The sequence below is a fragment of the Mesorhizobium sp. WSM4884 genome, assembly GCF_029625675.1.
GTDB lineage: Bacteria > Pseudomonadota > Alphaproteobacteria > Rhizobiales > Rhizobiaceae > Mesorhizobium.
Genome location: NZ_JARTVO010000004.1, coordinates 227,009 through 282,430, shown reverse-complemented (window position 1 = coordinate 282,430; position 55,422 = coordinate 227,009). Strand labels below are relative to the sequence as shown.

The window sequence follows — 55,422 nt, the reverse complement described above, 5'->3', positions numbered from 1 at the left end:
GCAAGCGCCGTGCGCTGCTGCTGGCCACCCGACAGGCTAAGCGGCGTGCGGTCGAGATAGGGCGTGAGCTTTAGGAGCGCGGCGGCGTTGCGCACCTCCCTGTCGATCCTGGCTTGCTCGACGCCGGCGACCCGAAGCGGCGAGGCGATGTTCTCGTAGACGGTCATCGCCGGATAGTTGATGAACTGCTGGTAGACCATGGCGACGTTGCGCTTCTGTACCGGCTGACCGGTAACGTCCTTGCCGTCGAACCAGACCGAGCCGGAGGTCGGCGCGTCGAGCCCGGCCATCAGCCGCATCAAGCTGGTCTTGCCGGAAAGCGTCGGCCCGAGCAGCACGTTCAGCGAGCCGTGCTGAAGCGTCAGCGACACGTCGCGGATATGCTCCTGCGCACCGACCGTCTTCGTCACGTTCCTCAATTCCAGCATCACGCCTCCTCCCAGGCCTTGCGCGCTATTGGGCGGTCTTCATTCGGCCGCCGCGACGTGGCGTCGGCTCAGTCCACGCATGAATTCTTCCAGGGCCGCTGTCTGCTCGCGGCTGAAATGCAGGCCTCGCTTGGTCCTGCGCCACAGCACGTCCTCGGCGGTGACGGCCCATTCGTTCTCGACGAGGTAGCGCAGCTCGGCCTCGTAAACGTCGGCGCCGAAATTGCGGCCGAGATCGGCATTCGATTTGGCCAGCCCGAGCAGCTTCTCGGCGCGCGTGCCGTATAGTCGGGTGAGCCTGCGCGCCAGCCGCTGGTCGAGGAACGGATAGGCGTTCTTCAATCTGGCAACCTGCGCGTCGAAGCCGGTCGCCGGGAAATCGCCGCCAGGCAGCGGCGCATTGGCGGTCCATGGCTTGCCGCGCTTGCCGAGAAAACCTTCGATCTTCTCCAGCATCGATTCAGCCAGCCGGCGGAACGTCGTGATCTTGCCGCCGAATGAATTGAGCAAGGGGGCGGCACCCTCCCCGCCCTCGGCCTTCAGCACATAGTCGCGCGTCGCTTCCTGCGCTTTCGAGGCGCCGTCGTCATAGAGAGGACGCACGGCAGAATAGGTCCAGACAATATCCGAGCGCTTGACAGGTTGCGCGAAATATTCGCTTGCCGCGGCGCAGAGATAGTCGATCTCGGCGTCGCTGATCTTCACGTCATGCGGATCACCGGGATAGTCGCGGTCGGTAGTGCCGATCAGCGTGAACTCTTCCTCGTAGGGAATGGCGAAGATGATGCGCCCGTCCTTGTTCTGGAAGAAGTAGGCGCGCGGATCGTCGAACTTCTTCTTGATAACGATGTGGCTGCCCTGCACCAGGCGAACATTGTGCACGTCGTTCTGCCCGACCGCCTTTGCCAGCACCTGGTCGACCCAGGGTCCTGCGGCATTGACGAGAAGGCGGGCCCGGACTTCCTCGGTCTCGCCGGTCAGCACGTTCTGGATCTTGATCGTCCACAGCGCGCCGTCGCGGCGCGCGCTGACCACTTTGGTGCGGGTGCGGATGATGGCGCCGCGGTCGGCCGCGTCGCGGGCATTGAGCGCCACCAGGCGGGCATCGTTGACCCAGCCGTCCGAATATTCGAACGCCTTGCGGAAGAGCGGCTTAAGTGGTTTGCCGGCCGGGTCGCTGGCCATGTCCAGCGTTTTCGTCGCCGGCAGCAGCTTGCGCCCGCCGATATGGTCGTAGAGGAACAGGCCGAGCCGGATGAGCCAGGCCGGGCGTAAGCCCTTGGCATAAGGCAGCACGAAGCGCATCGGCCAGATGATGTGCGGCGCGTTCTTCCAGAGAACCTCGCGCTCCATCAGCGCTTCACGCACCAGGCGGAATTCATAGAATTCGAGATAGCGCAGGCCGCCATGGATCAGCTTGGTCGAGCCGGAGGACGTCCCGCTGGCCAGATCGTTCATCTCGGCCAGAAAAACCGAAAATCCACGGCCGACGGCGTCACGGGCGATGCCGCAGCCGTTGATGCCGCCACCTATGACGAAAATGTCATGGATCGGGGATGCGCTCACAGGTTTCCTCCGCGATTTCGCATTGCACCATTTTTGTGTTTCGCGAAACCGTGACGGAATTATTTCGAACTCGATACGAATGTCAAACGAAATATCACAGATGTGTGAGACGCCCGAGAAGCGGCATTATCCGAGCGCCGTCTCGATCAAACGAACCTCCGTCTCCTCGCAGATCCTGCGCACCGAAGGGATATCGCACCGGTCGGTGATGAAGGTGTTGACCTGCGACAGATGGCCGATGCGAACCGGCGCCGTGCGCTCGAATTTGGTCTGGTCGGAGACGAGAATCACGTGACGCGCATTGGCGATGATCGCTTGCGCCACTTTCACCTCGCGAAAATCGAAGTCGAGCAACGCGCCGTCGTGGTCGATGGCCGAGGCGCCGATGACGGCGTAATCCACTTTAAACTGACGAATGAAATCGACGGCGGCCTCACCGACGACGCCGCCGTCCGAGCCGCGCACCACACCGCCGGCGATCACCACCTCGATCGAAGGGTAGATGCGCATCCTATTGGCAACATTGATATTATTGGTGATGACCATAAGCCCGTTGTGGTCGAGCAGCGCCTTGCTGACGGCTTCAGTGGTAGTGCCGATATTGATGAACAACGAGGCGTTGTCGGGGATCAGCCTGGCTGCGGCGCGACCGATCGCCTCCTTCTCCTCGGCCGCAATCTTGCGCCGCGCCTCATATTCCATGTTCTCGATGCCGGACGGAAACAACGCGCCGCCATGGACGCGTGTCAGCAAACGCTGGTCGCAGAGGTCGTTGAGGTCCTTGCGGATGGTCTGCGGCGTCACGTTGAAATGTGTGGCAAGGTCTTCGACCAGAACCCGGCCGTGGTCCTTCGCCATCTGTATGATTTCGGCATGGCGTGGCGAAAGAAACATCCGGCATCCTCCGTTTTCGTTTTTCTGGTCTATATCGGAAAACGAAAGCTGTGAAAAGGTATAAGCCGGCTAACGAAATTCACTTGATCGCAAAGGCAAACCGGATCGCAACCCATTTGCCGCCTCAGACAAGACGACGCGCGACCTCGGTGACCACATCGAAGGCCGCGTCAATATCGGCAGCCGTGGTCTCGAACTGCCCCGCCTGGAAGCGGATCGCCACGCGTCCGTCCACGCGGGTCTGCGTCAGATAGATGCGGCCGTCCGTGTTGATGGCATCGACAAGTCGCAGATTGTGCTCGTCCGGATCGGCGTCCGCCGGGGCGCGATGCCGGAAGGAAAACAGCGACAGCATCGGCTCGGTGACGAGCTCGAAGTCATCCTCCATGGCAAGTCGCCCGGCGAGGCCTTCGCTCCAGGCGACGTGATTGCGGATCATCCTGCGCAGGCCTTCCAGCCCATGGGCGCGCAGCAGGAACCAGAGCTTCAGCGCCCGGAAACGGCGGCCGAGCGGTACCGACCATTCCGAATAGTTGATGATGCCGTCATGGCCGCGGGTCTTGAGATAGTCCGGCTTGATCGCCAGCGTGCGCACGAGGTCTTCCGGTTGGCGGACAAACTGGATCGAGCAGTCGAACTGCGCGCCCAGCCATTTATGCGGATTGAAGACAATCGAATCGGCGCCCTCGACGCCAGCCCAGAAATGTCGATATTCCGGGCAGATCATGGCCGATCCTGCCCACGCTGCGTCGACATGAAGGTAAAGCCCATGCCGCTTCGCGACAGCGGCAACGGCGGCGATGTCGTCGGTGCCGCCGGTGCTGGTGCCGCCGACACATGCGATGATGCCGGCGGGTAGCAGGCCAGCCTCGCGATCGGCAATGATCGCTGCCTCCAGCGCCGCCGCGTCCATCGCGCGGAAACGGCCGGCTACCGGGATGCGAACGAGGTTCTCCTCGCCGATGCCCGAAACCCAGATCGCGCGGTCGATCGACGTGTGGACCTGATCGGAAGAATAGACGCGCAGCTTCGCCTGTCCGGCGAGCCCTTTTTTGTTGCCCTGCCAGTCCAGCGCCCGCTCGCGCATCGTAAGCACCGCGGCAAGCGTCGCCGACGAGGCGGAATCCTGGATGACGCCGGAGAACCCTTCGGGCAGCCCGAGCGCCTGGCGCATCCAGTCGACGATGCGCATCTCAAGCTCGGTAGCAGCCGGCGAGGTCTGCCACAGCATGCACTGCGCCGCCATCGCCGAGACCAGATATTCCGCCACGACCGAAACCGGCGCCGCGTTGGCCGGAAAATAGGCGAAGAAGCGCGGATGCTGCCAATGCGTCATGCCAGGCACGATCTTCGCTTCGAAATCGGCGAAGATCTTTTCCATCGGCTCTGCCGTTTCAGGCGGCGACGCCTCGATACTCCTGAAGATCTCGCCCGCACCTATCGCAGGCCGCACCGGCCGCTCGCGCAGACTCGCGCGGTAATCCGCGCCCCAGTCGGCCGCGCGTCTCGACCATGCCTTGAATTCATCGTTGTTCATACAACCCTCGCCGGATCGACCAGTCATAGCCGGCTATAGCGCCGGCCCATCAGCAATTGATCAACATGTTAAATATAATCGACCAACCGCCGTCGGAACGGAAAAAGGCACCTACCCCGGAAAGTCCGGCAAGCTGGCGAAAGCCGTCTTAAGTGCGTTCGACCAGCCTTCGGAAATGGCGCGATAATACTGGTCGTCCTGACCGAACCGCTGCTTGAGACCGACCTTGAGCGCGTCCTTCTCCAGGAAGAGCAGATCGAGGGGCAAGCCGACAGACAGGTTCGACTTCAGCGTCGAGTCGAAGGAAACCAGAAGCAGCTTCACCGTCGCGGCCAGGCTCATCGCGCTGTCGTAAGCGCGGATGATGATCGGCTTGCCGTATTTCGTCTCGCCGATCTGGAAGAACGGCGTGTCGTCGGTCGACTCGATGAAATTGCCCTCGGGATAGATCATGAAGAGCCGTGGCGGGCTGCCCTTGATCTGCCCGCCGAGGATGAAGGAGGCGTTGAAATAGGAATCGGCCTGGTCGCCGGTTGGCGACGATTGCGCGATCACCTCCTTCACAGTTTCGCCGACCAGCCGCACGGTCTGGTACATGGACGGCGTTTCGAGCAGCTTCTCGTGGCGGTCGCCGACCGCCTTGTTGCGCTCGTCAAGCAGGCTGACCACCGCCTGGGTCGTGGCGAGGTTGCCGGCCGACGTCAGAACGATGACGCGCTCGCCCGGCTCCTCCCAGACATGCATCTTCTTGAAGGTCGAGATCGAATCCATGCCGGCATTGGTGCGCGTGTCCGACATGAACACGAGCCCGCGATCGATCTTGAGGCCGACGCAATAGGTCATGGTCGCTCTTCTGGTGAATCTTAGAGCAATTTCTAACGGTGATTACTGCTCTACCGTGACGGTGACGGCAAGCTTCTCCTCCGCCTGCCCCAGCAATATCCCGGACACGGGCGAGGCATCGCGGTAGTCGCGTCCTGTCGCCACTCTCACATAACGTTCGTCGGGAGAGATACCGTTGGCGGGGTCAAAGGCAACCCACCCCAAGCCCGGCACATGCGCCTCCGCCCAGGCATGGCTCGCCGCCTGCTCGACAGAAGCGTCCATCATCAGATAGCCGCTGACGTAGCGCGCGGGAAAGCCCATGACACGCGCCGCCGCGGTGAAGATGTGGCTGTGGTCCTGGCAGACGCCGGCCTTCAGCGCCACCGCTTCCTCCGCCGGCGTCACGGCGCTGGTCGTGCCGGGCTTGTAGGCGACGCGCTCGCGGATCGTGCCCATCAGCCTGTGCAGCCGGTCGATGTCTGTCCCCTCGCCGACCGATGCGGCCAGTTGGCGGATGCCGTCACCGGCGGTGGTGAGCTGCGTTTCCTGGGCGAACAGCCAGAGCGGTGCGAAACCATGGTGCGCACCGGATACGCCGGCCGTGTCGCGCGTCGTCACCTCGCCCGCGGCCTCGACCGTGATAACGTTGTGGCCGCCCTCGGCGCTCACCAGCCGCGTGTCATTGCCGAAATGGTCAGTGAAACGCACTTCCTCGCGCGCGCCGTCGATATTGATCGCCCAGGATGCAACCGTCTGCGTCGGCCCGCTAAGCGGCAGCAGGCGCAGCCGCTGCAGAAGATATTGCACCGGCGCGTCGTAGCGATACTCGGTCCGGTGGGAGATCTTGAGCCGCATCGCGCCTGCCCTCCCAGCGCTCAATAGAACCGGTAGTCCTGGGCAATCTCGTCGCCCAGCCTGGTATTGTCGCGAATGAATTCGGCCAGGAACTCGTGCAGGCCATGGTCGAAAATATCCTTGATCGACCCTTTCTTCAGCATCGCCTGGATCTTCTCGGCCGTGGCGTGGCAGGCATGGCGCTCGCCATAGTCGTCGGCGAGGAATCTCAGATGCTCGCCGAGGAAGCGATAGCAGAAGGTGAGCGAGCGCGGCATGCGCACGTTGAGGATCAGATAGTCGGCGATGTTGGTCGGCTTGTAGTCGGCGTCGTAGACCCAGCGATAGGAGCGGTGCGCCGACACCGAGCGCAGGATCGATTCCCATTGATAATTGTCGAGCGTCGAACCCACCCAGGAGATCGACGGCAAGAGCACGTAGTATTTGACGTCGAGGATGCGAGCCGTGTTGTCGGCGCGCTCGACATAGGTGCCGAGCTGCGAGAAGTCGAAGATCTCGTTGCGCAGCATGGTGCCGTAGAACGAGCCGCGGATCAGCGCCGTCTCGCGCTTGATGGCGTCGAGCACGGTCGGCAGGTCGCGCTCGTCGATCGGCCTTGCCAGCATGCGCTTCAGCGACATCCAGGCCTCGTTGATGCTTTCCCATGTCTCGCGGGTTAGCGCGGTGCGCACCATGCGCGCATTGTTGCGCGCCGTCTCGATCGAGGACATCGTGCTCGACGGATTCGACGTGTCGCGCAGCAGGAAGTCGGAGACGTTGGCGGCCGTGTAATCCTGGTATTTCTGGCTGAAGGCGTAGTCCGAGCCGGCGCTCAGCAGCACCGAGTTCCATTCCTCCGATGCGTTCTGGGTACGCGTCAGCGCCATGCGCAGGCCGGCATCGACCAGGCGCGCCATGTTTTCGGCCCGCTCGATATAGCGGTTCATCCAGTAGAGACCGTTGGCGGTGCGGCCGAGAAGCATGTGGCGCAGCCTAGTGAATGGTGAATAGTGAATGGTGAATGGTAGGTTGACCCGTGTAGTGCCTCATCATCGCTACCCCCTTGCAGTCAGGCGTCTGACCATTCACCATTTTACCATTCACCATTCACTGCTCTAATCATCGAGCACCCACGTATCCTTAGTCCCACCGCCCTGCGAGGAGTTGACCACCAGCGAGCCCTCCTTGAGCGCCACCCTGGTCAGTCCGCCAGGCACGAGCTGGATGCGGTCCGAGACGAGTACATAAGGGCGAAGGTCGACATGGCGCGGCGACAGGCCCTTCTCGGTGAGGATCGGGCAGGTCGACAGCGCCAGCGTCGGCTGGGCGATATAATTGCCGGGCTTGGCCTGCAGCTTCTTGGCGAACGCCTCGCATTCCTTCTTGGTCGCCGCCGGACCGACCAGCATGCCGTAGCCGCCGGAGCCGTGCACTTCCTTGATCACGAGCTCGCCAATGTGCTCCAGCACATATCTCAGGCTGTCCGGCTCCGAGCAGCGCCAGGTCGGGATGTTGCCAAGGATCGCCTTGCGGCCGGTGTAGAACTCGACGATCTCGGGCATATAGGAATAGATCGCCTTGTCGTCGGCGATACCGGTTCCCGGCGCATTCGCAATCGTGATGTTGCCGGCTCGATAGACGTCCATGATGCCCGGCACGCCAAGGGCGGAGTCCGGCCGGAAGGTCAGCGGATCGAGGAAGGCGTCGTCGACGCGCCGGTAAAGCACGTCGATCTGCTTGTAGCCTTCGGTGGTGCGCATCGTGACATGGCCGTCGACCACGCGCAGGTCCTGTCCTTCGACAAGTTGCACGCCCATCTGATCGGCGAGGAAAGCGTGCTCGAAATAGGCTGAGTTGTAGCTGCCCGGCGTCAGCACCGCGATGGTCGGCGCGCCCTTGGCGCTCTGCGGCCTTACCGCTGCCAGCGACTGGCGCAGCAGCTGCGGATAGTTCTCGACCGGCCGCACTTTGACCTGCTGGAACAGCTCGGGAAAGAGCTGCATCATCGTCTCGCGGTTCTCCAGCATGTAGGAGACGCCCGACGGCGTGCGGGCATTGTCTTCGAGCACGTAGAATTCGTTCTCGCTGATGCGGACGATGTCGACGCCGATGATGTGGGTGTAGACGCCGGCCGGCGGCCTCACCCCGATCATCTCTGGCAGGAACGCTTCGTTCTTCGCCACCAGCTCCTTGGGAATGCGCCCGGCGCGCAGGATTTCCTGGCGGTGATAGATATCGTCGAGAAAAGCGTTCAGCGCCTGCACGCGCTGCTCGATGCCTTGCGTCAGCCGGCGCCATTCCTGGCCGGAGATGATGCGCGGGACGATATCGAAGGGGATCAGCCGCTCGGAGGCTTCCTGCTCGCCATAGACGGCAAAGGTGATGCCGGTCTTGCGGAAGACGCGCTCGGCGTCCTGCATTTTCTCGGTAAGCCTGGCCGGATCCTGTTCCTTCAGCCAGCGATCGTAAGCCTGATATGGTCTTCTCAATCCCGAGGCTTCCGGAAGCATTTCGTCGAACGCTGCCAATCGCGTACTCCCCTCTGAAGCCATTTCACTGGCCTCGCCGGGGAAAATCAAGCGCAATCGGTGATTTGAGAGGCGGCGGCGGCCGCTCTATGCAAATTGCCTAAGATTAGGGCAGCGGGAGCGATGCTGGGTCAGGCCCTGCCCGGTGACCAGGCATCAATGCCAAGTCAGAATGCCCGGAAGGTAACGATGGTGAAGGTGTCTTTGATTCCAGGCAGGATCTGCACCCGTTCATTGACGAAGTGGCCGATATCCTCTTCATCGTCGACATAGAACTTGGCGAGCAGGTCGTAGTTGCCGGCGGTCGAATAAATTTCGGAGGCGATCTCGGCGTCGGCGAGCGCGCTGGCGACCTCGTAGGCTTTGCCCAGATCGCACTTTATCTGCACGAAAAATGCCTTCATTGCCGATCCTGTGAGCTTCTACGCGAATAAGCGGCCCTTGTGGCAGACTGCCGCCCTGCTTTCAAGCATCAGGCGGCGCAGGTCTCGGCGACCGCTTGCCGCAATCCGGCGATTGGCATGCCCGATCGGCCGCTGCCATTGACCAGCGCCAGCATGTCTTTGAATGAGAAGCGCCGGCTTAGACGGCGACGTGGGTAAGAATATTCCGAACACGATGAAACCGCGGCACGCCGCCCAGCGTATGTTAGACTGCGCTTTGCAAGTGAATTCCGGGAGGCAGGCCATGCGCGGCGCTTTGTTCGCACTCGCTCTCGTTCCGATGCTTCTGACTTCCATAGCCTTCGCCGGCGATGCCGAGATCAAGGCGGCGCAAACGGTCATCGACAGCCAACTCAAGGCTTTCCTCGCCGATGACGGCGCAACCGCCTACAGCTTCGCGGCGCCCAACGTGAAGCTCATCTTTCCGACCATTGACACCTTCATGAACATGGTGACCAACGGCTATGCGCCGGTGCGCAGGCCGCAAAGCTATTCCTTCGGCAAGGTCGAGCAGACCGGACCGAGCTCGATCATCCAGCAGGTGCTGATCGTCGGCCCCGACGGCAAGGACTACGAAGCGGTCTACACGCTGGAACAGGAGCCGGACGGCAGCTTCAAAATCATCGGCTGCAGCCTGCGCGCCTCGACTTCGGTCAGCACCTGAGCCCTCACATTGCCGGAACATCGCCCCTCGCCCAGCCCTCCGCAATCTCGGCGGCTCGCGTCTCGAAGGCTTGCGCCTCGATCGCGGCGCGGATGTCCTGCATCAGCTTCTGATAGTAGGACAGGTTGTTCCAGGTGAGCAGCATTGCCCCCAGAGACTCCTGCGAACGCACGAGGTGATGCAGATAGGCGCGTGAGTAGTCGCGCGCGGCCGGGCAGTCGCTTTCCTCGTCCAGCGGACGTGGATCGTCGACATGACGGGCGTTGCGCAGGTTGATCTTACCGCGACGCGTGTAGGCCAGGCCATGGCGGCCGGCGCGCGTCGGCATCACGCAATCGAACATGTCGATGCCCCGCGCCACCGATTTCAAGATGTCGTCAGGCGTGCCGACGCCCATCAGGTAGCGCGGCCTGTCGGCCGGCAGTTCCGGGCAGGTGATGTCGAGCATCTCCAGCATCACGGCCTGCGGTTCGCCGACCGCCAGCCCGCCGACGGCATAGCCCTTGAGGTCCATCGCCTTCAGCGCCTGCGCCGAGCGCACGCGCATCACTGCGCTGTCGCCGCCCTGCACGATGCCGAACATCGCCTTGCCCGGCTGGTTGCCGAACGCCGTCTTGCAGCGTTCGGCCCAGCGCAGCGAGAGCTCCATCGCGCGCTCGATTTCCGCCGGCTTGGCGGGCAGCGCGGTGCATTCGTCGAGCTGCATCTGGATGTCGGAATCGAGCAGCCCCTGGATCTCGATCGACCGCTCCGGCGACATCTCGTAGGGAGCGCCGTCGATATGCGAGCGGAAGCTGACGCCCTTTTCGCTGAGTTTCCTCAGCTTCGACAGCGACATGACCTGGAAGCCGCCGCTGTCGGTCAGGATCGGGTGCGGCCAGCGCGCGAACTCATGCAGGCCGCCGAGCTTCGCGACGCGTTCGGCGCCTGGTCTGAGCATCAAATGATAAGTGTTGCCGAGGATGATGTCGGCGCCGACGTCGCGCACCTGGTCCATATACATGGCCTTGACCGTGCCGCCGGTGCCGACCGGCATGAAGGCCGGCGTGCGGATCTCGCCGCGCGGCATGCTGATCACGCCGCGCCGCGCCTTGCCGTCGGTGGCGGTAAGCTTGAACGAAAAAGTCTCAGCCATCGAATTCCTTGTCGTGTGCCGGCGCGCCAGGTGCCTGCTTGTCGAGCGACTGCCGGTAGCGGATGCAACCGCGATGAATTTCGGCCAGGGCGGCACGGCGATCGCTGGCTCGGTCTTCTCCGGCAAAAGGTTCCAGAGGTCGGGATGATACCAGCACAGATCATGGCCGGTCGCATCGCGATGCGCGCGAATGCCGGCCCGCAGCTTCTTGACCTCCGCGATCAGCGCGTCGCGCCCCATTGTCTCGAGATCACTGTCCATCGCTTGTCTTCGCTCGGAAAAGCAGGCTGGAGTCGCCGTAGGAATAGAACCTGTAACGGGTCTCGATGGCATGCGCATAGGCCGAACGCATCGTCTCCAGCCCGCTGAAGGCCGAGACCAGCATGAACAGCGTCGAGCGCGGCAGGTGGAAATTGGTCATCAGCATGTCGGCGGTCCGGAAGCGGTGGCCTGGGGTGATGAAGATATCGGTCGGTCCGGACCAAGGCTCGATCCTGCCGTCTTCGCGCGCAGCACTTTCCAGGAGGCGCAGCGATGTCGTGCCGACGGCGATGACCCGCCCTCCCCGCGCCCTTGCCGCATTGAGCGCATCCGCCGTGTCGGCGCTCACCAAGCCGGTTTCGGCATGCATCCTGTGATCGGCGGTGTCGTCGGCTTTCACCGGCAGGAAGGTGCCGGCGCCGACATGCAGCGTGACGAAGCAGCGCTCGACGCCCTTGGCATCGAGTGCCGCAAACAATTCCGGCGTGAAATGCAGTCCCGCGGTGGGTGCGGCGACGGCGCCCTCTTCCCTGGCATAGATGGTCTGGTAGTCGCTGCGGTCGCGCTCGTCGTCGTCGCGTTTCGAGGCGATGTAGGGCGGCAGCGGAATGTGGCCGACGGCGTGCATCGCCTCGTCGAGGAACGGGCCGGAGAGATCGAAGCCGAGCAGCGCCTCGCCCGCCTCGCCCTTCTCGATCACCGTCGCGTCGAGCTGGCCGAGGAAGCAGGAATTCTGGTCATGGCCGAAATGGATGCGGTCGCCGGCAGCGATGCGCTTGCCGGGCCGCATGAAGGCCTGCCAGCGGTCGGGCGCCACGCGCATATGCAGCGTCGCCTCGACCTGCGCCATCGCCTCGCCGCGCTTGCGGATGCCTTTGAGCTGCGCCGGGATGACCTTGGTGTCGTTGAACACCAGCACGTCGCCCCTGCGGAGCAACGCCGGCAGATCGCGCACGATGCGGTCTTCCAAGCCTTCGCCGGGCCTGACGACCAACATCTTGGAGCTGTCGCGCGGCTCAGCCGGGCGCAGCGCGATGCGCTCCTCCGGCAGATCGAAGTCGAACAGGTCGACGCGCATCAGAACAGCCGGATGAGCAGCGCTCCGGCCAGCAGCAGCACGGCCCCGGCGACGCGGCCAAGCGAAATCTCGCGCACCGCGACGCCGAGAAAGCCGACGCGATCGACGAGCATGCCGGCAATCAGCTGGCCGGCGACCAGGAATGCCATCAGCGCGGCCGCGCCGATGCGTGGGGTCAGGATCGTGGAAAGCGTGACATAGAAGCCGCCGAGCACGCCGCCGGCGATGAACAGCCACGGCGCCGGCGCCTTCCAGTCGAGCGAGATGCCCTGCAGCTTGACCACGGCGACCGCGATGATGCCGAGCACCACAGCACCCGACAGGAAGGAAAAGGCGGCGGCCGCGACCGGAAGACCGAGGCCGCGCGCCAATTGCGAGTTGATCGGCGCCTGAATGGCGATGAAGGCGCCGGACAGGATGCCAAGCAGGGACCAGACAGCGCCCATTGTCGTCACGCCTGCCTTACTTGACGTCCGCCGCGACCTTCAGCGACACGATCTTGTCGGGATCCTGCACCGGCTCGCCGCGCTTGATCTTGTCGACATTCTCCATGCCTTCGATGACCTGGCCCCAGACCGTGTACTGGCGGTTGAGGAAGGAAGCGTCGTCGAAGCAGATGAAGAACTGCGAGTTGGCCGAGTTCGGGTTCTGCGCGCGAGCCATCGAGCAGGTGCCGCGGCCGTGGTTGGCGTTGGAGAATTCGGCCTTGAGGTCCGGCTTGTCGGAACCGCCCATGCCGGCGCGGGACGGAGCGAAAGAGGGTTTGCTCGAATTGCCGAACTTGACGTCGCCGGTCTGCGCCATGAAGCCGTCGATGACGCGGTGAAAGACCACCCCGTCATAGGCGCCTTCACGCGACAGCTCCTTGATGCGGGCGACGTGGCCGGGCGCAAGGTCCGGATACATCTCGATGACGACCTGGCCTTTGGTCGTTTCCATGATGAGCGCGTTCTCGCGGTCCTTGATCTCAGCCATGTCAGAAAATCCTTTGAAAATTGAGTGGGTTACTTGTTGTCGGCGGCGATGCGAACCTTGATCATGCGATCGGGGTCGGTGACGGTCCCGTTGTCGGCCTCGTCGCCCTTCTTGATCTTGTCCACCAGTTCCATGCCGCTCTCGACCTTGCCGACGATGGTGTACTGGCCGTCGAGGTTCGGCGCCGGCGCGAACATGATGAAGAACTGGGAATTGGCCGAATTCGGGTCCTGCGAGCGGGCCATGCCGACCACGCCGCGGGTGAATTTCTCGGCCTGCGAGAACTCGGCAGGCAGGTCGGGAAGGTCGGAACCGCCGGTGCCGACGGCTTCGGGATTGAAACCCTTCTTCATGTTGCCGAACTTGACATCGCCGGTCTGCGCCATGAAGCCGTCGATGACGCGGTGGAAGGCGACATAGTCATAGGCGCCCTCGCGCACCAGCTTCTTGATCTGCGCGACATGCTTGGGCGCGAGATCAGGACGCAGCGCGATGGTCACGTCGCCGTCCTTCAGCGTGACGATCATGGTGTTTTCCTTGTCGGCGGCAAAGGCAGGCGGGGATGCCGCCAAAACGCCGGCAAGCACGACAAGGAACGAAGCGAGCTTTTTCAGCTGCATGGGGATCTCCGGGAGGGTTACTTCGCGAACTTGGCAGTGAGCGCGCCTGCGACGGCAGCCGGCACGAATGGGCGGATGTCGCCGCCCATCGACGCAATCTGGCGGACAAGTGTGGCGGTAATGGTGCGCACCGACGGGCTGGCCGGCAGGAAAACGGTCTGCAACTCCGGCGCCATGGTCTCGTTCATGCCGGCCATCTGCATCTCGTAGTCGAGATCGGTGCCGTCGCGCAGGCCGCGGATAATGATCGAGGCGCCATGCTTCCTGGCGGCGTCGATGACCAGACCGTCGAAGGCAACGACCTTGATGCGGGCGCTGTCGCGGCCGAACTCCGCCTTCGTCGCGGCCTCGATCAGCTTCACGCGTTCCTCGAAGGAAAACAGCGGCGTCTTGCCCGGGTGGATGCCGATCGCCGCGTAGACGGTGTCGGCCACGGCGAGCGACGCCTTCAGGACGTCGAGATGGCCGTTGGTCAGCGGGTCGAAGGAGCCGGCGTAAAGGGCGGTGCGTTCAGTCATGGCAGGCTTCTAGAGCAATTCCAGGAAAAGTGTGAGCGGTTTTCCGTCCGGAATTGCGCAAACGCTTTAGCGAGCCTCTCGAGCAAAGGCAAATCCCATTGATGCGGCTAGCCGTGAACCTTTTCACGGACATGAACGACAGATGAATACGACAATCACGAACGCTTCACGCAGCGTTCACTAGGTTGCCGCTTCAGGAGATGAAACCAAAGCACCATCTTTATCGTTGTGAGCGCAGGAGAACACGCAAATGCTGATCTACATGCTTGCCACTGCAATGACCATCGTGATGCTGATCGCAACCGCCTTCGGGCTGCATCAGGAAGCGGCGCGAGTGCGCGTCAAGGCCAACACCAAGCGGTTCGATGGCTTCGTTGCCCGCAATGTCTACCGTCGCCACTGATTTCCAGCCATGATCGCACCGGCCCAAGGGCCGGTGGCGCGTAGCCAAAGCCTATTCTGGATTGCTCTCGCCCGCATCCTGTGCGGTGCCAGCCTCACTCGAAGGCGTCTCTTCGGCTTCCTCGTCCGACTGCGGCTCCGAAATCCGCTCAACCGACACCACCTTCTCGCCTTCGGCCGTGTTGAAGATGGTCACGCCCTTGGTGGCGCGGCTGGCGAAGCGTATGCCGTTGACCGGCACGCGGATGACCGTGCCGCCGTCCGAAACCAGCATGATCTGATCGTCGTTGCCGACCGGGAAAGTCGCGACAAGGCGCCCGATCTCGGCCACTTTCGACACATCCGTGGCGCGAATGCCTTTGCCGCCGCGGCCCGTCAGGCGGAAATCGTAGGAGGACGAACGCTTGCCGTAGCCGTATTCGGTCACCGTCAGCACAAGCTGCTCATGCACCTTGAGGAATTCGTAGCGCTCGTCGGAAAGCTCGGCTTCCTCGCCGATCTCCTCATTGGTGAGCGCGATCTCTTCCTCCTCGGCAGCACCGCCGGCGGCCAGCCGGCGTTCGGACGCCGCACGCTTGAGATAGGCCGCACGCTCTGCCGGTGAAGCATCGACATGTTCGATCACGGACATCGAGATGACGCGATCGGTCTCGGCCATGGCGATGCCGCGCACGCCGACGGAGTTGCGGCTCTGGAAAACGCGCACGTCGCCGACCGGGAAGCGGATGCACTGGCCGGAATTGGCAGTCAGAAGCACGTCGTCATTGTCGGTGCAGGTCTCGACGCCGAGTATCTCGTCGCCCTCTTCCTCCAGCTTCATGGCGATCTTGCCGTTGCGGTTGACCTGGACGAAGTCAGACAGCTTGTTGCGGCGCACCGTGCCTCGCGTGGTGGCGAACATCACGTCGAGCTCGCCCCAGCTCGTCTCGTCCTCGGGCAATGGCATGATGGTGGTGATGCGCTCGCCCTGCTCGAGCGGCAGCATGTTGATCAGCGCCTTGCCGCGCGATTGCGGGTTGCCGACCGGCAGCCGCCAGACCTTTTCCTTGTAGACGATGCCGCGCGAGGAGAAGAACAGCACCGGCGTGTGCGTGTTGGCGACGAACAGCCGGGTGACGAAATCCTCTTCCTTGGTCGACATGCCGGAGCGGCCCTTGCCGCCGCGGCGCTGCGCCCGGTAGAGCGACAGCGGCACGCGCTTGATGTAGCCGGAATGGCTGACGGTGACGACCATATCCTCGCGTTGGATCAGGTCCTCGTCTTCCATGTCCGCACCGCCCTCGGCGAGCTCGGTGCGGCGCGGCGTGCCGAACTCGTCGCGGACTGCGATCAGCTCGTCCTTGACGATCTGCTGGATGCGCGCGCGGGACGACAAAATGTCAAGGTAATCAACGATCTCGGCGCCGATCTTGTTCAGCTCGTCGGCGATCTCGTCGCGGCCGAGCGCGGTCAGGCGCTGCAGGCGCAGATCGAGAATGGCGCGCGCCTGTTCCTCGGAGAGATTGTAGGTTCCGTCCTCGTTGATGCGGTGGCGCGGATCGTCGATCAGCTGGATCAGCGGAGCGACGTCGTGGGACGGCCAGCGCCGCTCCATCAACTGCTCGCGCGCCGTCTGCGGATCGGGCGCGGTGCGGATCAGCTTGATCACCTCGTCGATGTTGGCGACCGCGATCGCAAGACCGACCAGCACATGAGCTCTCTCACGAGCCTTCCGCAAAAGATACTTCGTGCGCCGGCTGATCACTTCCTCGCGGAAGCCGACAAATGCTTTCAGCATGTCGATCAGCGTCAGCACTTCCGGCTTGCCGCCGTTCAGCGCCACCATATTGGCGCCGAACGAGGTCTGCAGCGGCGTGAAGCGGTAGAGTTGGTTGAGGATGACGTCGGCGACGGCCTCGCGCTTCAGCTCGATGACGACGCGGTAGCCCTGGCGGTCGCTCTCGTCGCGAATGTCGGAGATGCCCTCGATGCGCTTCTCGCGCACCAGCTCGGCCATCTTCTCGATCATCGCCGCCTTGTTCACCTGGTAGGGGATCTCGGTGACGACGATCGATTCACGGTCGTTGCCGCGCGCCTCGATATTGACGCGGCCACGCATGACGATCGAGCCGCGGCCCGTCGAATAGGCGTTGTAGATGCCGGAACGGCCCAGCACGATGCCGCCGGTCGGGAAATCCGGACCGGGCACGATCTCCATCAGCGACGGCAGGTCGATGGCCGGATTGTCGATGATGGCGATGGCGCCGTTGCAGACTTCGGCCAGATTGTGCGGCGGGATGTTGGTGGCCATGCCGACGGCGATGCCGCCCGAGCCGTTGACGAGAAGGTTCGGGAAGCGGGCCGGCAGCACGCGCGGCTCGGTGGCGGACGCGTCGTAAGTGTCCTGAAAATCGACCGTTTCCTTGTCGATGTCCTCCAGCAGCTCATGCGCGACCTTGGTCAGCCTCGACTCGGTGTAGCGCATCGCCGCCGGCGGATCGCCGTCGATCGAGCCGAAATTGCCCTGACCGTCGATCAGCGGCACGCGCAGCGACCAGTCCTGCGCCATGCGCACCAGCGCGTCGTAGATCGAAGCGTCGCCATGCGGATGATATTTACCCATCACGTCGGCGACCGGGCGCGCCGACTTCACATATTTGCGGTTCCAGTGGTAGCCGCTTTCATGAGAGGCGTAGAGGATGCGGCGGTGGACGGGCTTCAGGCCGTCGCGCACGTCGGGCAGCGCGCGGCTGACGATCACGCTCATGGCATAATCGAGGTAGGAGCGCTGCATCTCCTCGATGATCGAAATCGGCTCGATGCCAGTGGGGCCGCCCTCCGGCCCGCGCGGTGTCTTCTGGTCGGTCAAATCAGGTCACAATCCTGTCGGGAATCACTCACCGCTTATATAGGAAGCCGGGCTGAAACTCCAATGGCGACAACACTTTTCCAGAGACAATTTCGGTGGTAATTTCAAAAGGATACCGCTGATTGCGACGATATGGCCAAGGTCGATTTCTCCTTCAAATGGCAAGGTCGGCCATGGATCGTCTTCCTCGGGCAGAAACTGCGAACGCGATGAACTGGATCTCGTGGCTGCCTCTGCGGGCGCTGAGCGGCTGGACGGCAAAGGACCTCGACGGCGATCTGGCGGCCGGCATCACGTTGGCGGCGATCGCCATTCCCGAACAGATGGCGACGGCCAGGCTCGGCGGCTTCCAGCCGGAGATCGGTTTCTTCGCCTTCGTCGCCGGATCCGTGGCATTCGCCCTCTTCGGCGCCAACCGCCAGCTCTCGGTCGGGGCGGATTCGACGATCACGCCGCTTTTCGCCGGCGGGCTTGCCTTGATCGCGACATCCGGCTCGCCGCACTACCTGGCACTGGCAGCCATGCTGGCGCTGATGGTCGGGCTGCTGGTGGCGCTGAGCGGCGTCTTCCGCCTCGGTTGGATCGCCGACCTCCTTTCGGTGCCGGTCACGACCGGCTTCCTCGCCGGCATTTCCGTCCACATCATCGTCTCGCAATTGCCAGGCCTCCTCGGCCTGCCGCCGGAAAGCGGCGAGACGCTGCGGCGCATCGGTGAAATCGCCGCCAATCTTCACCTCGCCAATGCGTGGAGCCTGGCGCTCGGGCTCGGCGTGTTCGCGATCGTTTTCATTGCCGCGCGCATCAGCGCCCGCATCCCCGCTGCCCTGATCGGGATGGTACTGGCCACGCTCGCCGTCATGGTCTTCGACTTGAAGCGCCAGGGCGTCGAAGTGCTCGGCGCCTTGTCGAACGGGTTGCCGATGCCCGAAATGCCGACCGTCGACTTCCGAGATGCGCAGGCGCTCATCCCGCTCGCGCTGCTGATCGCCATCGTCGTCATGGTGCAGACGGCGGCCACCAGCCGCTCCTTCGCGCCGCAGGATGGCGAAGCACCCTACGTCAATCGCGATTTCGTCGGCGTCGGTGTGGGCAGCATCGTGGCCGGCCTGTTCGGCGCCTTTGCCGTCAACTCCAGCCCGCCGCGCACGGCCATCGTCGCCCAGACCGGCGGCCACTCGCAGCTGTCTGGCCTAATTGCCGCGGCCATCGTGCTGGCGCTCGGCGCCTTTGGAGGAAGCCTGCTCGCCAACGTGCCGCAGGCCGCCCTTGCAGGCGTGCTGATGTTCGTGGCCCAGCACATCCTGCGCTGGCAGGTCTTCGCCAAAGTCTATCGCCAGGCACCGGGCGAGTTCGCGCTGATCCTGGTCACCATGATCGCTATTGTCGTCCTGCCGATCGAAACAGGCGTCGCGATCGGCATCGGCCTGTCACTGCTGCACGGCATCTGGGGCTCGACGCACACGGAGCCGATCGAGCTGGCGCAGGTGCCGGGCACGTCGGTGTGGTGGCCGCCGAGCGGCTCGAGCGCGGGCGAGCAGCGCCCCGGCGTGCTGGTGGCTGCGTTCCAGGCGCCGCTCTCCTTCGTCAATGCCGACCGCTTCAAGCGCGGCCTGCGCGACCTGATCGACGCCAGGAGCGATGAGGTGAAATTGGTGGTGCTGGAGGCCAGCAACATCGTCGAGATCGACTACACCGCCGCCCAGGCGCTGATCGACACCATCCGCCACTGCCGCGACAAAGGCGCCGTCTTTGCCATCGCGCGCATGGAATCGCTGCGCGGCCAGGCGGCGCTGAACCGCTTCGGCATCGCCGACCTGGTCGGCACGCAGCGGATATTCCACAGCGTCGACGCCGCCATCAAGGCGCTTGGCCCAGGACAACCTCAACAGCAGGACGACGTGCAATGACAAGTCCACGCGAACCCATCGTTACTCCGGTCGCGGTGAAGGAACTGCGGCCGACGCAAATGACGGTCGGCATGCGCGAGGTGGAGCTGAAACGCCGGATGATCCGGGCGCGGAACGACGAGGAAACGGGCACATTCCTCGGCCATCACATGGTGCCGGTGGTGCTGGGTCCGAAGAAGCGCAACTATGTCGTCGACCATCACCACATGGCCCGCGCCCTGATCGAGGAGGGCGTCAAGGACGTGCTGGTGACGGTGACCAGCGACCTGTCGAAGCTCGACAAGGACGCTTTCCTCACCGTGCTCGACAATCGCGGTTGGATGCATCCGTTCGACGAGAACGGCAGGCGGCGCGACTATGACGCGCTGCCGAAGAGCATGGCCGATCTCGTCGACGACCCCTATCGCAGCCTCGCCGGCGAATTGCGCAGGCAGGGCGGCTTCGCCAAGGATACGACGCCCTTCAGCGAGTTCCTGTGGGCGGATTTCCTGCGCCGGCGCATCGACCGGGCTGCGGTGGCGAAAAGCTTCGACAAGGCGATGAAGCAGGCCCTTGCCCTGGCCAAGAGCAAGGACGCGGATTATCTGCCCGGCTGGTGCGGCCCGACATCGGACTGACGGTGCATCCTATTGGCTGGTGCAATCCCAGGAAAAGTGCGTAGCGTTTTTAAAACAAACGCCTAGAGCGGTTCAGTGAAGCGCCGGATCCCTCTGACGCGGCGGGCGCGATAGGCGCTGGGCACCTCGCCCATCTCGCGCTTGAACCGCCGGTTGAAGGTCGACAGATCGTTGAAGCCGGCGTCGAAGGCGATCGTCGAGATCGCTTCGTTCGACGCGCGCAGCCGCACGGCGGCTCGGTGCAGCCTGGTCCGCAGCAGGAACTGATAGGGCGTCATGCCGGCGACGTGCCGGAACGTGCGCAGGAAGTGAAACGGGCTGGTCGCCGTGCCGTCGGCGAGCTCGGTCAGCGACAACGGCCGCTCGGCATTGAGCTCTATCAGGCGCACCGCCTCGGCAACGCGTTTCTGGTCGCGGCGGCTGGGTGCGGATGCGACCCTGGAAGAACCGGGCGTGGCCCCAACCACCGCGCCGGCAATGCGCAGGCCGAGCTCTTCGAGCGCTTCGCCGTCGCCCGTTTCCCGCGCGGCCTCCGCTTGCGCCAGCAAGGACGCCAGCGCCGGCAAGGGCGGCAGGCGCGGACCGGCGAAGCCGAGCCGCTTCGCGCCCGGAACGTCGGCGATGACGCGCTCCATATAGGCCGGCGAAAAATGGAAGGAGAGGCAGCGGTCGCCGGCGCCGTGCTCATGGCCGCATTCGTAGCAGGCGCCGGGATTGCCGAGCAGGACGGCGCCGGGAGCAAGCATCGCCGTGCCCTGCCGCGTCCGGTAGCGGAACGTGCCCCTGGTCACGGCGGCGACGCAAAAACAGCGATGCTGTTCCTCGAACGGCCTGTCGCCAGCGCTTGCTGTGCAGATCACGTCGGACACCTGCCAGCCAGGCCCAGAGGCAAGATTTTTCTCGGTCGTCGTCATGGGCGTCGTCGTCATGGCGAAAAATAGCAATTTTTCCCAAGCGCAGAACCCGGCCGTGCCCCTATTGCTTCCCCTCTCCTGACAAACGAGGCAGCAACATGACCGATCCTTTTGCTGAAGCCCTGCACAGCGACGGCCCCGATCCGGACCTTGCCGAGAAGCTCAAGCTCTACGGCCGCTTCGTCGGCGCCTGGACATTCGACGCCACACGCACTCTCGAGGACGGCACCCGGCTTACCGGACGCGGCGAGGTGCATTTTGGCTGGGTCCTGGAGGGCAAGGCAGTCCAGGACGTCTGGATATTGCCCGCTCGGGACGCCGGCCCCTCGCCCTCCCTCGGTCCCTGGACTTTCTACGGCACGACGCTGCGCATCTACGATCCCGGCACCGATGCCTGGCACATCTTCTGGAGCGATCCGCGCAGCCGCTATTTCAGCCGCCAGATCGGCCGTGGCGAGGGTGACACGATCGTCCAGCAAGGCGTCGATGACACCGGGTCCTCGGTGCGCTGGAGCTTTTCGCGCATCACCCAGAACTCGTTCCGCTGGCTGGGCGAGCGCTCGCATGACGGCGGCGAAAACTGGCGCATCGAGGTCGAGTTCCTGGCGCGACGCTCGACTCCAACCGGACCGATCAACCAACTGTAATCATGGAGAAAACGATGCTCGATCACATCTCGATAGGCGTCCGCGACACCAACGCCTCGAAACGTTTCTACGACGCGGCCTTGCAACCGCTAGGCTATTCCTGCCTCAGCCAGTCGCCCGGCTCGCTCGGCTACGGCGCTGAGGCCGTCCGGCTCTGGGTCAACGAGGCCGGCCGCCCGGTGCCGGCCGACACCGACTCCGGCCTGCACTTTTGTTTCGCCGCACCGACGCGCGCCGGCGTCGATGCATTCCATGCGGCGGCGCTGCGCGAGGGCGGCAGGGACAATGGCCCGCCTGGCCTGCGCGCGGCTTATGGCGACAACTACTATGCGGCGTTCGTCATCGACCCGGACGGCTATCGCCTGGAGGCCCATTGCGGCAAAGGAGAATAGCCGGCTGATTTCCCCTTCCGGCTGTTTCCAGTGCCCCCGCTTTGCTCTACCAATTGCGGGGCTTGGGCTTTGCCCGGCGGGAGGGGACCAGCGATGCCGAGCTTCGACAGCCTGTTCAACGCCTTCGTGACCATCCTGGTGACCATCGACCCGCCGGGTCTGGCGCCGCTCTTCCTCGCGGTGACGCGCGGCATGAACCGCGAGGAGCGTCAGCAGGTTTCCGTCCGCGCTTCGGTGATCGGCTTCCTTGTGATGGCGCTGTTCGCGCTCGCCGGTGCCTCGATCCTGTCGGTGTTCGGCATCACGCTGCCGGCCTTCCGCGTCGCCGGCGGCTTCCTGCTGTTCTTCATCGCCTTCGAAATGGTTTTCGAGCGCAGGCAAGACCGCAAGGAGAAGATCGGCGACGTCGCCATCACCAAGGACATGATCCACAACATCGCCGCCTTCCCGCTGGCGATCCCGCTGATCGCCGGCCCCGGCGCGATCTCGGCGACCGTTCTGCTGTCGGGACACTTCGAGGGTTTTAGCGCTCAAGCCGCGCTGGTCGGCATTATCGCGATCTGTCTTGTCCTCACCTATCTGGTCTTTGTGCTCGCCGAGCGCATCGACCGCATTCTTGGTCAGACCGGCCGCTCGATCCTGACGCGGCTGCTCGGCGTCATCCTGGCGGCGCTCGCCGTGCAGTTCGTGGCCGACGGCGTCAGGGCGCTGATGGCTGCTTGAGCGGCACCCCTACTGCCTACTGCCTACTGCCTACTGCCTACTGCCTACCGCCTATTTCACCGTTGTATCGACGACCTCGAAATCATGCGTGACGGTCGCCGTCTTGGCCATCATCGCCGTCGCCGAGCAGTATTTCTCGATCGATAGATCGATCGCGCGTTTCACCTTGTCGCGCGAGAGCGCCCGGCCCTTGACGATGAAATGCATCTGGATACGGGTGAAGACGCGCGGCTCGGTCTCCGCGCGGTCGGCGTCGAGCTCGACCACGCAGTCCTCGACCGCCTCGCGACCCTTCTCGAGGATGTGAACGACGTCATAGGCGGAGCAGCCGCCGGTGCCGATCAGCACCAGTTCCATCGGGCTCGGCCCAGGCGTTCGGCCTTCCGGCCCATGCGCCGTACCCAGCACGACCTTGTGACCGCTGCCGGACTCGCCGACAAAGGTGCGTTCCTCGACCCATTTGACGCGTGCTTTCACGACAAACCTTCCTTGCAACGTTGCATCGCAGCGGACGGATGACCCACTGCGAATGTTTGTTTATACGCAATTCCGAACGGAAAACCGGCGCACACTTTTCCTGGAATTGCTCATTGGCCGAACACGACCGCATGCATGATACGGCCGGGCAGCAAGGTGAAGATGCCGGCGCCGACAAGCGCGAACAAGTAGAGCTTGATCATGGCGCTTCGATGCGCGGCCACCTTATGGCTATGCGCATACCATACCGCCAGCGGCACGGTGACGACCACCAGGATAGACAGGATGTGGATCGGGCTCAACGGCCCGATCAGCCGGATCTGCTGGATCCAGAAGCTCGAGACGGCGATAACCAGCATCAGCGCCGCCCAGGCATAGCCCATCACACGATGGCGTGTCGTGCCTTTCGGCAGGGCCAGTTGCGCGCCGCCCACCGCCAGCGCGGCTAAGGCCGCGAACGCATGCCATGGAATGGGAGGCGGCGCGGATAGAAGCGGCCCGAGCGACATCCCCTCTCCTCAGATGCTTGCCACGCGGTTCGGTTCTCAGAACGGAATCTCGTCGTCCAGTTCGCGCGACGAGCCGCCGCCACCGCCCCTGGAACCGCCACCGCCGCCACGGCTGAAGCCCTCGTTCGGGCCTGACTGGCCGAAATCGGAGCCGCGGTTGTTGCCACCGGAATAATTGCCGACCTGGCCGCCGCCGCCTTCGCCGCGCGCGTCGAGCATCTGCAATTCGCCGCGGAACTTCTGCAGCACGACCTCGGTCGTGTAGCGGTCATTGCCGGTCTGGTCCTGCCATTTGCGCGTCTGCAACTGGCCTTCGACATAGACCTTCATGCCCTTCTTCAGATACTGCTCGGCGACCTTGGCGAGCTGGTCATTGAAGATGACGACGTTATGCCACTCGGTCTTCTCCTTGCGCTCGCCGGAATTCTTGTCGCGCCAGCTTTCCGAGGTGGCGATGCGGATATTGACGACCGGATCGCCCGAATTCAGCCGGCGGATTTCAGGGTCCGCCCCGAGATTGCCGACCAGAATGACCTTGTTGACGCTACCCGCCATCGTACTTCTCCGCGCTCATCCGAAACAAATTTTAAGTCGCTCACCTTACAGCCTGCCGGTCGCCCATGCCCGCAAAGGCTGGCTTTTCCCACAAGGTTTTTGTTCTCTTTTCGTTCTAGTCCCGGCCACTGCCTCTGTCAAGGAATGTCAGCAAAGGCAAGGTGGGCCGTCATATCCCGATATGGAGATCAAATAGCCGCTTGCCAAACCAATAAGTATCGACTTATGCTTCGTACATGATCGAAGCAGAGATTTTCCGGGCGCTGGCCGATCCGACACGGCGCGCCGTCTATGAGCGGCTGGCGACTAGCGAACTGACGGTGTCGGAGCTGCGCGCCGGCATGAGCGTGTCGCAGCCGGCGGTCTCGCAGCATCTTGCCGTGCTGCGCGGCGCCGGCCTCGTGGTCGAGCGGCGCGCCGGCCGCAACGCCTATTATCGCGCCGACCCGCAAGGGCTCGATCCTCTGCTCGGCTGGATCGAACGCTACCGCGCCTTCTGGCCGGAGCGCATCGAGAGGTTGAAGACGGTTCTGAAGGAAATGGACCAATGACGACTGCAAGACACCCGGAAGCGGCCAATGCGCCGCTCAGCTTCGAATGCGATCTTCCCGACCCGCCGGAAAAAGTCTGGCGGGCGCTGACCGAGCCTGAATTACTCGCCGCCTGGATGATGCCCAACGACATTGAGCCCGAAACCGGCAGGCGCTTCGCCTTTGCCGGCCCCGACGCCGCAATCGAATGTGAAGTGCTCGACGCCAAACCGGCCAGGCTCTTACGCTATTCCTGGCGCGAGCGGCCCCGCGCCGACGCTGCCGAGCGGTTGCCGGCATTTGACAGCATCGTCACCTTCACGCTTGAGCCGACGATCTCTGGCGGCACGCATCTTCGCATCGTCCATGACGCCTTCGTGCCGGCGGCGCAGCCTGTCATCGCCGTGGCCGGCGCCGGTTGCGGTCTTTCGCTCGACGCGTGCAAGAAGCCTATAGCCGCCAATGCGCCCTGCATGATGCTGCGCGCAGCCTGACCCCCGAGGATACCCTGCCCATGAGCGCCCTTGCCAATCTGGTACCGATGGTGATCGAGCAGTCGAGCCGCGGCGAACGCGCCTTCGACATTTTCTCGCGGCTGCTGCGCGAGCGCATCGTCTTCATCAACGGCGAGATCAATGACGGCGTCTCGGCGTTGGTCTGCGCGCAGCTCCTGTCGCTGGAATCGGACCATCCCGACAAGGAGATATCGATCTACATCAACTCGCCGGGCGGCGTGGTGACCAGCGGCTTCGCCATCTACGACACGATGCAGTACATCTCCTGCCCGGTGTCGACGGTGTGCATGGGCTTCGCGGCGTCGATGGGCTCCTTCCTTTTGATGGCCGGCTCGCCCGGCCGACGCATCGCGCTGCCCAACACCAGGATCGTGCTGCATCAGCCGCTCGGCGGTTTCCAAGGCCAGGCCTCCGACATCCAGCGTCATGCCGAGGACATCCTGCGCACCAAGCGCCATATGACGGAACTCTACGCCAAGCATTGCGGCCGCAGCTACGAAGAGGTCGAGCGCACGCTCGACCGCGACTATTTCATGACCGCCGAGGAGGCCAAGGCCTGGGGCCTCGTCGACCATGTCTACGACACGCGCAAGAAGGCGGCCTGACTGCGCTGCGCGGCAATTTGATTGCCGCGCGTCTGGCTTCACTTTCGGCGCGCCTCTATAGTCCCGGCATGATCCGTTCGTTCAGAAATCCAGTTGTTGCTGCGGCAGCGGCACTCGCGGTCGCGCTGATCGCCTCCAACACCGCCTTTGCGGACGACAGCTCGACGCAGAAACTGCCAGGCGTCAGCGGCGACTATCATATCGCCAAACCTGCCCCGCAGCCCGAACCGGATGACGCGCAGCCCGCCGGCGGCAACGGCACTTTCAAGATCGGCAATACCGATGTCAGGATCTCCGGCAGCGTAACCATCGACATGGCGACGGGCGGCATCAGGCCGCCCAACCACTGAGGCAATTCCAAGAAAAGGCGCAGCCGGTCCCACTCCGGAATTGTGTAGCAGGTGGAACAACCGCCCGACTTCTGACCGCAAAAATGTAAGCCCCGCCACTGCTTCCGCAGGTGGACGGGGCTTTCATGGATCTGAAAACCCAACTTTGGCCGGGAGTGGACTGCCGGCGTTCTGTTTCGGATGCAACGCGGCCTTCAGCCGACGATCCGACTATGGTCTCTGATTGTAGCGATCGGCAGGTCACGGTTTGTCGGGTCGGCGCTCACGCCACCCTGGCACTTATGCCCGCCGCGGCTCCATCCTTGCGTGGAGCCTCAAGGGACTGTCCGGTGGCGTCATGCTCCGCTCCTTCTGTCCGTTGCGACCATTGTCGTACGAAGCTCTAATCGCAAATGCCCGCGGCGTCTCGCAGGCCACCTTCAGGTGGCGAGGCCATCGAAAGACGGCCGGCTTCGCTGACGACCCGAGACTGCTCCCGCGGGTCGCCTGCGTCAACCGTTCAGTAGCCGATTACCGAAAAATGTGATCGCCGGGAGGTTACGTGCGGGTTAGTCGGGCACCGCCGCTGATCAGTGAGGCGGCAATCGACGGTGTTTGTTTCCACAGCGCTTTGTCAGGAGCGTGTTCGGCCTTTGTTCTTTCCGCTTGCCCGCTCTCGCGAAAGACGGTTAAACCCATAGTTGGCCGCTTCCGTCGAGATTGTGGCGTCTCTCGACGCGGCGGCCAAACTACCTACATAGAGGATGGCCGGGACAAACCGGCCAATCCAGCAAAATTCCAGACCTGAGGCGGCGACCGGCGATGGCCGACCAAAAATACCTTTCCATTCGCGGGGCACGCGAACACAATCTCAAGAACGTCGACCTCGACCTGCCGCGCGACAGCCTGATCGTCATGACCGGCCTGTCAGGATCCGGCAAGTCGTCGCTTGCCTTCGACACCATCTATGCCGAGGGCCAGCGCCGCTATGTCGAGAGCCTTTCGGCCTACGCCCGCCAGTTCCTGGAGATGATGCAGAAGCCGGACGTCGACCAGATCGACGGCCTGTCGCCCGCCATCTCGATCGAGCAGAAGACCACTTCGCGCAACCCACGCTCGACGGTCGGCACCGTCACCGAGATCTACGACTATATGCGCTTGCTGTTCGCGCGCGTCGGCATCCCCTATTCGCCGACCACCGGCCTGCCGATCGAGAGCCAGACGGTCAGCCAGATGGTCGACCGCGTGCTGGCGCTTGACGAAGGCACGCGCCTCTATCTGCTGGCGCCGATCGTGCGCGGCCGCAAGGGCGAGTATCGCAAGGAGCTGCTGGAACTGCAGAAGAAGGGTTTCCAGCGCGTCAAGGTCGACGGCGTCTTCTACGAGATCGCCGACGTGCCGGCGCTGGATAAGAAGTACAAGCACGACATCGACGTCGTCGTCGACCGCATCGTCGTGCGCGGAGATCTGGCGACGCGGCTTGCGGACTCGATGGAAACCGCGCTCAAGCTCGCCGACGGGCTGGCGGTGGCCGAGTTCGCCGACCGGCCGCTCGACGCCAGCCAGACGGGCGAGGACTCGGTCAACAAGTCGAAGAACGAGACGCATGAGCGCATCATGTTCTCGGAGAAGTTCGCCTGCCCGGTGTCCGGCTTCACCATTCCGGAGATCGAGCCCAGGCTGTTCTCTTTCAACAATCCGTTCGGCGCTTGCCCGACCTGCGATGGCCTCGGCAGTCAGCGCGCCATCGACGCCAATCTCGTGGTGCCGGATGAGAACGTCTCGCTGCGGGACGGCGCCATCAGCCCATGGGCGAAATCGACCTCGCCCTATTACGCTCAAACTCTGGAAGCGCTCGGCAAGGCCTACAGCTTCAAGCTCGGCGACAAGTTCAAGGACCTGAGCGCCGAGGCGCAGCAGGCCGTGCTGCACGGCACCGGCGAGCGCGAGATCACCTTCCAGTATGACGACGGCCTGCGCTCCTATAAGACCACCAAGACCTTCGAGGGCGTCATCCCCAATCTCGACCGACGCTGGAAAGAAACGGAATCGGCCTGGATGCGCGAGGAGATCGAGCGCTTCATGTCGGCGACGCCCTGCCCTGCCTGCAACGGCTACAGGCTGAAGCCGGAAGCGCTCGCCGTGAAGATCGCCGGAAAGCACATCGGCGAGGTCACCGAGCTGTCGATCCGCAAGGCCGACCAGTGGTTTACCGACCTGCCGGCGCAGCTCAACGAGAAGCAGAACGAGATCGCGGTCAGGGTGCTGAAGGAAATCCGCGAGCGCCTTCGCTTCCTGAACGATGTCGGCCTCGACTACCTGACATTGTCGCGCAACTCCGGCACGCTGTCGGGTGGCGAGAGCCAGCGCATCCGCCTCGCTTCGCAGATCGGCTCCGGCCTCACCGGGGTGCTTTATGTTCTGGACGAGCCGTCCATTGGCCTGCACCAGCGCGACAATGCGCGCCTGCTCGATACGCTGAAGCATTTGCGCGACATCGGCAACACGGTGATCGTCGTCGAGCATGACGAGGACGCCATCCTGCATGCCGACTATGTCGTCGACATCGGCCCGGCCGCCGGCATCCATGGCGGCCAGATCATCGCGCAGGGCACGCCGCAGCAGATCATGGCGACGCCGGCCTCGATCACCGGCAAATATCTGTCGGGCGAACTCGAAGTAGCGACGCCACAGCTGCGCCGCGAGGCGAAGAAGAACCGGCGGATCAAGGTCGTCGGCGCGCGCGGTAACAATTTGAAGAACGTGACGGCGGAGATTCCGCTCGGCACCTTCACCTGCGTCACCGGCGTGTCCGGTGGCGGCAAGTCGACCTTCCTGATCGAGACGCTGTTCAAGGCGGCTTCGCGCCGCATCATGGGCTCGCGCGAGCATCCGGCCGAGCATGACCGCATCGAGGGGCTTGAGTTCCTCGACAAGGTCATCGACATCGACCAGTCGCCGATCGGCCGCACACCGCGTTCCAATCCGGCCACCTATACCGGTGCCTTCACGCCGATCCGAGACTGGTTCGCCGGCTTGCCGGAGGCGAAGGCGCGCGGCTATCAGCCGGGGCGCTTCTCCTTCAACGTCAAGGGCGGCCGCTGCGAAGCCTGTCAGGGCGACGGCGTCATCAAGATCGAGATGCACTTCCTGCCGGACGTCTACGTCACCTGCGACGTCTGCCACGGCAAGCGCTACAATCGCGAGACGCTCGACGTGCTGTTCAAGGGCAAGTCGATCGCCGACGTGCTCGACATGACGGTCGAGGAAGGCGTCGACTTCTTCTCGGCGGTGCCAGGCGTGCGCGACAAGCTGGTGACGCTGAACCAGGTCGGCCTCGGCTATATCCATATCGGCCAGCAAGCGACGACGCTGTCGGGCGGCGAGGCACAGCGCATCAAGCTCGCCAAGGAATTGTCGCGCAAGGCGACGGGCAAGACGCTCTACATTCTCGACGAGCCGACCACCGGCCTCCACTTCCACGACGTCGCCAAGCTGCTCGAAGTGCTGCATGAGCTGGTCGACCAGGGCAACACGGTGGTGGTGATCGAGCACAATCTCGAGGTTATCAAGACAGCCGACTGGGTGCTCGACCTCGGCCCCGAGGGCGGCGACGGCGGCGGCGAGCTCGTCGCCTCCGGCACGCCGGAAGCGATCGTGCGCGAGAAGCGCAGCTACACCGGCCAGTTCCTGAAAGAGCTGCTGGAGCGACGCCCCGGAGGCAAACGCGAAGCGGCGGAGTGATGACGAACGACGGCCTCGTCTCCGTTGAAAGCCGTTTTGGCGTGGCCGAAACCATCGACCGGCTGGTCGATACCATCACCTGTGCCGGATTGCGAGTCTTCGCTCGCATCGATCACGCAGCCGGCGCGCATGAAATCGGCGCCGCGCTGCGCCCGACCGAATTGCTGATCTTTGGCCATCCCAAAGGCGGCACGCCGCTGATGCAGGACCGGCAGCTTGCGGGCATCGACCTGCCGGTGAAGGCGTTGGCCTGGGAAGATGCACAGGGCAAGGTCTGGCTGTCCTACAACGAAGCGCAGTGGCTGGCCGAGCGGCATGGCCTCGGCGATACCAGCCGCGATGCAGTCGCGGCGATTGCCGCAGGGATGCATAAGGTTGTTCCGGCCGCCGCTGGGACCAATCAATCATGAGACTAGCTCGCTCCGAAGATCTCTCCGCCATCGTCGTGCTGACAACGGAAGCCTATTCGCCCTACACCGCCCTGCTCGGCGCGCCGCCGATCCCGGTCACCGAGGACTATGCGCCGCGAATCGAGCGCGGCGAAGTCTGGCTGCTGGAGGATGGTTCCGAACTGGCCGGGCTCATCGTGCTGGAACGGCATCCCGACCACGCCATGATCTTCAGCGTCGCAGTGGCGCCGGCCTTCCAGGGCAAGAAGCTCGGCATCAGGTTGCTCGACTTCGCCGATGAGCAGGCGCGAACGTGGCACGTGCCGGAGGTGCGGCTCTACACCAATTCGCGGATGGAGCGGAACATCGCGCTCTATTCGGCCTATGGCTATTGCGAGACGAGTCGCCGGCCGAACCCCTATCGGCCGGGATGGACCGTGGTCGATATGGCCAAGCCGATCGACAAAGCAGCCTGATAAATTCGAAAACCGGGAGGAAGACGATGACCAGTCAAGGAAAGATCCGCTCCGGCATGGGCGGCTGGACCTTCGAACCCTGGGATACCTCCTTCTATCCGGACAAGCTCGCCAAGACCAAGCAGCTCCACTATGCCAGCCGCCAGGTGCCGACCATCGAGGTCAACGGCACCTACTATTCCAGCTTCAAGGAACCGACCTTCGTCAAATGGGCCGGCGACGCGCCGGACGGCTTCGTCTTCTCGCTGAAGGGCAACCGCTTCGTCACCAACCGCCGCGTGCTCGGCGAGGCGGGTGAATCGATGATGCGCTTCCTCGGCTCAGGCGTCGCCGCGCTCGGCGAGAAGCTCGGGCCAATCCTGTGGCAGTTCGCGCCGACGAAGAAATTCGACGCGGACGATTTCGAGGCTTTCCTGAGGCTGTTGCCGGAGAAGCAGGACGGCGTGCCGCTGCGCCACGCGCTGGAAGTGCGGCACGACAGCTTCATCGTGCCCGAATTCCCGGCGCTGGCGCGCAAATACAGAGCCGCCATCGTCTATGCCGACCATGCCAAATATCCGGCGATCGCCGACGTAACCGGCGATTTCGTCTATGCGCGCCTGCAGACCGGCAGCGACGACAATCCGGACTGCTACACGCCGAAGGGGCTCGACGAATGGGCGGCGCGGGCAAAGACCTGGGCGGAAGGCGGGCAGCCGGCCGGCCTGCCGCGCGCCGATCCCAAGACCGATGCGCCGGTCAAGCCCCGCGACGTGTTCGTCTACTTCATCACCGAAGGCAAGGTGCGCGCGCCCTTCGGCGCCATGGCGCTGATGAAGCGAGTAGCCGATTAAGGCGGCGAGACTTTGAGAGGACGACATTGCGTAGCTCCGCCGGAACTTACCGGGCATTTCGACCGTTTTGCCTGTCTCGCCGGGAGCCGGTTCATAGCGGTTGGGCTGAACGCTGGCTGGGGCATCGGGAGAACCCGGAGAAGGCGGGCGATATGGCTGTCATCCTCATTGGGGCGTTACTTACTGTCGCCGGGATTGTGTACATGGCGGCCGCAGTTCTCTGGCGCGGGCAACTTAGTGATCCGGCGCCTGCAGCCCCGGATCGCCCGAAGCCATACCTCACAACCCCTGGCCCGACGATCGAGCCGCGCCGACGCGGCCTCCGCTTCCTCGGCCTTTCACGGAATTGGCCGGGTCTGCTGATGATGGCGATCGGCCTTGCCCTGCTCTTGTCGGTAACAATCCTATAATGCGGGAAAATCCGGCATCTTCACCGCTATCGTAACGTAATCGATACTTCCTTGCCGCACTAATGCACCTACGCCAGGTTGCAGAAACCCGGTGCGCCGGCAAGGACGGGTGCATGCTGCTCGACTACAATTCATTGCTGCTGGCCGTCGGCTTCTCCGCCGCCTGCCTCAGCCTCACGCTGTTCGGAACCTGGCTGACCGCCCGTTCCGACAAGTTCCTGCTGACATGGGCGATCAGCGTGCTTGTGGTTGTGGTCGAAGTCTTTGTCTATGACGCCTACATCGCAGCGCCCGGAGCGGCTCTCGGCGTCCTGACACTGGCGGTGCTCCTGCTTGGCTTCTCGGTGATGCTGGGCGCGGCCCACCAGTTCCGGACCAGCCGCTCTCCGCTGCCGCGCATCGCGCTTGGTTCCAGCATCTCCTTCTTGCTGGCTCTGCCGCCGATGGCGCTCGGCTATGACGGGCTGGGCTTCATGCTGGAGAATTCGCTTGCGGCGCTGCTTCTGTTCGGCACCGCGTATGAGTATTGGAAGGGCCGCGGGGAAGCGCCGGCGCAGCTTATCGGCGCGGCGCTGCTTTATTCGCTGACCGCTGCGTCCTTCGTGCTGTGCGCTGCCGTGCTGGCATGGGACGGCAGGCTGGTCCTCGGCCACGCGCCGAGCAACTGGGCCGAAGACCTGAGCCTGGTCATCGTCATCGCCTCGATGACCGGCATCGGCGCGCTGTCGCTGGCGCTCAACCAGGGGCGGCTCGCGCGCCATCACAAGCGCGAGGCTGAGACCGACGCGCTGACCGGACTGCTCAACCGTCGCGCGTTGTTCGACCTGCATGGCAAGATGCCTGTCGGCGCCTTCATGGCGGTGGTGGTGTTCGACCTCGACGGCTTCAAGGCGATCAACGACCAGTTCGGCCACGCCGCCGGCGACGAGGTGCTGAAGGTATTCGCCGAAGAATTGGCCGGCAATTTGCGCCCGAACGATGTCGCTGCCCGCATGGGCGGCGAGGAGTTCGCGCTGGTGCTGAAGCGCACCTTGCCCGAGATGGTCGAGGGTACGGCCGAACGGATAAGGATGGCCTTTGCGGCGCGAACGATCGACACCGAAACGGGCCGGCTCAATTGCACGGTGAGCGCCGGTTTCGCTTTCGGCAGCAGCGAAGGCGTGCGCTTCGACAAGGTGCTCAGCGCCGCCGACAAGGCGCTTTACGCAGCCAAGCGCGGCGGCCGCAACCGCGTGCTCGACGTCCGCCGCTGCGCTTGAAGCTCTAGACAATTCCAGGAAAAGCGTGAAACGGTCGGACTTCGCGACTTCGCCGTAGCCTTCCGTCTGGAATTGCGTCGACCTTTAGCGGCTCAAGCCGTCAGTGATGCCCGATCACTTCGTAATAAGCGTCGAGGTCGACATAGAAAACCTTGGTTATTTCTCCAAGCAGATCGTCCTCGTCGTAGCCTTGCGACATCAGGATGTTGATCGCCGTCATGATGTCGATGCGTTCGGTGAGGCGCCGCTTCTGATAGTCCTCGACAAAACGTTCCATCGCCTTCCCCTGGCAAGTTCCTTGTTGGACGCATCGACCGACAATCACTCAGGAGAAAGCTAGGCGGGTTTGCTTGCGTGGAACTTGCCGGCTGAGTGCGCCCTTCCCCTCATTCGCGACTGGTACGGAAAGCGGCCGACTCACCAAGGCCAGGGAAAGACTAGCATGCAGCTTTGAAGCCGTCAGAGTAGAATGAGTTCGTCATCCTTGGGCGCAGCGACGCGAAGCTGAGCGAAGACCCAAGGATCCATGCCGTTACTTCCAAACGTTACTATCGGTGCAGAATCCGGAAATGGTTGGGGCCGCCACACAAGAATCTATTCTCTGTCGCAGCACTCTTCGGCCAGCGTCACGGAATGGATCCTTGGGTCTGCGCCGCGTCGCTTCGCTCCTTGCTTCGCCCAAGGATGACGACGAGGCGCGTTATACTGTCAAAAACTTCCGCACGTCCGCCCTGTCGAGATCCTCGGCCGGTCCGGTGTGAACGATCTGGCCGCGGTCCATGATGTTGACCTCGTCGGCAAGCTCGCGGCAGAAGTCGAGATATTGCTCGACCAGCAGCACCGCGATTCCGGCCTGGTCGCGCAGATAGCGGATCGCGCGGCCGATGTCCTTGATGATCGACGGCTGGATGCCTTCGGTCGGCTCGTCGAGCACGAGCAGCTTCGGCCGCATCACCAGCGCGCGGCCGATGGCGAGTTGCTGCTGCTGGCCACCGGAAAGATCGCCGCCACGCCGCGACAGCATCTGCTTCAGCACCGGGAACAGCTCGAAGACATGCGCCGGAACGCTGCGGTCGCCGCGCCGCAGCGGCGCGAAGCCCGATTCCAGGTTCTCGCGCACCGTGAGCAGCGGGAAGATCTCCCTGCCCTGCGGCACGAATGCGATGCCCGACCGGGCGCGATCATACGCCGCGCTCCGGTCGAGCGCCTTCCCCTCGAAGGCAACGCTTCCGCTCGTCAGCCGGTGATGGCCGACGATCGATCTCATCAAACTGGTCTTGCCAACGCCATTACGGCCGAGCACGCAGGTGATCTTGCCCGCGCCGGCCTTCAGCGAAACGCCGCGCAGCGCCTGGGCGGCGCCGTAGTGGAGCGTGGCGTTGGAGACTTCGAGCATGGTCAGCCCCTTCTCCAGCGCTTCAGGAAAGCGAAATCGAAACGGTGGAACGGAACCCGCCAGATCATGCTCAGCGCCCCAGATAGACTTCGACGACTCGCTCGTCGGCCGAAACGAAATCGAGCGTGCCCTCCGACAGCACCGAGCCCTCGTGCAGGCAGGTGACCTTGACGCCGAGCTCGCGCACGAAATGCATGTCGTGCTCGACGACGACCACCGAATGGTCGCGCGCGATGTCTTTCAGCAGCCGCGCCGTTTCCTCTGTCTCGGCGTCGGTCATGCCGGCGACCGGCTCATCGACGAGCAGCAGCTTCGGGTCCTGCGCCAAGAGCATGCCGATCTCCAACCACTGTTTCTGACCGTGGCTCAGATTTGCGGCGAGCTCGTCGCGCTTGTCGCCGAGACGGATGATGCCGAGGATATCATCGATGCGCCGCGTCTCGGCGGCCGAGCGGCGATGGAAGAGCGCCGGGAAGATCGAGCGCGGACCCTTCAGCGCCAGCATCAGATTATCCTCGACGCTGTGGCTTTCGAAGACTGTCGGCTTCTGGAATTTGCGGCCGATGCCCATCATGGCGATCTCGGCCTCGTCATGCCGGGTGAGATCGACCTGACCATCGAAGAAAACCTCGCCCTCGTCCGGCCGCGTCTTGCCGGTGACGATGTCCATCATCGTCGTCTTGCCGGCACCGTTGGGACCGATGATCGCGCGCATCTCGCCCTTGTCGAGCACCAGCGACAGGCTGTTGATGGCGCGAAAACCGTCGAAGGAAACCGAGACGCCGTCGAGATAGAGGATGGTGTTCGACTTGCTCATGACCGCTCACTCCGCCGGCTGCGGCTCGGGGCCGGAAGCCGACCAGGCGCCGGGCGTCCGTGCGGCCGAGCGCACGATCTTGACCGGAGGTTTTTCCGGATCGGCGCCGGCTTCCTCGGCGAGCGAGGCCGCGCGCAATGCCTTGGCCCTGCCGCGCCAGCCATCCCAGGTGCCGACGACGCCCTTCGGCAGGAACAGCGTGACGGCGACGAACAATCCGCCCAACGCAAACAGCCAGAATTCCGGCAGCACGCCGGTGAACCAGGATTTTCCCGCGTTGACGAGCAGCGCGCCGATGATTGGGCCGACGATGGTGCCGCGACCGCCGACGGCGGTCCAAATCACCACCTCGATCGAGTTCGCCGGATCGAACTCGCCGGGATTGATGATGCCGACCTGCGGCACGTAAAGCGCGCCGGCAATGCCGGCCATGATCGCCGAGACGGTGAAGGCGAACAGCTTGACGTTCTCCGCCCGCCAGCCGAGGAAGCGGGTGCGGCTCTCGGCGTCGCGCACCGCCATCAGGAGCTTGCCGTATTTGGAGCGCACGATCGCCGCGGTGACGAAGACGGCGAGCGCCAGCGTGACCGCACTCGCGGCGAACAGTGCCGAGCGCGTCGCGTCGGCCTGCACGTTGAAGCCGAGAATGTCCTTGAAGTCGGTCAGGCCGTTGTTGCCGCCAAAACCCATGTCGTTGCGGAAGAAGGCGAGCAGCAGGGCATAGGTCATCGCCTGGGTGATGATCGAGAGATAGACGCCGGTGACGCGGCTGCGGAAGGCGAACCAGCCGAAGACGAAGGCGAGCAGGCCAGGCACCGCCAGCACCATGATTGCCGCGAACCAGAAATGGTCGAAGCCGTACCAGAACCAGGGCAGTTCCTTATAGTTCAGGAACACCATGAAGTCGGGCAGGATCGGGTTGCCGTAGACGCCGCGCGAGCCGATCTGGCGCATCAGATACATGCCCATCGCATAGCCGCCGAGCGCGAAGAAGGCGCCGTGGCCGAGCGAGAGGATGCCGCAATAACCCCAGACCAGGTCGAGCGCCAGGGCGAGCAGCGCATAGCAGAGATACTTGCCGAGCAGCGCCACGATATAGGGCGGAACATAGAGCGCGCTCGACGGCGAAGCGGCGAGGTTGAGCAGCGGCACGATGATGGCCGCCGACAGCAGGACGAAGATCGTGACGGCGATGCGCCGGTCGGCGCCGAACAGGCGTTGAGCGATCATGCTTCCACCGCCCTGCCCTTCAGCGCGAACAGGCCGCGCGGGCGTTTCTGGATGAACAGGATGATCAGCACCAGCACGACGATCTTGCCGAGCACCGCGCCGGCATAAGGCTCGAGAAACTTGTTGACGATGCCGAGCGAGAAGGCGCCGACAAGCGTGCCCCAGAGATTGCCGACGCCGCCGAAGACCACGACCATGAAACTGTCGATGATGTAGCCGCGGCCGAGATTGGGCGAGACGTTGTCGATCTGGCTGAGCGCGACGCCGGCAATACCGGCGATGCCGGAGCCCAGCGCGAAGGTCAGCGCGTCGACCCAAGGCGTCTTGATGCCCATCGAAGCGGCCATGCGGCGGTTGGCGGTGACGGCGCGCATCTGCAGCCCCCAGGGCGTGCGCTTCATGACGTAGAGCAAAACCGCGAACACGACGAGCGCGAACACCAGGATCCACAGCCGGTTCCAGGTGATGGCCAACTGCCCGATGTCGAACGAGCCCGACATCCAGGACGGATTGCCGACCTCCTGGTTGGTCGGCCCGAAGATGGTGCGCACTGCCTGCTGCAGGATCAGCGAGACACCCCAGGTGGCTAAGAGCGTCTCGAGCGGCCGGCCATAGAGGAAGCGGATGATGCCGCGCTCGATGGCAAGCCCGACCAGCGCGGCGACAAGGAAGGCGAGCGGCAGCGCGATCACCAGCGACCAGTCGAACAGGGCGGGAAAGGACGTGCGGATGACCTGCTGGACGACGAAGGTGGTGTAGGCGCCGAGCATCACCATCTCGCCATGCGCCATGTTGATGACGCCCATGACGCCGAAGGTGATGGCGAGGCCGATCGCGGCCAGCAGCAGCACCGATCCGAGCGAGATGCCGTACCAGATGTTCTGGCCGGCATCCCACAACGCCAGCGTCGAATTGATATATCCGATGGCGGCTGCCGCCGCGTCCTTGACAGCGCCCTGAGCGCCGGCCTCGACCGAGGTCAGCAACGACAGCGCGTCGCGGTCGCCGCGCGCCGCAATCACGGAGATCGCGGCCAGCTTGTCGGCTTCCGGCTTGTCGGAAACGAGCACCGATGCGGCGCGCGCCTGTTCGAACATCGCCTTGACAGCGGGATCGATTTCGGCGGCGATCGCGGCATCGAGCGGCTCGATGTTCGCCGCATCGGGCGCCCTGAACATGGTCGCCGCGGCGGCGAGGCGCACGGCAGGATCCTTGGCGCGCAGCGTCAGCGTACCCAGCGCATCGCGGATCGTGCGGCGCAGTCCGTTGTTGACCTTGATCTTGGCGAGGTCGACCTTGGCGGCGTCGGCCGCCTTTTCGCCGCTCAGCGGATCGAGCAATTCGATGCCGTCGCCGGCGTCCTTACCGACGAATATCTGGGAATCGGCCTTGCGGATATAAAGATTGCCGTCGGCCAGCGCCGAGAGCGCACGTTCGACCGACGCATCGCCGCTCGCGGCCAACTCGCGCACCACGGCCTCCGTGGCGGAGAAATTGGCGGCTGTCGCGAATTTGGCGATCGTGGCGCGAAGATCGCCCTCGGCGGCGCCCGACGGCAACAGGCTTGCCATCGTCAGCAGCATCATCAGGCCAATCACGCGCAACAGGATCATCGTCTTCGAGCGGCTCTCAAAGGTTTGAAGGCTTTGCCCGGGCCAGCCAAAGCCCGCCCGGGCGAAGGTCTGTCGGATCGCGGGGCCACACCGTGGTCCGACAGATCTGGGTGGTAACGGCCCAGGTCCAGACCGGGATCAGTTGGTGCCCTTGCCGCCGCACTTGCCGCTGGCGACATTGAAGTTGCCGCAGCTGAGCGGGGCGCGCCAATCCGAGATCAGGTCCTTGGAATCCGGCAGGTAGTCGGACCATTCGTCGCCCATGACGAGGCCGGGTGTCTGCGAGACGGTCTCGAACTGGCCGTCGGCCTGGATCTCGCCGATCAGCACCGGCTTGGTGATGTGGTGGTTTGGCATCATTGTCGAATAGCCGCCGGTAAGATTCGGCACCGACACGCCGACCATGGCGTCGATAACCTTGTCCGGATCGGTGGTGCCGGCCTTCTCGACCGCCTTCACCCACATGTTGAAGCCGATGTAATGCGCTTCCATCGGGTCATTGGTGGTGCGCTTGTCGTTCTTGATGAACTTGTGCCAGTCCTCGATGAACCTCTTGTTCTCGGGCGTGTCGACGCTCTCGAAATAGTTCCAGGCGGCGAGATGGCCGACCAAAGGTCCGGTGTCGAGACCGGCCAATTCCTCCTCGCCGACCGAGAAGGCCATGACCGGAATGTCTTCAGCCTTGATGCCCTGATTGCCGAGTTCCTTGTAGAACGGCACGTTGGCGTCGCCATTGACCGTCGACACGACCGCCGTCTTCTTGCCGGCCGAGCCGAATTTCTTGATTGCCGAGACCTCGGTCTGCCAGTCGGAAAAACCGAACGGCGTGTAGTTGACCATGATGTCCTCGGCCGGCACGCCCTTGGACTTGAGGTACGCCTCGAGGATCTTGTTGGTGGTGCGCGGATAAACGTAATCGGTACCTTCGAGCACCCAGCGCTTCACCGAGCCGCCATCGGCGCTCATCAGGTAGTCGACGGCCGGAATGGCCTGCTGGTTCGGCGCCGCGCCCGTGTAGAAGACGTTGCGCTCGCTTTCCTCGCCCTCATACTGGACGGGATAGAACAGGATATTGTCGAGCTCTGAGAACACCGGCAGCACGGACTTGCGTGACACCGACGTCCAGCAGCCGAACACCGCCGCCACCTTGTCCTTCGAAATCAGCTCGCGCGCCTTTTCGGCGAAGAGCGGCCAGTTGGACGCCGGATCGACGACGACCGCCTCGAGCTTCTTGCCGAGCAGGCCGCCCTTAGCATTCTGTTCCTCGATCAGCATCAGCATGACGTCCTTCAACGTCGTCTCCGAAATCGCCATGGTCCCCGACAGCGAATGGAGAATGCCGACCTTGATGGTGTCCTCAGCGGCCTTCGCGGGCGCCGACATAGACAGGCCGGCAGCGATCACGCCGGCCGAAAACATTTTTGTTATTGTCGAAAAATTACCCCTCATGTTCCACGCTCCCACGTTAGTTGTTTTGCATCGCCACATTTCGTTGCAAGCGACGTGCCAGACGCGGAAGCGCGATGACAAATAGTGAAATAACGAAGCGCTTACAGCCAGTTATCTCGTAGCCGTCGAACTTTCGCGTTTCCTGCGGCGCGCGAAGGTTGAGAAAAGTTTACGCAATGCTGCCTAGATTTTGCCCAAATGGTAAAAATGCCTAAACTTTAATCTGACCGGATGGAAACTCGGCCCGCGCCTGTTGCGGGGCGCCGGCAAAATGGGGCAAGGTCGCCGCGCAACCGAGCGACGTCATGGCCTTCCGCTTTTTCCTGAGTTTCCTGCTTCTCATATCCGCCGCCAGCAGCGCCCACGCCGACTTCGCCGAAGGCAAGCTGCCGGACGGCGTCTATCGCTGCGAGGTCTATCTGCTCGGTCTGTTCCTCAACCTTGGCGACATCACCATCAAGGGTAATGTCTATAGTGGCCCCGTGACCTTCGGCACCTCGGGAACCTACAACTACCAGATGGACGCCAATGGCGAGATCAGCTGGCTCGGTCCGCTCGGCGGCTATACCAGCGGCGGTAACTCGATCTCGCTGACGCAAGCCACGCTGGACGATCCGAACGCCCCCTCCTTCGACATCATCATGAAGCAGCAGGACGGCGCCTTCACCGCCTCGACCTGCACGAAACGCTGATCGACAAAAAAGGGCGCGGAACCCGGTCGGGTCCCGCGCCAGCAGGCAGTCGGGAGGCAGTACTAGATGCTCTTCGCCGACATCTGGGCGGCGATATAGTCGGCCTGGCGGATCGCCAGCGACACGATGGTCAGCGTCGGATTTTCGGCGCCGCCCGTGGTGAACTGGCTGCCATCCGAGACGAACAGGTTCTTGATGTCATGCGTCTGGCCGTGCTTGTTGACGACGCCGTCGGCCGCCTTCTCGCTCATCCGGTTGGTGCCGAGATTGTGGGTCGAGGGATAGGGCGGCGTCGGGAAGGTCCTGGTCGCGCCGACCGCGGCGTAGAGTGACTGACCCTGCTTGTAGGCATGGTCGCGCATCGCCGTGTCGTTGGGATGGTCGTCGAAATGGACGTCGGCGATCGGCATGCCGTGCTCGTCCTTTTCGTCTTTGTGCAGCGTGATGCGGTTCTCCTCGCGCGGCATGTCCTCGCCGACGATCCACAAGCCGGCCATATGGTCGTAATGGTCGAGCGCCGTGGTGAAGGAGCGGCCCCAGCCACCCGGATTGAGGAAGGCCGCCATGAACGGCAGGCCGAGCGACAGCGTCTCCATCTCGTAGCCGCCGACGAAGCCGCGCGACGGATCGTGGCGCGCCTCGTCGCGGATGATGCCGGCCATGGTGGTGCCGCGATACATGTGCACCGGCTTGTCGAAGACGGCATAGACCGAGCCCGTGGTGTGGCGCATGTAGTTCTTGCCGACCTGCCCCGATGAATTGGCAAGCCCGTGCGGGAACTTGCTCGATTCGGAGTTGAGCAGTAGCCGCGGGCTTTCGATGGAATTGCCGGCGACAGCGACGATGCGGGCCTTCTGCTCCTGCAGCTTGCCGTCCTTGTCGGCATAGACGACGCCCGTCACCTTGCCCGAGGCGTCATGGTTGATCTTGATCGCCATGGAGTTCGGCCGCACCTCGAGATGGCCGGTCGCCTCGCCCTTCGGGATCTCGGTGTAGAGCGTCGACCATTTTGCGCCCCATTTGCAGCCCTGGAAGCAGAAGCCTGTCTGCTGGCAGGAGTTGCGATCGTCGCGCTGCACCGAGTTGATGGCCATGTTGCCGGTGTGGCATTCCTTGTAGCCGAGCTTGTCGGCGCCGGCTTTGAGCACCTTGAAGTTGTTGTTGCCCGGCAGCCGCGGCCAGTTGTTGGTTCCGGTCACGCCCATCTTGGCCTCGGCCTTTGCGTAGTATGGCTCCATTTCGGCGAGCGTCACCGGCCAGTCGAGCAGGTTCGCGCCTTTCACCTTGCCGTAGGTGGAAAGCGTCTTGAACTCATGCTCCTGGAAGCGCAGCGACGCGCCCGCCCAATGCGTGGTCGAGCCACCGACCGACTTGACGATCCAGGCCGGCAGGTTCGGGAAATCCTTCGCCACGCGCCAGTCGCCGGATGTGGTGCGCTTGTCCTTCCAGGCGAGCTGGGTGAAGGAATCCCACTCGTCGTTGATGAAGTCCTCGTATTCGTGGCGGGCGCCGGCCTCGAGGATCACGACGTCGATGCCTTTCTGGGCGAGTTCGTTGCCGAGCGTGCCGCCGCCGGCGCCCGAGCCGATGATGACGACCACGCCATCGTTCTTGAGATCAAATTGTGCTGCCATGGTTTCCTCCCATGAAATCGGTCAAAAGCGGTTCAAGAACAGAATGGCTCAGAGCCACTCGATGTCGTTGAAGCCGCGCGCGATGTAGCCGCCCTTGGAATAGGACTCGCCCTCGTAGCCGAAGATCGGCCACACCTCCTTCTGGTTGTAGAGGCTGACGACGAGGCCGCCGCGCACCGCCTGGAAGAAGGGCGTCTTCTCGATCTCCTTCAGCAGCGCGACCCGCTGCTCTTCCCAGCCGAGCCCGCGATAGCCGCCGCTGCCGGCCTTCTTGTCGAGATCGGCGATGCCCTTCTCGATCAGTTCCTTGTGAGCCGGATCCTTGGCGGCTGTCTCGTCATGCCCCTTGACGGCGATGGCGTAGTATTTGTCCGGGACCTGGTCGTGCGGGTAGATGTCGCGCGCCACCTGGATCAGCGTCGCCGTCGTCTCTGGCTTCAGCGACGCGGTTTCCAAGCCCCACGCATATTCAGGGCTGATGACGGCGCTGCCGGAAATGACGAGCAGCGCGCCCGCGCCGCCGCGTTTGAGAAGCTCGCGCCGCGAAAGACCAAGCTTCCTCTCAAGGGGCTTCCTCTCATAGATCGTGACCATAATTTCCTCCCTGCTTGCTGTTCGCACCCCAACGGGTGCCGTTGCTGGCGCCGCGCCGGCCCGCGCGGCATTTGTCCTATTGGAAGCGCCCTCCCCGCTGCAGGACCTCGATCTTGTAACCGTCGGGATCCTCGATGAAGAAAAAGCGGGCGATGAGCGCTCCGTCGCGGTTGAATTCCACGATCTTCTTCGGATTGAGTCCCAGAGCGCCGAGCCGGTCGTGCTCGCTATCGAGATCGACGACGGACACGGCAAGGTGGCCGTAGCCGTCGCCAAGCGTGTAAGGCTCCGTGCGGCCCTTGTTCACGGTCAGCTCGATCTCGAACGGAGTATCGGCATTGCTGAGATAGACGAGCGTGAAAGTCTCGAAATCGAGCCGCTGCGCGACATCGAGGCCGAAGGCCTTGTTGTAGAAATCGACGGACCGGGCCTCGTCGAGAACCCGGATCATGGTATGAATCGCCTTCGCCAAATCGGACTCCGCAGCTTTTGGTGCTTTCGAAGCCGATTATGCGCGCCGGCGAAAAAAGGTGGTGGCAGCCGATTACCACGCATGCGCTTGGAAAACGGCTAGTGCCGCGCCAGTTTTGCAGGGCGACCAAAGAGTGCGACGCACTTTGAGGACCAAAGTCTGATTGCCGTCACCGGCCGTCAGGCCGAAAATGGAAGCGCAGGCAGTGTTCAAAAGGCGCCAACCGGTCAATCGGCGCCCAAGACCAACAAGAACGGGAGGTAACAATGTGCAGAGTCTTTGCCGGACAAGATCCGGAAGGCTACCGGCAGATCAATCGGTCGATCCGCATAGACGGGCATTCGACCAGCATCCAGCTTGAGGCGACATTCTGGGCACTCCTCGACGAGATCGCCGAGAGCCAGGGTCTGACGACACCCAAATTCATCTCGACGCTCTATGACGAGGCGATCGAGATCAACGGTCAGATCCCGAACTTCGCTTCGATGCTGCGCACCACCTGCGCGCTCTATCTGCGCGGTCACCGGCCGGGGGCGGAAGAACAGGCAGCGCTGAAGCAGGAAGCCGCCTAAAGCATGTCTCCCGCAAGTGGGAACCGGTTTCGGGATAAAGACATGCGTAAAATCAAGAACCTAAAGCGCAGGGAGCGTATCTGAAAGATCGCGACGCGCTTTCAAGAGCAATTCCAGGAAAAATGTGTAACGGTTTCCCGTCCGGAATTGCGAAAAACAGACAGTTAGAGCAGTTCAGCGTTTCCGTGAATGATGAACTGCTCTAGCTTGCCGCAGCGACTTCCAGCGCCAGACGGGTCATGTCGGTGAACAGCGCCTGGCGCTCGGAGTAGTCGGTCTGCTCGTCCGTGGCGACGTGGTCGACCACGGTCAGCAGCGACAGCGCGCGCGCCCCGAACTGCGCCGAGATGCGGTAGAGCGCGCTGGTTTCCATATCGACCGCCAGTGCGCCGAGCGCTCTGGGCTCGTCAAACCGGGCGCGGCCGTCGGGGTGATGGAATATGTCGCTGCAGACAGTCAGCCCGGCGCTGCAAGCGATGCCGAGATCGGCGGCCCGCTGCAGCGCCAGCTCATGGAGCGCCTCATCCGGCCCCGCCGGCCGGTAAAGTCCGAACACTTGCCCGCTCATCGCGCCCTCGGCGCGTACCGCACTGGAAATGACCACGCCGCGCAGCGGAACGTTCTCGGACAGGGCGCCACATGTGCCGGTGCGGATCAGCGTCTTCACGCCGTGGAAATCGAGGAGTTCAAAGGCATAGATCAGGAAGGACGAGACGCCGATGCCGGTTGCCTGGATGCTGACCGGCTTGCCGCGGAATCGGCCGGTAAAGCCAAGAGCACCCCGACGGCGATTGACGCAGCGCGGGTTTTCGAGAAAAGTTTCCGCCATCCACTGCGCGCGCTCGGGGTCGCCCGGCAACAGCACCGTTTCGGCATAATCTCCCCGGCCCGCCTCGATGTGCGGCGTCACGCTTTATCACCCCATGATGGGATCCATCCCGTTAACCATCATGACAGGGTCGCCGCAATGCGCAAGCGGTAGCTGTTTTAGGATTCCAGCACGTCCTTGACGATCGTCGCCAGTTGCTTGAGCGAGAACGGCTTGGGCAGGAAGCCGAAATGCGCGTCGGCCGGCAGGTTTTTGGCGAAGGCGTCCTCGGCATAGCCGGAAACGAAGACGAACTTGATGTCCGGCTGTCGCTTGCGCAGCTCGCCTAGAAGCGTCGGACCGTCCATTTCCGGCATCACCACGTCGGAGACGACGATGTCGACCTTGCCGCCGAGGGCCTCGAAGACCTCCAGCGCCTCGACGCCGGAAGACGCCTCATGGACGGTGTAGCCGCGCGAGGTCAGCGCCCTGACGCCGCCCATGCGAACGGCATCCTCGTCCTCTACCAGAAGCACAGTAGCCGAGCCGGACAGGTCTTTGGCGGTGTCGGCCGGCTTGGCCGGCGCCGAAGCCGCCGCCGGCATCTCGCCTGCCTCGACAATCTTTCTTGCCTCGGCGACATGGCGCGGCAGGAAGATGCGGAACACCGTTCCCTTGCCAACCTCGGAATCGCAGTAGATGAAGCCGCCGGTCTGCTTGATGATGCCATAGACCATCGAGAGGCCAAGGCCGGTTCCCTTGCCGACCTCCTTGGTGGTGAAGAACGGCTCGAAGATCTTCTTCAGCACGTCGGGCGCGATGCCGCTGCCGGTATCCTCGACCTCGACCAGCACGTAATCGGCCGGCGTGAGCTCCCGGTAGCCGAAGGATTTGCACTCCTCGCCCGTGACGTTGCGGGTGCGCACGGTAAGATCGCCGCCGGCGGGCATGGCGTCGCGTGCGTTGACGGCGAGATTGACCACCACCTGCTCGAACTGGCCGATGTCGACCTTGACCGGCCACAGGTCGCGGCCATGGTCGATCTTCAGCCGGATGTCGTTGCCGACCAGACGGGCAAGCAGCATTCTGAGATCGGCCAGCACATCGGTCAGGTTGAGCACTTCCGGCCGCAGCGTCTGCTTGCGCGAGAAGGCGAGCAATTGCCTTACCAGCGACGCAGCGCGATTGGCGTTCTGCTTGATGTTCATGATGTCGGGGAAGGACGGATCCGACGGACGGTGGTTGGTGAGCAGCAGGTCCGACGCCATGATGATGGCGGTGAGAACGTTGTTGAAGTCGTGCGCAATGCCGCCGGCAAGCTGCCCGACCGCCTGCATCTTCTGGCTCTGCGCCATCTGGCCTTCGAGCGCCTTCTGCTCGGTGGTCTCGACGGCGTAGACGATAGCCGATTCCTCCGCTCCCTCGCCGCCGGCGCCGTCGGCGACGGCATTGACGTAGAAGCGGATGTGGCGCTCGTCATTGCCGGGCAGCAGCGAGTCGATCGGCTCGATATTGGCCTGCCGCTGCCGCGCCTTTTCGAAGGCTGCGGCGAAGGACGGCCTATCGCGCTCATGCACCACGGTCTCGAAGCGCACCCGTCGGTCGACCGCGTCGCGGTCGACGACGGAGGAAAACAGCGACAGGAACGGCGCGTTGGTGCGCAGGATGCGTCCGCTGGCATCGACGCCGGCAATCGCCATCGGCGTCGAGTTGAAGAAGCGGGTGAACCGGACTTCCGAGGCGCGCAGGTCGGCGGAGGCGTCCTCGCCCTGGGTGCGGTTGAGCACGATGGTGCGGGTCGGACCGTTCACTCCCTCGCGGCTCGCCGAAACGCGATGCATGAAGCGGACCGGCAGCGCCTGCCCGCTCATTGTGGTGAGGTCGAGGTCGATGACGGCGTTGCGCGTGGTGCCGGGATCAGCCTTCACCGAGCGGACGAGCGCCATGCCGTCGCCGGCGACGATTTCCGGCAGCGTCACCGCGCCGGGGGTGAAGCTGGCAAGGTCGATGCCCAGCCATTCGGCAAGCGTCGCGTTGATATAGGTGACGCGGCCCTCCTGGTCGGCCGAAAAGAAACCGGCCGGCGCGTGATCGAGGTGGTCTATCGCTTTTTGCAGGTCGAGGAAGAAGCGTTCCTGCTCCGCCCGCTCCTGCGAGATGTCGGCGATCTGCCAGGCAAGCATCGGCAGCCGCTGGCCTGGCACGTTGAAGGCACGTGCCCGGGCACGGTACCAGCGCGCGCCAGGCTCGGCCCCGGGCTTGATCGACTGCGCGAGCCGGAATTCACCGTCGCCGGCCTGGCCGTCGCGCAGGCCGGACGCCAGCCGGTAGATGGTCATCGAGGCCTCGGGGACATCCGAAAGCAGCCCTTCGACCGTCTTGAGGTCCGTTGCCGAAGCGGCACCCGTCATGTCGGCATAGGCCCGATTGGCGTAGATGACACGCCCCTTGGTGTCGGTGACCAGGAGACCTTGCGACATCGAATCGACGAAAGCCTTCGACAACTCGTCGCCGGTGGAGCGCGGAGCGATCTGCACGAAGCCGATCGCCGTCGCGAACAGAAAGCCGACGCCGATCATGGCGAGCACGCCCAGCATGCCGAGCAGGAACGGATCGCCGAGGCGTTCGCGGAACAGCCCGAAGACGATCGCGGCGCCGGTCAAGACGACGATGAAGATAATGAGCCTGGCGACGGCGCCCGGACGCGTGTTTTGGTCGACGATCGGTACCGGATAGAAATCGCCGCGCGTTTCCTTGGCCATGTGCCCCCTGCTCGTGATTCCGGTCCCCGACACCCGCGAACGGCCGGTTGAATCACATTCTCCTGTAGCGGAAAAGGCCCCGGCGGCAAATGTCCGATAAAATCAACGATTCATGTTTCAAACTGTTCACGATGCGTGATGCGAACTTGCGGTCGCTAGTCCCAACGGTCTAGTGTCGCGTCACCTCAAGAAGGCGATTGGGTGCACCGATGATGGAGTGGGTGGAGCGCACAGCGGGTCCGGGTTATGTCGGTGCAATCCTGTGGACGTTTGCAGCACTCATTTTGCTTGTCGTCGTCTTGCTCGTCATCAAGGTGGTCCGCAACCTGACTTTCGGCACCTTCGTTGCCGGCGGCAGGAACCGCAAGACGCGGCTCGCCGTCATGGACGCCACCGCCGTCGACAGCCATCGCCGGCTGGTGCTGGTGCGACGCGACGACATCGAACACCTGATCCTGATCGGCGGCCCGACCGATGTCGTGGTCGAACGCGACATAAGGCTGGTCGCGCCTCGCCGCCCGGCGCTGACCGGCGACGGCGGCCAGCAGCAGGCCGCCGCGCCGCGCCCGCGCGCGTCTCAGCCCGCGCCCACGCCGGCCAGGCAATCACCCGCACCGGCGCCGGCTCCGATGACCGAGCCAGTGTCGCGTCCGCACGCGGCGCCACCCACGCCAAAGCCGGCGACGCCGAGCCAGCCGACCGCGAAGGTCATGCCGCTCCCAGCTTATGGAACGAATGGCAGCGTCCGCCATGTCCCGCCGCCACCCTCCAACGACTCGATCGACGATACGCTGATGCACGAACTCGAGGCATCCCTGGACGAGTCGCATCCCAAGCCGGCCGCCAAGCCTTCGCTCGATGACGAGATGACCAAGCTTCTCGGCGAGCTTGCCAGCCACAAACGCTGACTCGGCAATACACCAACGTAACGGCCTTAATGGCCTCGGGCCGGGCAAGCGAGATGAGGGGGACCACCGTGACCCTGTCCATGGGTGCCTTGGGCACATAAGCGGCCGGCCGGTCTGCAGGTTACGAAGGCAGCCGAAAAACAAAAAATGGCCGGAAAACCTGGCCATTTTTTGAAATTCTATGCCTGCCCTTGCCCGCCTCAATCGTCGCGGTAGACCTTCTCGCGGCGCTCATGGCGCTCCTGCGCCTCGATCGACAGCGTCGCGATGGGGCGGGCGTCAAGCCGCTTCAGCGCGATCGGCTCGCCGGTCTCCTCGCAATAGCCGTAGGTGCCTTCGTCGATACGCTGCAGCGCCGAATCGATCTTCGAGATCAGCTTGCGCTGGCGGTCGCGGGCGCGCAGTTCGATGGCTCGGTCGGTTTCGGAAGAGGCGCGGTCGGCTAGGTCGGGGTGGTTGGCGTTTTCTTGCTGGAGGATTTCGAGGGTTTCACGCGCTTCGCGAAGGATATCGTTCTTCCATGTGATAAGCTTCATGCGGAAGTAAGATTTCTGCCGTTCGTTCATGAACGGCTCGTCTTCGGAGGGTACGTAATCGGCGGTAACGATATCGTTCATTCGACTCACCCAACAACCCCAAATTTGGCGCCTATATATTCGCGGACCGAAGGCTGCACAAGCGCAATCGGCGACAGTTTCACGCAATTGTTAGTATGGGGGAGGCCAGCACAGACAGGCCTTTTCGCAATAAGGGTACGGCCGAATTCCTGTACGATTCGCTATGTTTGAGCGATGCCGGCCATTGTGCATGAGACCGTTCTCGTGGCTAATCCCATAACGTCTTGGACGGATTTTCGTTGCTTGCTAGTAGTGAGGGGACCGGTTGAGCAAACTTTATTTGTTGAGGCATGCCAAGGCCGGATGGGCGCTGCCCGGGGTGCGCGATTTCGATCGCCCGCTCGACGAATCCGGCATGGCCGATGCCGAGACGATGGGCGATGCCATGCGGGCCCGCAACTACGTGCCGGACGTCACGCTTTGTTCCAACGCCAGGCGGGCGCGGCAGACGCTGGAAGGCCTCGCGGGCCGCACAGACATCGGCCGCGTGCTGTTCCTGGACACGCTCTACAGCGAGGATGCCGCCGGCTATCTCGACATCATCCGCAGGAATGGCGGGACCGGCTCGCTTCTGGTGATCGGCCACAACCCGATGACGGAGGATCTCGCCATGGCGGTGTCGGGTGATGGCGATGAAACCGCGCGCGGCGTGCTCAACCACGGCTTTCCCACCTCGGGCCTCGCCGTCGTGCGTTTTCCCGGCAATCTCGGTGAAGCAGGCCAAGGCAACGGCTATCTCGAAGCCTTTCTCACTCCTGCCGATCTCTGACACCATTTCAAACGCTTCGCCCGAGGCCTATATCGGGCCCTGACGGGCGACCCAGAGGCAGATTTGGCATCACCGCTGACCACCTTTACCGACGAGGCGAAGATTGCGCTCGACACCCTGTCGGGCCGCGCCGCGGGGCTCTTCTCTCCATCGCTGCGCCTGGGCGTCACCGGCCTTTCCCGCGCCGGCAAGACGGTGTTCATTTCCGCTCTCGTGCACAACCTGATTCATGGCGGGCGGCTGCCGCTCTTCGAAGCGCAGAAATCGGGCCGCATCGCTCGCGCCTTCCTCGAGGAGCAGCCGGACGACGCCGTCCCGCGCTTTCAGTACGAGGACCATATAGCTGCCCTGGTCGAAGACCGCGTCTGGCCGGATTCGACGCGCGCCATTTCCGAGTTGAGGCTCACCATCGAATACGAGTCTGCCTCCGGCTGGAACCGGCTGTTTTCGGCGGGAAAGCTGTCGGTCGACATCGTCGACTACCCCGGCGAATGGCTGCTCGACCTGCCGCTGCTCGGCAAATCCTTCGCCGATTTTTCGCACGAGGCGGTCGAGCTCGCGGCTCTGCCTGTGCGTTCCGACCTGTCCCATGCCTGGCGGGAGCTCGCCTCTTCGATCGATCCGGACGCCGACGCCGATGAAATGGCGGCGCGCCGTCTCGCCGAAAGCTTCGCGGCCTATCTCAAGGCCTGCAAGCTGGACGAACGGGCGCTGTCGACCCTGCCGCCCGGCCGTTTCCTGATGCCGGGCGATCTCGAAGGCTCGCCGGCGCTCACCTTTGCGCCACTGATGAAGCTGTCGGAGCGACGTCCCCGTTCCGGATCGCTGCAGGCGATGATGGAGCGCCGCTACGAGGCCTATAAGACGCATGTCGTGAAACCGTTCTTTCGCGAGCATATCACCCGCCTCGACCGCCAGATCGTACTGATCGATGCCATGCAGGCGCTCAACGCAGGCCCCGCCGCCTTGGCCGACCTCGAACGCGCCGTCACCGAAATCCTGTCCTGCTTCCGGCCAGGGCGTGGCAATTTCGTCACCGACCTGTTTTCAAGGCGCATCGACCGCATCCTGGTGGCGGCGACCAAGGCCGATCAGCTGCATCATGAAAGCCACGACCGGCTGCAGGCGATCGTGCGCCGCCTGGCCGACCGGGCCGTCGCGCGGGCGAATTTCAGCGGCGCCGATGTCGATGTCGCCGCCATGGCGGCGGTGCGCTCGACCCGCGAAGGCACGGTCAAGCAGGGCCGCGAGACATTGCCGGTGATCATCGGCACCCCGTTGAAAGGCGAAACGATCAACGGCGAGACATTCGACGGCAGAACCGAAACCGCCATATTTCCCGGTGACTTGCCGCAAAAGGTCGACGCGGTGTTCGACCCTTCCGGGCCGCAGGGCGAAAGCAGTGAACCGGCGATCCGCTTCGTGCGGTTTCGTCCGCCGAAGCTAGAACGCACGGCCGAAGGCGTCTCGCTCTCGCTGCCGCATATCCGGCTCGACCGCGCGCTGCAGTTCCTGATCGGAGACCATCTGGCATGACCGCGCCCCGCAAACCGGCGGCCTTCCGCATCGAGCCCGAGCCAGCGCCAAAACAGGAGGCGCCGCAGAAGCATCGCACCGACGAACGGCCGATGCGCAAACCGCAGGCCGCAAGGGCCGATGTTGCGGTCGTCGTCCCTTCGCCAATCGATGTCTTCGACGAACCGGATATCGAGCAGGCCGCGCCGCCGCCGGCGACCGCCCCAAGGAAGCGCTCGCTGCTGGCCCGCCTGTTTTTCGGCGCTTTCGGCGTGCTTGTCTCGTTCGCGGTCGGCCTGTGGACGGACCAGCTCATCCGCGATCTCTTCGCGCGCGCCGAATGGCTGGGCTGGCTAGCGGCCGGCATGGCGGCGATCGCGCTTTTGTCGCTGCTCGTCATCCTGATCCGCGAATTCCTGGCGATCGCCCGCCTCGCCGAGGTCGAGAAGCTGCAGCGGCGGGCCTTGGATGCGGTGGCGCGCGACGATCCCAAAGCCGCCCGCGCTTTGGTCGATGAGCTCGCCGCCTTCGTCGCGGCAAAACCAGAGACCGCGGCCGGCCGCCGCTCGCTCGCCGAACTGCGCGGCGAAATCATTGACGGCGGCAATCTGGTGCGGCTTGCGGAGACCGAGATCCTGTCGCCGCTCGATACCCGCGCCAAGGCGATGATCCTGGAGGCCGCAAAGCGCGTCTCGCTGGTAACCGCGGTCAGCCCACGCGCGCTTGTCGACGTCGCCTATGTCGTGTTCGAGGCAGGCAGGCTGATCCGGCGCCTGTCGGAACTCTATGGCGGCCGTCCCGGCACGCTAGGCTTCATCCGCTTGGCGCGCGGAGTGCTCGCTCATCTCGCGGTAACCGGCTCGATCGCCGTCGGCGACAGTTTCGTGCAGCAGATCGTCGGTCACGGCCTGGCCGCGAAGCTCTCCGCAAAGCTTGGCGAAGGCGTGGTCAACGGCATGATGACGGCGCGCATCGGCATTGCGGCGATGGAAACGGCGCGCCCGCTGCCGTTCATCGCGACCAAGCGCCCGGGCCTGGGCGATTTCCTCTCGGCGCTGACCTCGTTCGCGATCCGGAAGGACGGTCAAAGCGAGCAGTAGGGTAAATGCCGAAACGGCCACCGGTGACGAAGCATTAACCAATCTTGTTCATGGTCGTCTCTGTCCCAAGAACAGACTCTGTCGTGCCGGGTGTCGTCCATGAAAAGCGTGTTTCTGTCCTGCGTCCTGCCCGTGACGGTTGCGGTCACCGCACCGGTGGGCCTCGTCGAAAAAGCCGTTGGCGCAGAACCGGACAAGCAGTTCTTCCGTTCGGTCGAAGGCAAATGGGTCGGCCCCGGCGAAATCATCGCCGGCAAATACAAGGGCACGAAATTCACCTGCAATTTCAACGGCTCGACGCCTGACGGCAAGGTCGGCATGACGCTGGACGGAGACTGCCGGGTCGGTGTGTTCACCCAAAAAATGTCAGCAAGCGTCGAACGCAAGGGCCACGAAGGCTACAAAGGCAATTTCATGGGCGGTTCGGCCGGCAACGGGCTCGACATCATCGGCGGCAATGTCGTCGACGCGCAGAAGGTGGTCTTCACCATCAACCGCAATCAATTGAATGGCGTCATGCAGGCCCGCATCCCCGACGACAATTCGATGACCGTCACGGTCGCTGTACGCGTCAACAAAGAGCTGGTGCCGGTCATCGGCATGAGTCTGAAGCGGGTCGATACGGTCGAGGTCGGCTCCATAGCCAAGAACTGACCAGACAAGCGTGGATAAACAAAAGGCGGCAGCCATGGCTGCCGCCTTCATCCGTCTTTGACTTAGCTCAACCCTTGATGGCGGCGGTCACTTCGTCATAGGCCTTGCAGGCCTCGTCCAGCGTCGTGGCGTTCTGATATTTCGTCGTCACGGCCTGCACCTTGGCCGTCAGGCCGGCCGCCTTGCTCGGATCCTTGGTGATTGCTTCCTGCAGCGCGGCGGCCATGTCCTGCGCCTTCTTGGTGGCAATTTCCTGCGTGCACTCCGGTCCCTTCGAACAGGCCGAAACGGCCAGCGCCGCAACACCGACGGCAACGAGCAAAAACTTCTTCATGTCAGTTATCTCCTCAAAAAAAGGCAGCGGCCCATCGCCGCTGCCTTCCAATGGCCGAAGCCCAATGGCCAAAGCCGGTTGTGCCTTAACCTCTGATTGTGGCGGCACGCAACGACCGGGCCGCGTAAACTTGTGTAACGAAGCTGCAATATCGCGGCGGCCCGGATTCAGCCCGCTTAATGCATGTCGCCCAAACTGCGCAGCGGTGGGCGACATGCATTGAAACAATAACCTAAAGCGCGTCGCATGAGGCCGTTCGGACGCGACGCGCTTTAGGTCCGTTGGAGCAAAGTTCACCCGCGACGCTGTAGCAGCGCCAGCATGACTGTCGATGCGGCAAGAACGACAGTAAGGATCAAAGGCCCCGAAGCACCATAGGTGTCCACGACATAGCCGCCGACAACCGCGCCGATGGTGATGGCAACCTGGAAGGAGACGACCATCAGGCTACCCGCTGCTTCCAGCGCATCAGGCGCCGCGCGGGACAGATTGGTCGGCAGCACGACCGGCGCCATGCCGAAGGCCAAGCCCCAAAGCGTGACGAATCCGAAGGCGACGGCGATGTGCACGCCCCAAAGCACCAATGCCAGCGCCGCAAACGCCATCAATGCGGCGTTGCCCGCGAGCGCCATGCGGATGTTGGCATCGGCCATGCGCCCGCCGGCAATATTGCCGATCACAGCGGCGATGCCAAATCCGAGCAGGGCCAGGGCAATTGGCGCGGTCGCCAGGAGCGTCACATGTTCGAGGAAGGGGCGCACATAGACCGAGCCGGCAAAATGCCCTGTCATCAGCAAAAGAATGGCCAGCATGCCGAGTTGAATGCCGCGCCGCCGTGTCAGCCGAAATACATCCGCAAGACTATTGCTGGCCGTGGCAGGCAGGGTCGGCAGGCTAACCAACTGCAGCAGCATGGCAATCACGGCCAGCCCCGCTGTCAAGGCCATGGCGCTGCGCCATCCCAGCCAGTCGCTGATCAACGCGCCGACCGACGGCGCGGCAATGGTGGCGAGCGAGACGCCGAGGGTGACGATAGCCATGCCCCGACCTGTCGCATTGGCGCCAACCAGCCTGGCCACGACGGCAACCGAGAGTGCCCAGAATGCGCTGAGAGCGATTCCGAGCCCGGCCCGGCCCAGCAGCAACAGCCAGAAATTGGGCGCCAGCGCGGCAAGGAGGTTGGAACCGACCGCCAAGGCGCTGAGGCCAACCAGCACCGTCTTGCGGTTCAATCGGCCGATGAGAACATTGCTCAATATGGCCGTCACGGCGCCGACCGAAGCCGTGGCGGTGACGACCTGTCCGGCGGTTCCTTCGCTGATGCCGAGGTCCCGCGCCATCGGCGTCAGCAGGCCTGCCGGCAGGAATTCGGCTGACACCAGGGCAAAGCTGGTGGCCGCCAATGAAATGACGGCAAACCAGGTGGCTGCGTTCCACGGGGCTGGCGCGGCGTCATCGAGGTCTATAGCCGCGTCTTCAAGCTGAAATGTTGTGTCCGTCACTGAAAGATCTCCAAGGTTTGGAGGTCTTCAATAGACGAGTCCTATCGGATGATATGTACCTTAAAATCCGAAATTCATGTCCGTTCGTCCGGAAATTGTGCGGCGCACAACGCCTGGCGAGACATTGGTGATGCGTTTGAACGCGCGCGCGAAGGATGCTTCGCTGTCATAGCCCAAACGGATTGCGACCTCGGCAACCGACAGGCCGTTTTGCCCCAGCAACTCGCGGGCAAGCTGCATACGCAGACGGGCGAGATAGTGGGCAGCGCCCTCCCCTAACACAGCCCTGAAGCGCTCGGCGAAAATCGAGCGCGATTGGCCTGCCAAGCCGGCAAGCCTTTCCAGGGTCCAGTTATGGCCGGGGTCTCGGTGCATGGCTGCCAGCGCGCGGCCGATATGAGGGTCGCGGATAGCGGCGAGCCAACCGGTGGTCGAGGCGCCAGTGCAATTGACCCAGCAGCGGATGAGCCGGGCCGTCAGCAAGTCGGCCATGCGCGACAGAATCGTGGCGCTGCCCATCTGCGGTTGCGCGGCCTCAGCCGTCATAGCCGCCAGCAAAGGACCGACGACCGGATCGTTGCCGGCCACATCGCACCC

At 63.5% G+C, this 55,422-nt stretch carries 58 protein-coding genes and 1 pseudogene (2 of these 59 only partly in view); 23 read left to right on the top strand and 36 right to left on the bottom strand.

Going from position 1 to position 55,422, the window contains the following annotated elements; all coding sequences use genetic code 11:
• The 9 genes from P9236_RS08760 to P9236_RS08720 all read right to left on the bottom strand — a co-directional run.
• Positions 1-428 carry the 5' end (the start) of an ABC transporter ATP-binding protein gene (locus tag P9236_RS08760; protein WP_278074205.1) on the bottom strand. The gene continues 652 nt to the left of window position 1, outside the view, so only the first 428 of its 1,080 coding nucleotides appear in the window; the start codon lies at positions 426-428; its stop codon lies beyond the left edge, outside the window.
• Positions 429-467: 39 nt separating this feature from the next.
• On the bottom strand, positions 468-1,994 hold the full coding sequence (gene glpD / locus P9236_RS08755; RefSeq protein ID WP_278074204.1) for a glycerol-3-phosphate dehydrogenase: 1,527 nt from the start codon (positions 1,992-1,994) through the stop codon (positions 468-470).
• Positions 1,995-2,120: 126 nt separating this feature from the next.
• Positions 2,121-2,888: a DeoR/GlpR family DNA-binding transcription regulator gene (locus tag P9236_RS08750; protein ID WP_278074203.1), complete on the bottom strand. Its 768-nt coding sequence runs from the start codon at positions 2,886-2,888 to the stop codon at positions 2,121-2,123.
• A 124-nt stretch (positions 2,889-3,012) separates the two neighbouring features.
• On the bottom strand, positions 3,013-4,425 hold the full coding sequence (locus tag P9236_RS08745) for a pyridoxal-dependent decarboxylase (protein ID WP_278074202.1): 1,413 nt from the start codon (positions 4,423-4,425) through the stop codon (positions 3,013-3,015).
• A gap of 111 nt (positions 4,426-4,536) precedes the next feature.
• The gene (locus P9236_RS08740) at positions 4,537-5,268 is read right to left on the bottom strand and encodes a peptidase (RefSeq protein WP_278074201.1); all 732 of its coding nucleotides are present in this window, start codon (positions 5,266-5,268) and stop codon (positions 4,537-4,539) included.
• 42 nt (positions 5,269-5,310) lie between these two features.
• Positions 5,311-6,105: a transglutaminase family protein gene (locus P9236_RS08735; RefSeq protein ID WP_278074200.1), complete on the bottom strand. Its 795-nt coding sequence runs from the start codon at positions 6,103-6,105 to the stop codon at positions 5,311-5,313.
• 20 nt (positions 6,106-6,125) lie between these two features.
• Positions 6,126-7,067, bottom strand: coding sequence for an alpha-E domain-containing protein (locus P9236_RS08730; protein ID WP_278074199.1), 942 nt, complete (start codon positions 7,065-7,067; stop codon positions 6,126-6,128).
• Positions 7,068-7,199: 132 nt separating this feature from the next.
• A complete protein-coding gene (locus P9236_RS08725) occupies positions 7,200-8,612 on the bottom strand; it encodes a circularly permuted type 2 ATP-grasp protein (protein ID WP_278074198.1) in 1,413 nt (470 codons plus the stop codon).
• A gap of 167 nt (positions 8,613-8,779) precedes the next feature.
• A complete protein-coding gene (locus P9236_RS08720; protein WP_059185676.1) occupies positions 8,780-9,016 on the bottom strand; it encodes an Lrp/AsnC ligand binding domain-containing protein in 237 nt (78 codons plus the stop codon).
• Positions 9,017-9,299: 283 nt separating this feature from the next.
• On the opposite strand from P9236_RS08720, the gene P9236_RS08715 reads away from it, so the two are divergent.
• Complete coding sequence (locus P9236_RS08715; RefSeq protein ID WP_278074197.1) at positions 9,300-9,719, top strand: DUF4864 domain-containing protein; 420 nt, start codon at positions 9,300-9,302, stop codon at positions 9,717-9,719.
• Positions 9,720-9,723: 4 nt separating this feature from the next.
• Here the strand turns inward: P9236_RS08715 and tgt are convergent, their stop codons facing one another.
• The 7 genes and pseudogenes from tgt to coaD form a co-directional block, all read right to left on the bottom strand.
• Complete coding sequence (gene tgt, locus P9236_RS08710; protein WP_278074196.1) at positions 9,724-10,854, bottom strand: tRNA guanosine(34) transglycosylase Tgt; 1,131 nt, start codon at positions 10,852-10,854, stop codon at positions 9,724-9,726.
• A pseudogene (locus tag P9236_RS08705) lies at positions 10,847-11,115 on the bottom strand (hypothetical protein). The gene tgt and the pseudogene P9236_RS08705 overlap by 8 nt, the downstream one beginning before the upstream one ends.
• The gene (gene queA / locus P9236_RS08700; protein ID WP_278074195.1) at positions 11,105-12,193 is read right to left on the bottom strand and encodes a tRNA preQ1(34) S-adenosylmethionine ribosyltransferase-isomerase QueA; all 1,089 of its coding nucleotides are present in this window, start codon (positions 12,191-12,193) and stop codon (positions 11,105-11,107) included. The pseudogene P9236_RS08705 and the gene queA overlap by 11 nt, the downstream one beginning before the upstream one ends.
• Positions 12,193-12,639 (bottom strand): DMT family transporter, encoded by a 447-nt coding sequence (locus P9236_RS08695; RefSeq protein ID WP_278074194.1) that lies wholly within the window; start codon positions 12,637-12,639, stop codon positions 12,193-12,195. Before P9236_RS08695 ends, queA begins: the two co-directional genes overlap by 1 nt.
• Positions 12,640-12,655: 16 nt before the next feature.
• A complete protein-coding gene (locus P9236_RS08690) occupies positions 12,656-13,168 on the bottom strand; it encodes a peptidylprolyl isomerase (protein ID WP_278074193.1) in 513 nt (170 codons plus the stop codon).
• 29 nt (positions 13,169-13,197) lie between these two features.
• Complete coding sequence (locus tag P9236_RS08685; RefSeq protein ID WP_278074192.1) at positions 13,198-13,788, bottom strand: peptidylprolyl isomerase; 591 nt, start codon at positions 13,786-13,788, stop codon at positions 13,198-13,200.
• A gap of 17 nt (positions 13,789-13,805) precedes the next feature.
• Positions 13,806-14,306, bottom strand: coding sequence for a pantetheine-phosphate adenylyltransferase (gene coaD / locus P9236_RS08680; protein WP_278074191.1), 501 nt, complete (start codon positions 14,304-14,306; stop codon positions 13,806-13,808).
• Between the two features lie 250 nt (positions 14,307-14,556).
• On the opposite strand from coaD, the gene P9236_RS08675 reads away from it, so the two are divergent.
• Positions 14,557-14,709 (top strand): hypothetical protein, encoded by a 153-nt coding sequence (locus P9236_RS08675; RefSeq protein WP_278074190.1) that lies wholly within the window; start codon positions 14,557-14,559, stop codon positions 14,707-14,709.
• A gap of 51 nt (positions 14,710-14,760) precedes the next feature.
• Here the strand turns inward: P9236_RS08675 and gyrA are convergent, their stop codons facing one another.
• Positions 14,761-17,556 (bottom strand): DNA gyrase subunit A, encoded by a 2,796-nt coding sequence (gene gyrA / locus P9236_RS08670; protein ID WP_278074189.1) that lies wholly within the window; start codon positions 17,554-17,556, stop codon positions 14,761-14,763.
• A gap of 209 nt (positions 17,557-17,765) precedes the next feature.
• Between gyrA and P9236_RS08665 the strand changes: the two genes are divergently transcribed.
• Together P9236_RS08665 and P9236_RS08660 are read left to right on the top strand one after the other, a co-directional pair.
• Complete coding sequence (locus P9236_RS08665) at positions 17,766-19,463, top strand: SulP family inorganic anion transporter (protein WP_278074188.1); 1,698 nt, start codon at positions 17,766-17,768, stop codon at positions 19,461-19,463.
• Complete coding sequence (locus tag P9236_RS08660) at positions 19,460-20,080, top strand: ParB-like protein (RefSeq protein ID WP_278074187.1); 621 nt, start codon at positions 19,460-19,462, stop codon at positions 20,078-20,080. The genes P9236_RS08665 and P9236_RS08660 overlap by 4 nt, the downstream gene beginning before the upstream one ends.
• Before the next feature lie 62 nt (positions 20,081-20,142).
• Here the strand turns inward: P9236_RS08660 and P9236_RS08655 are convergent, their stop codons facing one another.
• The gene (locus tag P9236_RS08655) at positions 20,143-20,994 is read right to left on the bottom strand and encodes an AraC family transcriptional regulator (RefSeq protein WP_278074186.1); all 852 of its coding nucleotides are present in this window, start codon (positions 20,992-20,994) and stop codon (positions 20,143-20,145) included.
• Positions 20,995-21,092: 98 nt separating this feature from the next.
• Here P9236_RS08655 and P9236_RS08650 point away from each other — a divergent pair, with 98 nt between their 5' ends.
• From P9236_RS08650 to P9236_RS08640, 3 genes are all read left to right on the top strand, one after another.
• On the top strand, positions 21,093-21,641 hold the full coding sequence (locus P9236_RS08650) for a hypothetical protein (protein WP_278074185.1): 549 nt from the start codon (positions 21,093-21,095) through the stop codon (positions 21,639-21,641).
• A 14-nt stretch (positions 21,642-21,655) separates the two neighbouring features.
• Complete coding sequence (locus tag P9236_RS08645; RefSeq protein ID WP_278074184.1) at positions 21,656-22,033, top strand: VOC family protein; 378 nt, start codon at positions 21,656-21,658, stop codon at positions 22,031-22,033.
• A 93-nt stretch (positions 22,034-22,126) separates the two neighbouring features.
• Positions 22,127-22,756 carry a MarC family protein gene (locus P9236_RS08640; protein WP_278074183.1) on the top strand — a complete coding sequence of 210 codons (630 nt, stop codon included), beginning with the start codon at positions 22,127-22,129 and terminating at the stop codon, positions 22,754-22,756.
• Between the two features lie 51 nt (positions 22,757-22,807).
• Here the strand turns inward: P9236_RS08640 and P9236_RS08635 are convergent, their stop codons facing one another.
• From P9236_RS08635 to P9236_RS08625, 3 genes are all read right to left on the bottom strand, one after another.
• Positions 22,808-23,233, bottom strand: coding sequence for an OsmC family protein (locus tag P9236_RS08635; RefSeq protein WP_278074182.1), 426 nt, complete (start codon positions 23,231-23,233; stop codon positions 22,808-22,810).
• Positions 23,234-23,343: 110 nt separating this feature from the next.
• The gene (locus P9236_RS08630; protein WP_278074181.1) at positions 23,344-23,742 is read right to left on the bottom strand and encodes a DUF2306 domain-containing protein; all 399 of its coding nucleotides are present in this window, start codon (positions 23,740-23,742) and stop codon (positions 23,344-23,346) included.
• 36 nt (positions 23,743-23,778) lie between these two features.
• On the bottom strand, positions 23,779-24,297 hold the full coding sequence (locus tag P9236_RS08625) for a single-stranded DNA-binding protein (RefSeq protein ID WP_278074180.1): 519 nt from the start codon (positions 24,295-24,297) through the stop codon (positions 23,779-23,781).
• A gap of 236 nt (positions 24,298-24,533) precedes the next feature.
• Between P9236_RS08625 and P9236_RS08620 the strand changes: the two genes are divergently transcribed.
• From P9236_RS08620 to P9236_RS08580, 9 genes are all read left to right on the top strand, one after another.
• Positions 24,534-24,848: a metalloregulator ArsR/SmtB family transcription factor gene (locus P9236_RS08620; protein ID WP_278074179.1), complete on the top strand. Its 315-nt coding sequence runs from the start codon at positions 24,534-24,536 to the stop codon at positions 24,846-24,848.
• Entirely contained in the window at positions 24,845-25,321 is a 477-nt protein-coding gene (locus tag P9236_RS08615; RefSeq protein WP_278074178.1) for an SRPBCC domain-containing protein, read from the top strand. The genes P9236_RS08620 and P9236_RS08615 overlap by 4 nt, the downstream gene beginning before the upstream one ends.
• Positions 25,322-25,341: 20 nt before the next feature.
• Complete coding sequence (locus P9236_RS08610) at positions 25,342-25,947, top strand: ATP-dependent Clp protease proteolytic subunit (protein WP_278074177.1); 606 nt, start codon at positions 25,342-25,344, stop codon at positions 25,945-25,947.
• Between the two features lie 68 nt (positions 25,948-26,015).
• Complete coding sequence (locus P9236_RS08605) at positions 26,016-26,297, top strand: hypothetical protein (protein WP_278074176.1); 282 nt, start codon at positions 26,016-26,018, stop codon at positions 26,295-26,297.
• Positions 26,298-27,098: 801 nt separating this feature from the next.
• Entirely contained in the window at positions 27,099-30,020 is a 2,922-nt protein-coding gene (uvrA, locus tag P9236_RS08600) for an excinuclease ABC subunit UvrA (RefSeq protein WP_278074175.1), read from the top strand.
• On the top strand, positions 30,020-30,430 hold the full coding sequence (locus P9236_RS08595; protein ID WP_278074174.1) for a DUF302 domain-containing protein: 411 nt from the start codon (positions 30,020-30,022) through the stop codon (positions 30,428-30,430). Before uvrA ends, P9236_RS08595 begins: the two co-directional genes overlap by 1 nt.
• Positions 30,427-30,885 carry a GNAT family N-acetyltransferase gene (locus P9236_RS08590; protein WP_278074173.1) on the top strand — a complete coding sequence of 153 codons (459 nt, stop codon included), beginning with the start codon at positions 30,427-30,429 and terminating at the stop codon, positions 30,883-30,885. The genes P9236_RS08595 and P9236_RS08590 overlap by 4 nt, the downstream gene beginning before the upstream one ends.
• A 26-nt stretch (positions 30,886-30,911) precedes the next feature.
• Entirely contained in the window at positions 30,912-31,718 is an 807-nt protein-coding gene (locus tag P9236_RS08585; RefSeq protein ID WP_278074172.1) for a DUF72 domain-containing protein, read from the top strand.
• Between the two features lie 523 nt (positions 31,719-32,241).
• Entirely contained in the window at positions 32,242-33,387 is a 1,146-nt protein-coding gene (locus P9236_RS08580) for a GGDEF domain-containing protein (RefSeq protein ID WP_278074171.1), read from the top strand.
• A gap of 100 nt (positions 33,388-33,487) precedes the next feature.
• On the opposite strand, the gene P9236_RS08575 is transcribed toward P9236_RS08580, so the two are convergent.
• The 6 genes from P9236_RS08575 to urtA form a co-directional block, all read right to left on the bottom strand.
• A complete protein-coding gene (locus tag P9236_RS08575; protein WP_278074170.1) occupies positions 33,488-33,664 on the bottom strand; it encodes a hypothetical protein in 177 nt (58 codons plus the stop codon).
• A gap of 423 nt (positions 33,665-34,087) precedes the next feature.
• Positions 34,088-34,783 (bottom strand): urea ABC transporter ATP-binding subunit UrtE, encoded by a 696-nt coding sequence (gene urtE / locus P9236_RS08570; protein ID WP_278074169.1) that lies wholly within the window; start codon positions 34,781-34,783, stop codon positions 34,088-34,090.
• Positions 34,784-34,853: 70 nt separating this feature from the next.
• Positions 34,854-35,600, bottom strand: a complete 747-nt coding sequence (gene urtD, locus P9236_RS08565; protein ID WP_278074168.1) for an urea ABC transporter ATP-binding protein UrtD — start codon at positions 35,598-35,600, stop codon at positions 34,854-34,856.
• A 6-nt stretch (positions 35,601-35,606) separates the two neighbouring features.
• Complete coding sequence (gene urtC / locus P9236_RS08560; protein ID WP_278074167.1) at positions 35,607-36,830, bottom strand: urea ABC transporter permease subunit UrtC; 1,224 nt, start codon at positions 36,828-36,830, stop codon at positions 35,607-35,609.
• The gene (gene urtB, locus P9236_RS08555) at positions 36,827-38,443 is read right to left on the bottom strand and encodes an urea ABC transporter permease subunit UrtB (protein WP_278074166.1); all 1,617 of its coding nucleotides are present in this window, start codon (positions 38,441-38,443) and stop codon (positions 36,827-36,829) included. The genes urtC and urtB overlap by 4 nt, the downstream gene beginning before the upstream one ends.
• A 138-nt stretch (positions 38,444-38,581) precedes the next feature.
• Positions 38,582-39,892 carry an urea ABC transporter substrate-binding protein gene (gene urtA, locus P9236_RS08550; protein WP_278074165.1) on the bottom strand — a complete coding sequence of 437 codons (1,311 nt, stop codon included), beginning with the start codon at positions 39,890-39,892 and terminating at the stop codon, positions 38,582-38,584.
• A 305-nt stretch (positions 39,893-40,197) separates the two neighbouring features.
• Here urtA and P9236_RS08545 point away from each other — a divergent pair, with 305 nt between their 5' ends.
• The gene (locus P9236_RS08545) at positions 40,198-40,584 is read left to right on the top strand and encodes a hypothetical protein (protein WP_278074164.1); all 387 of its coding nucleotides are present in this window, start codon (positions 40,198-40,200) and stop codon (positions 40,582-40,584) included.
• A 62-nt stretch (positions 40,585-40,646) separates the two neighbouring features.
• On the opposite strand, the gene P9236_RS08540 is transcribed toward P9236_RS08545, so the two are convergent.
• From P9236_RS08540 to P9236_RS08530, 3 genes are all read right to left on the bottom strand, one after another.
• A complete protein-coding gene (locus P9236_RS08540; protein ID WP_278074163.1) occupies positions 40,647-42,218 on the bottom strand; it encodes a GMC family oxidoreductase in 1,572 nt (523 codons plus the stop codon).
• Positions 42,219-42,266: 48 nt separating this feature from the next.
• Positions 42,267-42,812, bottom strand: coding sequence for a gluconate 2-dehydrogenase subunit 3 family protein (locus P9236_RS08535; protein ID WP_278074162.1), 546 nt, complete (start codon positions 42,810-42,812; stop codon positions 42,267-42,269).
• 76 nt (positions 42,813-42,888) lie between these two features.
• Positions 42,889-43,284 (bottom strand): VOC family protein, encoded by a 396-nt coding sequence (locus tag P9236_RS08530; RefSeq protein ID WP_278074161.1) that lies wholly within the window; start codon positions 43,282-43,284, stop codon positions 42,889-42,891.
• Positions 43,285-43,550: 266 nt separating this feature from the next.
• On the opposite strand from P9236_RS08530, the gene P9236_RS08525 reads away from it, so the two are divergent.
• Positions 43,551-43,856, top strand: a complete 306-nt coding sequence (locus tag P9236_RS08525) for a ribbon-helix-helix domain-containing protein (protein WP_278074160.1) — start codon at positions 43,551-43,553, stop codon at positions 43,854-43,856.
• Between the two features lie 202 nt (positions 43,857-44,058).
• Here P9236_RS08525 and P9236_RS08520 read toward each other — a convergent pair whose 3' ends face one another.
• Positions 44,059-44,766: a DeoD-type purine-nucleoside phosphorylase gene (locus P9236_RS08520; protein ID WP_278074159.1), complete on the bottom strand. Its 708-nt coding sequence runs from the start codon at positions 44,764-44,766 to the stop codon at positions 44,059-44,061.
• 77 nt (positions 44,767-44,843) lie between these two features.
• The gene (locus P9236_RS08515) at positions 44,844-47,426 is read right to left on the bottom strand and encodes an ATP-binding protein (protein WP_278074158.1); all 2,583 of its coding nucleotides are present in this window, start codon (positions 47,424-47,426) and stop codon (positions 44,844-44,846) included.
• 212 nt (positions 47,427-47,638) lie between these two features.
• On the opposite strand from P9236_RS08515, the gene P9236_RS08510 reads away from it, so the two are divergent.
• Positions 47,639-48,334, top strand: coding sequence for a flagellar biosynthetic protein FliO (locus tag P9236_RS08510; protein WP_278074341.1), 696 nt, complete (start codon positions 47,639-47,641; stop codon positions 48,332-48,334).
• 200 nt (positions 48,335-48,534) lie between these two features.
• On the opposite strand, the gene dksA is transcribed toward P9236_RS08510, so the two are convergent.
• The gene (gene dksA, locus P9236_RS08505) at positions 48,535-48,951 is read right to left on the bottom strand and encodes an RNA polymerase-binding protein DksA (protein ID WP_059185643.1); all 417 of its coding nucleotides are present in this window, start codon (positions 48,949-48,951) and stop codon (positions 48,535-48,537) included.
• 265 nt (positions 48,952-49,216) lie between these two features.
• Between dksA and P9236_RS08500 the strand changes: the two genes are divergently transcribed.
• The 4 genes from P9236_RS08500 to P9236_RS08485 all read left to right on the top strand — a co-directional run bounded on the left by P9236_RS08500 (position 49,217) and on the right by P9236_RS08485 (position 52,989).
• A complete protein-coding gene (locus P9236_RS08500; RefSeq protein ID WP_278074157.1) occupies positions 49,217-49,720 on the top strand; it encodes a histidine phosphatase family protein in 504 nt (167 codons plus the stop codon).
• Positions 49,721-49,783: 63 nt separating this feature from the next.
• Positions 49,784-51,256: a YcjX family protein gene (locus tag P9236_RS08495; RefSeq protein ID WP_278074156.1), complete on the top strand. Its 1,473-nt coding sequence runs from the start codon at positions 49,784-49,786 to the stop codon at positions 51,254-51,256.
• The gene (locus P9236_RS08490; protein WP_278074155.1) at positions 51,253-52,335 is read left to right on the top strand and encodes a TIGR01620 family protein; all 1,083 of its coding nucleotides are present in this window, start codon (positions 51,253-51,255) and stop codon (positions 52,333-52,335) included. Before P9236_RS08495 ends, P9236_RS08490 begins: the two co-directional genes overlap by 4 nt.
• 99 nt (positions 52,336-52,434) lie before the next feature.
• Positions 52,435-52,989, top strand: coding sequence for a hypothetical protein (locus P9236_RS08485; RefSeq protein ID WP_278074154.1), 555 nt, complete (start codon positions 52,435-52,437; stop codon positions 52,987-52,989).
• Between the two features lie 67 nt (positions 52,990-53,056).
• Here the strand turns inward: P9236_RS08485 and P9236_RS08480 are convergent, their stop codons facing one another.
• The 3 genes from P9236_RS08480 to P9236_RS08470 form a co-directional block, all read right to left on the bottom strand.
• On the bottom strand, positions 53,057-53,323 hold the full coding sequence (locus P9236_RS08480; RefSeq protein ID WP_278074153.1) for a hypothetical protein: 267 nt from the start codon (positions 53,321-53,323) through the stop codon (positions 53,057-53,059).
• A 293-nt stretch (positions 53,324-53,616) separates the two neighbouring features.
• Complete coding sequence (locus P9236_RS08475; protein WP_278074152.1) at positions 53,617-54,825, bottom strand: MFS transporter; 1,209 nt, start codon at positions 54,823-54,825, stop codon at positions 53,617-53,619.
• A gap of 60 nt (positions 54,826-54,885) precedes the next feature.
• On the bottom strand, positions 54,886-55,422 hold the 3' portion of the coding sequence (locus P9236_RS08470) for an AraC family transcriptional regulator (protein ID WP_278074151.1). The gene runs 447 nt beyond the window's last position; only the last 537 of its 984 coding nucleotides appear in the window; its start codon lies beyond the right edge, outside the window — the gene reads right to left on this strand; its stop codon occupies positions 54,886-54,888.

Excerpts from the sequence above, each read along its gene's own strand:
- dksA (WP_059185643.1), bottom strand. The coding sequence starts at position 48,951 with ATGAACGATATCGTTACCGCCGATTACGTACCCTCCGAAGACGAGCCG.
- P9236_RS08620 (WP_278074179.1), top strand. The coding sequence starts at position 24,534 with ATGATCGAAGCAGAGATTTTCCGGGCGCTGGCCGATCCGACACGGCGC.
- P9236_RS08575 (WP_278074170.1), bottom strand. The coding sequence starts at position 33,664 with ATGGAACGTTTTGTCGAGGACTATCAGAAGCGGCGCCTCACCGAACGC.
- P9236_RS08640 (WP_278074183.1), top strand. The coding sequence starts at position 22,127 with ATGCCGAGCTTCGACAGCCTGTTCAACGCCTTCGTGACCATCCTGGTG.
- P9236_RS08750 (WP_278074203.1), bottom strand. The coding sequence starts at position 2,888 with ATGTTTCTTTCGCCACGCCATGCCGAAATCATACAGATGGCGAAGGAC.
- P9236_RS08605 (WP_278074176.1), top strand. The coding sequence starts at position 26,016 with ATGATCCGTTCGTTCAGAAATCCAGTTGTTGCTGCGGCAGCGGCACTC.
- uvrA (WP_278074175.1), top strand. The coding sequence starts at position 27,099 with ATGGCCGACCAAAAATACCTTTCCATTCGCGGGGCACGCGAACACAAT.
- tgt (WP_278074196.1), bottom strand. The coding sequence starts at position 10,854 with ATGGCTGAGACTTTTTCGTTCAAGCTTACCGCCACCGACGGCAAGGCG.
- P9236_RS08690 (WP_278074193.1), bottom strand. The coding sequence starts at position 13,168 with ATGGCTGAGATCAAGGACCGCGAGAACGCGCTCATCATGGAAACGACC.
- P9236_RS08480 (WP_278074153.1), bottom strand. The coding sequence starts at position 53,323 with ATGAAGAAGTTTTTGCTCGTTGCCGTCGGTGTTGCGGCGCTGGCCGTT.
- P9236_RS08655 (WP_278074186.1), bottom strand. The coding sequence starts at position 20,994 with ATGACGACGACCGAGAAAAATCTTGCCTCTGGGCCTGGCTGGCAGGTG.
- P9236_RS08525 (WP_278074160.1), top strand. The coding sequence starts at position 43,551 with ATGTGCAGAGTCTTTGCCGGACAAGATCCGGAAGGCTACCGGCAGATC.
- P9236_RS08645 (WP_278074184.1), top strand. The coding sequence starts at position 21,656 with ATGCTCGATCACATCTCGATAGGCGTCCGCGACACCAACGCCTCGAAA.
- P9236_RS08535 (WP_278074162.1), bottom strand. The coding sequence starts at position 42,812 with ATGGTCACGATCTATGAGAGGAAGCCCCTTGAGAGGAAGCTTGGTCTT.
- P9236_RS08715 (WP_278074197.1), top strand. The coding sequence starts at position 9,300 with ATGCGCGGCGCTTTGTTCGCACTCGCTCTCGTTCCGATGCTTCTGACT.
- P9236_RS08510 (WP_278074341.1), top strand. The coding sequence starts at position 47,639 with ATGGAGTGGGTGGAGCGCACAGCGGGTCCGGGTTATGTCGGTGCAATC.
- coaD (WP_278074191.1), bottom strand. The coding sequence starts at position 14,306 with ATGACTGAACGCACCGCCCTTTACGCCGGCTCCTTCGACCCGCTGACC.
- P9236_RS08625 (WP_278074180.1), bottom strand. The coding sequence starts at position 24,297 with ATGGCGGGTAGCGTCAACAAGGTCATTCTGGTCGGCAATCTCGGGGCG.
- P9236_RS08485 (WP_278074154.1), top strand. The coding sequence starts at position 52,435 with ATGAAAAGCGTGTTTCTGTCCTGCGTCCTGCCCGTGACGGTTGCGGTC.
- P9236_RS08580 (WP_278074171.1), top strand. The coding sequence starts at position 32,242 with ATGCTGCTCGACTACAATTCATTGCTGCTGGCCGTCGGCTTCTCCGCC.
- P9236_RS08695 (WP_278074194.1), bottom strand. The coding sequence starts at position 12,639 with ATGGGCGCTGTCTGGTCCCTGCTTGGCATCCTGTCCGGCGCCTTCATC.
- P9236_RS08590 (WP_278074173.1), top strand. The coding sequence starts at position 30,427 with ATGAGACTAGCTCGCTCCGAAGATCTCTCCGCCATCGTCGTGCTGACA.
- urtD (WP_278074168.1), bottom strand. The coding sequence starts at position 35,600 with ATGAGCAAGTCGAACACCATCCTCTATCTCGACGGCGTCTCGGTTTCC.
- P9236_RS08585 (WP_278074172.1), top strand. The coding sequence starts at position 30,912 with ATGACCAGTCAAGGAAAGATCCGCTCCGGCATGGGCGGCTGGACCTTC.
- P9236_RS08540 (WP_278074163.1), bottom strand. The coding sequence starts at position 42,218 with ATGGCAGCACAATTTGATCTCAAGAACGATGGCGTGGTCGTCATCATC.
- P9236_RS08630 (WP_278074181.1), bottom strand. The coding sequence starts at position 23,742 with ATGTCGCTCGGGCCGCTTCTATCCGCGCCGCCTCCCATTCCATGGCAT.
- P9236_RS08730 (WP_278074199.1), bottom strand. The coding sequence starts at position 7,067 with ATGCTTCTCGGCCGCACCGCCAACGGTCTCTACTGGATGAACCGCTAT.
- urtB (WP_278074166.1), bottom strand. The coding sequence starts at position 38,443 with ATGATCCTGTTGCGCGTGATTGGCCTGATGATGCTGCTGACGATGGCA.
- P9236_RS08675 (WP_278074190.1), top strand. The coding sequence starts at position 14,557 with ATGCTGATCTACATGCTTGCCACTGCAATGACCATCGTGATGCTGATC.
- P9236_RS08650 (WP_278074185.1), top strand. The coding sequence starts at position 21,093 with ATGACCGATCCTTTTGCTGAAGCCCTGCACAGCGACGGCCCCGATCCG.
- P9236_RS08490 (WP_278074155.1), top strand. The coding sequence starts at position 51,253 with ATGACCGCGCCCCGCAAACCGGCGGCCTTCCGCATCGAGCCCGAGCCA.
- P9236_RS08515 (WP_278074158.1), bottom strand. The coding sequence starts at position 47,426 with ATGGCCAAGGAAACGCGCGGCGATTTCTATCCGGTACCGATCGTCGAC.
- P9236_RS08595 (WP_278074174.1), top strand. The coding sequence starts at position 30,020 with ATGACGAACGACGGCCTCGTCTCCGTTGAAAGCCGTTTTGGCGTGGCC.
- P9236_RS08545 (WP_278074164.1), top strand. The coding sequence starts at position 40,198 with ATGGCCTTCCGCTTTTTCCTGAGTTTCCTGCTTCTCATATCCGCCGCC.
- P9236_RS08740 (WP_278074201.1), bottom strand. The coding sequence starts at position 5,268 with ATGACCTATTGCGTCGGCCTCAAGATCGATCGCGGGCTCGTGTTCATG.
- P9236_RS08615 (WP_278074178.1), top strand. The coding sequence starts at position 24,845 with ATGACGACTGCAAGACACCCGGAAGCGGCCAATGCGCCGCTCAGCTTC.
- P9236_RS08685 (WP_278074192.1), bottom strand. The coding sequence starts at position 13,788 with ATGCAGCTGAAAAAGCTCGCTTCGTTCCTTGTCGTGCTTGCCGGCGTT.
- P9236_RS08745 (WP_278074202.1), bottom strand. The coding sequence starts at position 4,425 with ATGAACAACGATGAATTCAAGGCATGGTCGAGACGCGCGGCCGACTGG.
- P9236_RS08660 (WP_278074187.1), top strand. The coding sequence starts at position 19,460 with ATGACAAGTCCACGCGAACCCATCGTTACTCCGGTCGCGGTGAAGGAA.
- P9236_RS08665 (WP_278074188.1), top strand. The coding sequence starts at position 17,766 with ATGAACTGGATCTCGTGGCTGCCTCTGCGGGCGCTGAGCGGCTGGACG.
- urtC (WP_278074167.1), bottom strand. The coding sequence starts at position 36,830 with ATGATCGCTCAACGCCTGTTCGGCGCCGACCGGCGCATCGCCGTCACG.
- P9236_RS08720 (WP_059185676.1), bottom strand. The coding sequence starts at position 9,016 with ATGAAGGCATTTTTCGTGCAGATAAAGTGCGATCTGGGCAAAGCCTAC.
- urtE (WP_278074169.1), bottom strand. The coding sequence starts at position 34,783 with ATGCTCGAAGTCTCCAACGCCACGCTCCACTACGGCGCCGCCCAGGCG.
- urtA (WP_278074165.1), bottom strand. The coding sequence starts at position 39,892 with ATGAGGGGTAATTTTTCGACAATAACAAAAATGTTTTCGGCCGGCGTG.
- queA (WP_278074195.1), bottom strand. The coding sequence starts at position 12,193 with ATGCGCGTCGACCTGTTCGACTTCGATCTGCCGGAGGAGCGCATCGCG.
- P9236_RS08610 (WP_278074177.1), top strand. The coding sequence starts at position 25,342 with ATGAGCGCCCTTGCCAATCTGGTACCGATGGTGATCGAGCAGTCGAGC.
- P9236_RS08735 (WP_278074200.1), bottom strand. The coding sequence starts at position 6,105 with ATGCGGCTCAAGATCTCCCACCGGACCGAGTATCGCTACGACGCGCCG.